This window comes from Rhizobium sp. UFLA01-1127 (genome assembly GCF_059803845.1).
In genome coordinates, this window is record NZ_JAUQTZ010000044.1 from 1 (window position 1) to 45,777 (window position 45,777).

General features: G+C 59.1%; 43 protein-coding genes and 1 pseudogene. 28 read left to right on the forward strand and 16 right to left on the reverse strand.

Annotated elements, in window-relative coordinates; all coding sequences use genetic code 11:
- The first annotated feature begins 6 nt into the window (after positions 1–6).
- The 6 genes from Q4Q11_RS13395 (at position 7) to Q4Q11_RS13420 (ending at position 6,731) form a co-directional block, all read left to right on the forward strand.
- Positions 7–882, forward strand: a complete 876-nt coding sequence (locus tag Q4Q11_RS13395) for a GMC family oxidoreductase (RefSeq protein ID WP_498569804.1) — start codon at positions 7–9, stop codon at positions 880–882.
- A 68-nt stretch (positions 883–950) separates the two neighbouring features.
- A complete protein-coding gene (locus tag Q4Q11_RS13400) occupies positions 951–1,448 on the forward strand; it encodes a (2Fe-2S)-binding protein (protein WP_498569768.1) in 498 nt (165 codons plus the stop codon).
- Complete coding sequence (locus Q4Q11_RS13405) at positions 1,445–2,485, forward strand: FAD binding domain-containing protein (RefSeq protein WP_498569769.1); 1,041 nt, start codon at positions 1,445–1,447, stop codon at positions 2,483–2,485. Before Q4Q11_RS13400 ends, Q4Q11_RS13405 begins: the two co-directional genes overlap by 4 nt.
- On the forward strand, positions 2,482–4,755 hold the full coding sequence (locus Q4Q11_RS13410) for a xanthine dehydrogenase family protein molybdopterin-binding subunit (RefSeq protein ID WP_498569770.1): 2,274 nt from the start codon (positions 2,482–2,484) through the stop codon (positions 4,753–4,755). Before Q4Q11_RS13405 ends, Q4Q11_RS13410 begins: the two co-directional genes overlap by 4 nt.
- Before the next feature lie 64 nt (positions 4,756–4,819).
- Positions 4,820–6,139, forward strand: a complete 1,320-nt coding sequence (locus Q4Q11_RS13415) for a M24 family metallopeptidase (protein ID WP_498569771.1) — start codon at positions 4,820–4,822, stop codon at positions 6,137–6,139.
- Entirely contained in the window at positions 6,117–6,731 is a 615-nt protein-coding gene (locus Q4Q11_RS13420) for a carboxymuconolactone decarboxylase family protein (protein ID WP_498569772.1), read from the forward strand. The genes Q4Q11_RS13415 and Q4Q11_RS13420 overlap by 23 nt, the downstream gene beginning before the upstream one ends.
- A 3-nt stretch (positions 6,732–6,734) precedes the next feature.
- Here the strand turns inward: Q4Q11_RS13420 and Q4Q11_RS13425 are convergent, their stop codons facing one another.
- The 5 genes and pseudogenes from Q4Q11_RS13425 to Q4Q11_RS13445 all read right to left on the reverse strand — a co-directional run bounded on the left by Q4Q11_RS13425 (position 6,735) and on the right by Q4Q11_RS13445 (position 10,513).
- Positions 6,735–6,884: a hypothetical protein gene (locus Q4Q11_RS13425; RefSeq protein WP_498569773.1), complete on the reverse strand. Its 150-nt coding sequence runs from the start codon at positions 6,882–6,884 to the stop codon at positions 6,735–6,737.
- A 44-nt stretch (positions 6,885–6,928) separates the two neighbouring features.
- Positions 6,929–7,381: a nucleotidyltransferase family protein gene (locus tag Q4Q11_RS13430; RefSeq protein ID WP_498569774.1), complete on the reverse strand. Its 453-nt coding sequence runs from the start codon at positions 7,379–7,381 to the stop codon at positions 6,929–6,931.
- A pseudogene (locus tag Q4Q11_RS13435) lies at positions 7,378–8,284 on the reverse strand (XdhC family protein). Before Q4Q11_RS13435 ends, Q4Q11_RS13430 begins: the two are co-directional and overlap by 4 nt.
- A 238-nt stretch (positions 8,285–8,522) precedes the next feature.
- Positions 8,523–9,599: a flavin reductase gene (locus Q4Q11_RS13440; RefSeq protein WP_498569775.1), complete on the reverse strand. Its 1,077-nt coding sequence runs from the start codon at positions 9,597–9,599 to the stop codon at positions 8,523–8,525.
- A 182-nt stretch (positions 9,600–9,781) separates the two neighbouring features.
- A complete protein-coding gene (locus Q4Q11_RS13445; RefSeq protein ID WP_498569776.1) occupies positions 9,782–10,513 on the reverse strand; it encodes a TetR/AcrR family transcriptional regulator in 732 nt (243 codons plus the stop codon).
- Between the two features lie 203 nt (positions 10,514–10,716).
- On the opposite strand from Q4Q11_RS13445, the gene Q4Q11_RS13450 reads away from it, so the two are divergent.
- Positions 10,717–11,430, forward strand: coding sequence for a dienelactone hydrolase family protein (locus Q4Q11_RS13450; RefSeq protein WP_498569805.1), 714 nt, complete (start codon positions 10,717–10,719; stop codon positions 11,428–11,430).
- 156 nt (positions 11,431–11,586) lie between these two features.
- The gene (locus Q4Q11_RS13455) at positions 11,587–12,459 is read left to right on the forward strand and encodes an SDR family oxidoreductase (protein WP_498569777.1); all 873 of its coding nucleotides are present in this window, start codon (positions 11,587–11,589) and stop codon (positions 12,457–12,459) included.
- A gap of 452 nt (positions 12,460–12,911) precedes the next feature.
- On the opposite strand, the gene Q4Q11_RS13460 is transcribed toward Q4Q11_RS13455, so the two are convergent.
- The gene (locus Q4Q11_RS13460; RefSeq protein ID WP_498569778.1) at positions 12,912–13,433 is read right to left on the reverse strand and encodes an Lrp/AsnC family transcriptional regulator; all 522 of its coding nucleotides are present in this window, start codon (positions 13,431–13,433) and stop codon (positions 12,912–12,914) included.
- Positions 13,434–13,579: 146 nt separating this feature from the next.
- On the opposite strand from Q4Q11_RS13460, the gene mdeB reads away from it, so the two are divergent.
- The 9 genes from mdeB (at position 13,580) to Q4Q11_RS13505 (ending at position 24,719) form a co-directional block, all read left to right on the forward strand.
- Positions 13,580–16,267, forward strand: a complete 2,688-nt coding sequence (gene mdeB / locus Q4Q11_RS13465; RefSeq protein ID WP_498569779.1) for an alpha-ketoglutarate dehydrogenase — start codon at positions 13,580–13,582, stop codon at positions 16,265–16,267.
- Between the two features lie 23 nt (positions 16,268–16,290).
- The gene (locus Q4Q11_RS13470; protein ID WP_498569780.1) at positions 16,291–17,577 is read left to right on the forward strand and encodes a 2-oxo acid dehydrogenase subunit E2; all 1,287 of its coding nucleotides are present in this window, start codon (positions 16,291–16,293) and stop codon (positions 17,575–17,577) included.
- A 9-nt stretch (positions 17,578–17,586) separates the two neighbouring features.
- Positions 17,587–19,344: a dihydrolipoyl dehydrogenase gene (gene lpdA, locus Q4Q11_RS13475; protein ID WP_498569781.1), complete on the forward strand. Its 1,758-nt coding sequence runs from the start codon at positions 17,587–17,589 to the stop codon at positions 19,342–19,344.
- Between the two features lie 147 nt (positions 19,345–19,491).
- A complete protein-coding gene (locus Q4Q11_RS13480; RefSeq protein ID WP_498569782.1) occupies positions 19,492–20,190 on the forward strand; it encodes a fumarylacetoacetate hydrolase family protein in 699 nt (232 codons plus the stop codon).
- A complete protein-coding gene (maiA, locus tag Q4Q11_RS13485; protein WP_498569783.1) occupies positions 20,187–20,837 on the forward strand; it encodes a maleylacetoacetate isomerase in 651 nt (216 codons plus the stop codon). Before Q4Q11_RS13480 ends, maiA begins: the two co-directional genes overlap by 4 nt.
- A 28-nt stretch (positions 20,838–20,865) precedes the next feature.
- Positions 20,866–21,957, forward strand: coding sequence for a cupin domain-containing protein (locus Q4Q11_RS13490; protein ID WP_498569784.1), 1,092 nt, complete (start codon positions 20,866–20,868; stop codon positions 21,955–21,957).
- Positions 21,958–21,986: 29 nt separating this feature from the next.
- Positions 21,987–22,571 carry a maleylpyruvate isomerase N-terminal domain-containing protein gene (locus Q4Q11_RS13495; protein ID WP_498569785.1) on the forward strand — a complete coding sequence of 195 codons (585 nt, stop codon included), beginning with the start codon at positions 21,987–21,989 and terminating at the stop codon, positions 22,569–22,571.
- 207 nt (positions 22,572–22,778) lie between these two features.
- The gene (locus Q4Q11_RS13500) at positions 22,779–24,371 is read left to right on the forward strand and encodes a GMC family oxidoreductase (RefSeq protein WP_498569786.1); all 1,593 of its coding nucleotides are present in this window, start codon (positions 22,779–22,781) and stop codon (positions 24,369–24,371) included.
- A gap of 150 nt (positions 24,372–24,521) precedes the next feature.
- Positions 24,522–24,719 (forward strand): hypothetical protein, encoded by a 198-nt coding sequence (locus Q4Q11_RS13505; RefSeq protein ID WP_498569787.1) that lies wholly within the window; start codon positions 24,522–24,524, stop codon positions 24,717–24,719.
- A gap of 92 nt (positions 24,720–24,811) precedes the next feature.
- Here the strand turns inward: Q4Q11_RS13505 and Q4Q11_RS13510 are convergent, their stop codons facing one another.
- Positions 24,812–25,498, reverse strand: coding sequence for a dienelactone hydrolase family protein (locus Q4Q11_RS13510; protein ID WP_498569788.1), 687 nt, complete (start codon positions 25,496–25,498; stop codon positions 24,812–24,814).
- 661 nt (positions 25,499–26,159) lie between these two features.
- Between Q4Q11_RS13510 and Q4Q11_RS13515 the strand changes: the two genes are divergently transcribed.
- From Q4Q11_RS13515 to traR, 4 genes are all read left to right on the forward strand, one after another.
- Positions 26,160–26,909 carry an SDR family NAD(P)-dependent oxidoreductase gene (locus Q4Q11_RS13515; RefSeq protein WP_498569789.1) on the forward strand — a complete coding sequence of 250 codons (750 nt, stop codon included), beginning with the start codon at positions 26,160–26,162 and terminating at the stop codon, positions 26,907–26,909.
- Between the two features lie 64 nt (positions 26,910–26,973).
- Positions 26,974–27,687 (forward strand): YybH family protein, encoded by a 714-nt coding sequence (locus tag Q4Q11_RS13520; protein ID WP_498569790.1) that lies wholly within the window; start codon positions 26,974–26,976, stop codon positions 27,685–27,687.
- Positions 27,688–28,052: 365 nt separating this feature from the next.
- Positions 28,053–29,150 (forward strand): LLM class flavin-dependent oxidoreductase, encoded by a 1,098-nt coding sequence (locus Q4Q11_RS13525; protein WP_498569791.1) that lies wholly within the window; start codon positions 28,053–28,055, stop codon positions 29,148–29,150.
- 199 nt (positions 29,151–29,349) lie between these two features.
- Positions 29,350–30,054, forward strand: a complete 705-nt coding sequence (gene traR / locus Q4Q11_RS13530; protein WP_498569792.1) for an autoinducer-binding transcriptional regulator TraR — start codon at positions 29,350–29,352, stop codon at positions 30,052–30,054.
- Between the two features lie 7 nt (positions 30,055–30,061).
- On the opposite strand, the gene Q4Q11_RS13535 is transcribed toward traR, so the two are convergent.
- Positions 30,062–30,370 carry a transcriptional repressor TraM gene (locus Q4Q11_RS13535; protein ID WP_498569793.1) on the reverse strand — a complete coding sequence of 103 codons (309 nt, stop codon included), beginning with the start codon at positions 30,368–30,370 and terminating at the stop codon, positions 30,062–30,064.
- 295 nt (positions 30,371–30,665) lie between these two features.
- Between Q4Q11_RS13535 and Q4Q11_RS13540 the strand changes: the two genes are divergently transcribed.
- Entirely contained in the window at positions 30,666–30,884 is a 219-nt protein-coding gene (locus Q4Q11_RS13540; protein WP_488556059.1) for a helix-turn-helix domain-containing protein, read from the forward strand.
- 106 nt (positions 30,885–30,990) lie between these two features.
- On the opposite strand, the gene Q4Q11_RS13545 is transcribed toward Q4Q11_RS13540, so the two are convergent.
- Genes Q4Q11_RS13545 through traA form a run of 4 tightly spaced genes read right to left on the reverse strand, consistent with a single transcriptional unit; the run spans position 30,991 to position 36,624 of the window.
- The gene (locus Q4Q11_RS13545; protein WP_498569794.1) at positions 30,991–31,620 is read right to left on the reverse strand and encodes a TraH family protein; all 630 of its coding nucleotides are present in this window, start codon (positions 31,618–31,620) and stop codon (positions 30,991–30,993) included.
- Positions 31,621–31,638: 18 nt separating this feature from the next.
- Positions 31,639–32,778 carry a conjugal transfer protein TraB gene (locus tag Q4Q11_RS13550; protein ID WP_498569806.1) on the reverse strand — a complete coding sequence of 380 codons (1,140 nt, stop codon included), beginning with the start codon at positions 32,776–32,778 and terminating at the stop codon, positions 31,639–31,641.
- A gap of 16 nt (positions 32,779–32,794) precedes the next feature.
- Positions 32,795–33,268, reverse strand: a complete 474-nt coding sequence (traF, locus tag Q4Q11_RS13555) for a conjugative transfer signal peptidase TraF (RefSeq protein WP_498569807.1) — start codon at positions 33,266–33,268, stop codon at positions 32,795–32,797.
- Positions 33,269–33,321: 53 nt separating this feature from the next.
- Entirely contained in the window at positions 33,322–36,624 is a 3,303-nt protein-coding gene (traA, locus tag Q4Q11_RS13560; protein ID WP_498569795.1) for a Ti-type conjugative transfer relaxase TraA, read from the reverse strand.
- A 244-nt stretch (positions 36,625–36,868) separates the two neighbouring features.
- Between traA and traC the strand changes: the two genes are divergently transcribed.
- From traC to Q4Q11_RS13585, 5 genes are all read left to right on the forward strand, one after another.
- Positions 36,869–37,165 (forward strand): conjugal transfer protein TraC, encoded by a 297-nt coding sequence (gene traC, locus Q4Q11_RS13565; RefSeq protein ID WP_498569796.1) that lies wholly within the window; start codon positions 36,869–36,871, stop codon positions 37,163–37,165.
- A gap of 4 nt (positions 37,166–37,169) precedes the next feature.
- Positions 37,170–37,385, forward strand: a complete 216-nt coding sequence (gene traD / locus Q4Q11_RS13570; RefSeq protein ID WP_498569797.1) for a type IV conjugative transfer system coupling protein TraD — start codon at positions 37,170–37,172, stop codon at positions 37,383–37,385.
- The gene (gene traG / locus Q4Q11_RS13575) at positions 37,372–39,318 is read left to right on the forward strand and encodes a Ti-type conjugative transfer system protein TraG (RefSeq protein WP_498569808.1); all 1,947 of its coding nucleotides are present in this window, start codon (positions 37,372–37,374) and stop codon (positions 39,316–39,318) included. Before traD ends, traG begins: the two co-directional genes overlap by 14 nt.
- Before the next feature lie 89 nt (positions 39,319–39,407).
- Positions 39,408–39,659, forward strand: a complete 252-nt coding sequence (locus Q4Q11_RS13580; RefSeq protein ID WP_488556066.1) for a WGR domain-containing protein — start codon at positions 39,408–39,410, stop codon at positions 39,657–39,659.
- Between the two features lie 481 nt (positions 39,660–40,140).
- Positions 40,141–40,779 (forward strand): hypothetical protein, encoded by a 639-nt coding sequence (locus tag Q4Q11_RS13585; protein ID WP_498569798.1) that lies wholly within the window; start codon positions 40,141–40,143, stop codon positions 40,777–40,779.
- A 240-nt stretch (positions 40,780–41,019) separates the two neighbouring features.
- On the opposite strand, the gene Q4Q11_RS13590 is transcribed toward Q4Q11_RS13585, so the two are convergent.
- The 3 genes from Q4Q11_RS13590 to Q4Q11_RS13600 all read right to left on the reverse strand — a co-directional run bounded on the left by Q4Q11_RS13590 (position 41,020) and on the right by Q4Q11_RS13600 (position 42,247).
- Positions 41,020–41,259 carry a hypothetical protein gene (locus tag Q4Q11_RS13590; protein WP_498569799.1) on the reverse strand — a complete coding sequence of 80 codons (240 nt, stop codon included), beginning with the start codon at positions 41,257–41,259 and terminating at the stop codon, positions 41,020–41,022.
- 2 nt (positions 41,260–41,261) lie between these two features.
- Positions 41,262–41,705: a DUF3846 domain-containing protein gene (locus Q4Q11_RS13595; protein ID WP_498569800.1), complete on the reverse strand. Its 444-nt coding sequence runs from the start codon at positions 41,703–41,705 to the stop codon at positions 41,262–41,264.
- A gap of 221 nt (positions 41,706–41,926) precedes the next feature.
- Positions 41,927–42,247 (reverse strand): DUF736 domain-containing protein, encoded by a 321-nt coding sequence (locus tag Q4Q11_RS13600; RefSeq protein WP_498569801.1) that lies wholly within the window; start codon positions 42,245–42,247, stop codon positions 41,927–41,929.
- A gap of 668 nt (positions 42,248–42,915) precedes the next feature.
- Here Q4Q11_RS13600 and Q4Q11_RS13605 point away from each other — a divergent pair.
- Positions 42,916–43,893: an antitoxin Xre/MbcA/ParS toxin-binding domain-containing protein gene (locus Q4Q11_RS13605; protein ID WP_498569802.1), complete on the forward strand. Its 978-nt coding sequence runs from the start codon at positions 42,916–42,918 to the stop codon at positions 43,891–43,893.
- A 176-nt stretch (positions 43,894–44,069) separates the two neighbouring features.
- On the opposite strand, the gene Q4Q11_RS13610 is transcribed toward Q4Q11_RS13605, so the two are convergent.
- Positions 44,070–44,918, reverse strand: coding sequence for a DUF932 domain-containing protein (locus tag Q4Q11_RS13610; protein ID WP_498569803.1), 849 nt, complete (start codon positions 44,916–44,918; stop codon positions 44,070–44,072).
- Positions 44,919–45,777: the final 859 nt, after the last annotated feature.

Consider the following 45,777-nt stretch of genomic DNA (forward strand, 5'->3'; position numbering starts at 1 on the left):
GCTCATGTGGATCGAATTGCCCTCGATAAAGACATCGCCACCGGGGTCGAATTCACGCATGAGGGTCAGCGGCGGACAGTCGCGGCAGACCGCGAGGTCATATTGTGCGGCGGCGCCTTCAGTACACCGCAGTTGCTCATGCTCAGCGGCATAGGCGATCAGGATCATCTGAAGTCTGTCGGAATTGAGCCGGCCGTCCACTCGCCTGAGGTCGGGATGAACCTCCAGGACCATATTCTGCATGGGTCCTGCCTCTGGGAAGCACCGCAGCAGATCGAACATCGAAACAGCGGTGCGGAGGTTCTCGGCTACCTCAAAAGCGACCCCACGCTCGACAGACCTGACATCAGTCTTGTGCAGGTCGAACTGCCCTATGCGAGCGCAGCGATTGGCAAAGCCTTTGGCCCGACACAGAAAAGCTGGGCGCTATGCGCCGGCCTTATGGTGCCGAAAAGCCGCGGTCGCGTCCTGTTGAAGACCAACAATCCCAAAGATCGCCCCGTTATCGAGGCAAATTACCTCTCCCATCCCGACGACCTCGCAGCGCTTGAACGGAGCATTGCGTTGTGCCGTCAGATCGGCAATTCGGAAGCGATGAAGCCATTTGCCGTGCGGGAGATCGCCCCGGGCAAGGAGCTCAAAGGCGAAGAGCTCGCAAATTTCGCGCGCGATGGTGTGACGACCTACAGTCATCCGAGCGGGACCTGCCGAATGGGCGCCGACCCCGGCGCGGTCGTCGATGCGGAGTTGCGCGTCAACGGCGTCGGCAAACTTCGCATTGCCGACAGTTCGATCATGCCACGAATCCCTGCATGCGCGACGATGGCCACATGCGTCTTCATCGGCGAACGTCTCGCCGAGCTTCTCGAAAGAGCCGGTTAGACGTGGACAGGCCATGACCGGGCGCCCCGCAGCGAACAATCTTCAGCTTCATTCGAAGGAGTAGACGAATGGCATATTCCATCAATCTCACTGTGAATGGTGAGCGGCGACTAGTTGACATCGAGGATCCGCGTGTGACGCTTCTCGATTTGTTGCGCAACCATCTGCACCTGACAGGTGCAAAGAAGGGTTGTGATCGCGGCCAATGCGGGGCCTGCACGGTTCTGGTCAACGGACGCCGCATCAACTCGTGCCTGGCGCTGGCGGTGGCTATGGACAACACCGAAGTTCTCACGATCGAGGGCGTTGCCAGCGACGGCCAGCTTCACCCCGTTCAAGAAGCTTTTATTGCGCATGACGGTCTGCAATGCGGGTTCTGCACGCCTGGCCAGATCATGAGTGCTATTGGCCTGATAAATGAGGGACAGGCTGGCGACGACCCCGAACGGATTCGCGAATGCATGAGCGGAAATCTCTGTAGATGCGGAGCCTATCTCGGCATCACACAAGCGATACAGGAGGCTCAGAATAGCCTCTCCGGCACAGACCGCAGGAGTGCGGCATGAACCGGTTTGAATATCTGCGCCCCAATTCTGTTTCGGAGGCGGTTGCCGCGGGATCTGAACCCGGCTCCGCGTATCTCGCCGGAGGAACGAACCTGCTTGATCTGATGAAGGCAGGAATTGACCGGCCGACACGGGTGGTCGATGTGACGCGCCTTCCGGACCTCGACCACATCGAACGCTGCGCCGAGGGCGCATTAAGGATAGGTGCGCTTGTGCGGAATGCGACGCTGGCGCACGACCAGGATTTCGTTCGAAGGTATCCGTCGGTGGCTGAGGCGCTGCTGTCCGGCGCCTCGGCGCAATTGCGCAATGCGGCGACGGTCGGCGGCAACATCATGCAGCGCTCGCGGAATGTCTTCCATGCGGCACTTGCAAGCGTTTCCGATGCCCCGGCTATCGACGCGGCCGAGGACGACGGCAGATACAGTGCTATCCTGGGCTGGAGCAAGGCCTGCAGCGCAGTTCACCCCTCCGATTTCTGTGTTCCGCTTGTGGCGCTGGACGCACTGGTCGAAGTTGAGGGGCAGACTGGCAGACGCGAAGTGTCGCTCGAGAGCTTCTATCATTTGCCAGAGGACTCTCCCGAAATAGCAACGGTGCTTCAACCGGGCGACCTTATCACCGCTGTCATCCTTCCTGCGCGAGCGGGGGCATTTTCAGCAAACGCCTCCTATCTGAAGCTCCGTGAACGCACCTCATATGCTTTCGCATTGGTGTCTGCCGTAGCCTGCCTCGACATCGAAGATGGCAAGATCGCGGAAGCCCGCATTGCTCTTGGTGGGGTCGCACCCAAGCCGTGGCGCGCACGTTCCGCCGAGGACGTTCTCAAAGGAGCGGTGCCCAGCGAAGCTGCGTTTCGTCGTGCCGCGGAGGTCGCGTTGGCTGACGCGCGGCCCAGTCGCGACAACGCGTTCAAGATTGAACTTTCGAGGCGCGTCGTCCTGCGCGTCCTGTTGTCCGCCGCAAGCGGAGGCCCGCAAAGGCTTCCACCACTTCCCTCATCGCCGTTCTCAACCACTCCGGGAGTGCACCAATGACGCATGAATACGGATTTGTCGGCTCGACTCCTCATATTCGCCACGGCTCCAACTCCGGCCAGCCGCTGACACGGCGGGAGGGCGTGCTCAAGGTCACTGGCGCCGCCCGGTATGCCGCGGATTGTTATCCTGAAGGCATGCTCTATGCGGTGATCGTGGAGAGCACGATCGCGCGCGGTCTCGTGACCTCGCTGTCGCTGGCGGCTGCGAAGGCGCATGCGGGCGTCGTGGAGGTGATGACGCCGGAGAACCGGCCGCCGCTTGCGGCGGATCCCAATCTCAGGCCGAACCCGTTCATGATGCGCCTCGATGTGCTTCAAAACAACGTCGTTCGCTACGCAAGGCAACCTGTCGCGGTGGTCATTGGCGAGTCCTTCGAGGCTGCGACTGAAGGGGCGATGCTGCTTGCCCCGCGCTACCAGGCCGAGCTGCCGCGGATCGATCTCGACGACGCCGAGAGTTTTGTGCCTAAAGTCATCCGGGTGGCGAGCCCACCCGAAGAAGTTACGGGCGATATCGAGGCCGGCTTTGCCGCCGGGGCCACTCATGTCGACATCAGGTACGAAACCCCCGACCATTACCACAATCCGCTGGAGCCGCACGCGGTGGTGGCGGTCTGGGAAGGCGACAGGCTGTTGATCGACATGCCAACCCAGAACCCGGCATTCACCCGTTCACAACTCGCCTATATGTTTGGCCTTCATGCGGAGAACATCACAATCCGCAGCCCGCTTGTGGGCGGAGGTTTTGGTGGCAAGGGGATGTTGACCGGGCCCACCGTCCTCGGGATCCTCGCCGCGCGTCTCGTCAACAGGCCCGTCAAACTGGTCCTGCGCCGCGATCAGATGTATGGCCCCGTGGGTCACCGGGCGGCAACGCGTCAGCGGTTACGCCTTAGCATGGACGGCCAAGGAAGACTGACTGCGCTGAGCCATGACACCCTCACGGCGACAAGTTCGTTTGACGAATTCATAGAGCCCGCTGGGGATGCCTCGCACGTGCTTTATGCATCCCCTGCGATTTCCATTACCCACAGAGCGGTGCGACAAGACCAGGGCACGCCAATTTTCATGCGGGCTCCTGGTGAAGCGCCCGGCTCGGCCGCGCTCGAATCTGCGATCGATGAATTGGCGTGGTCGCGGCGCATCGATCCTCTGGATTTCAGGCTTCGCAACTACTCAGAGATCGATCCATTACATCACGCGCCTTTCTCCTCCAAGGAATTGCGAGAATGCTACGCTCAAGGGGCGGAGCGCTTCGGTTGGTCGAGGCGCCCCCTTGAACCGAGACAAATGCGTGACGGCAGTGGTTTCCTGGTCGGCTGGGGAATGGGAACGGCAACTTTCCCGGCGATCACGTTCCAGGCGGCTGCGCGAGCAATACTCCAAAGCGACGGCACAGGGATCATCGAAATCGGATCGGCGGACATGGGGCAGGGCTCCTTGACGGCGCTTGCCCAGATCGGCGCGGACAGCCTTGGACTTGACGTCGAACAAATCGAGTTCCGAGCCGGTACGTCCGATCTCCCCGATGGCGGGATCGAGGGCGCCTCCGCTCACACTGCGACCGCCGGTTCAGCAATCAGCTCAGCTGGGGCAGACGCCATCGCAAAATTGGCGGCTCTGGCGACGCTGGACCAGAACTCGCCCCTCTTCGGGGCGGATAACACCGGCCTTGCCGCGCGCGGCGGCCGACTGTATCGGCGCGACGACGAAAGCCGAAGTGAGAGTTACGCGGAAATTTTGGCGCGCGCGGGGACCAGCGCGGTTGAAGGTAACGGTAAATGCGGCCCGAACCCGGCCGCACAGTCGTATTCGATGCACTCGCATGGCGCAGTTTTTGCAGAGGTCAAGGTTGATCCCGACCTCGGTCAGATCCGTGTCACGCGGCTTGTTGGGGCCTTCGCGGCAGGACGCGTGATTAATCCCCGAATGGTACGGAGCCAGTACTACGGTGGCATGATCTGGGGCCTTTCATTCGCATTGCATGAGGAGGCCGTCATCGATCGACGCACCGGTCTCGTCATGAACGCTGATCTCGCCGAATATCGAATTCCGGTCAACGCGGACGTGCCTTCACTCGAGGCAATTATCGTCGAAGAGCACGACCCGTACGTGAATGCTCTGGGCACGAAAGGCGTAGGCGAGATTGGTATCACCGGTACGGTGGGTGCCATCGCCAACGCGATCTGGCACGCCACAGGTGTCCGCGTTCGCCGGTTTCCCATCCGGATCGAAGATATCATGTTTCCGCAAGGCACAGAGGCCTGAGATTTCAATAGCGTGTGCGAACCGCTTCGGCAGACGGCACTTTAACCAACGAATGAGAATGTCCATGACCATGCCAGCTTTCAAACCGACCGCGCGCCCCATTCCATCGAACGCGGCGCCGACCAATGAACTCAAGAAATTCGTTCCCCACTTGTCCATCGCCGAACGCGACCGGCGATGGTCGAAGACCAGAAGGCGAATGATGTTTGCCGAACTGGATGGCCTGGTGTTCCTTGGCAACGACATCTATTTCGGGATGGGGATGGCCAATCTCCGGTACATGTTTCAGCTGGACGCTCAGCTCGGCGGCGACGCACTGTTTCCCGCAACCGGTGATCCTGTGGTCTGGACCGGCATCATTCATATGAACAGGCCATTTAACGCCTTCGCATCCATGCAGGATTGGGTTGGAGATGTTCGTGGCCGGGCGGGCTTAGGCGCGATTGCCGAGGAGATCCGGGCTCGTGGACTGGAGCGGGGGCGTATTGGGATCGTCGGGTTCTCCTCCACCATTCAGCGCACGCCGACCCTGCTTCACAGAGAGGTGGAGGCCCTGAAATCGCTCCTGCCAGGCGCCACCTTTGTGGAAGCGAGCTGGCTGATCGAGGAGTTACGTGTCGTCAAAAGCGAAGAAGAGATCGAGATGCTTCGCGGCGCAGGTCGCATCGCTCGCAAGGCTGTCGACGCGTTGATTGAAACCGCGCGGCCAGGCGTGCCCGAGGCAGTGGTCTACGCCGAGATGATAAAGGCGCAGATCGCAAACGGGGCCGAACCGAATATTTTCAATCTTTGGGCCGCCGGGCCGGTCGAGCATCCGCAAGAAGAGCTCTGGCATCTGCTGCATGGCTCGGACCAGCCGATCGCTCCCACGATGCGACCGCTGCAAACAGGAGATATCATCATTTCGGAGCTTCACACGAAGTACGGCGGGTACCGCTGCCATACCGAATACACCGTTTATCTCGGCAAGCAGGCTCCGAAGGAATTGCTGCGCATTTGGGATGTTGCCGTCGAATGTTTGCATGCGAGCAAAGCCGCCCTGACAACGGGCCGCACGATTGGTGAGGCCGTAGCGATGATACGCAAGCCGGCCGAACGGGCCGGGCTGGACTGGGTCGAGCTTGGCTTCCACGCAATGGGAACTGCCTCGCCCGAGCATCCCAGCGTCGTTTACCCTGGCGGATTCGGGGTGAACGCTGTCAACGGCGCGCACGTCTCGGACATGGAACTTCAAGAGGGCATGGCGTTTGGCAACAATATCAACCTCCATGATGCCAACTGGAAGGTCGATGTCGGGGTCATGCTGGCCGACTTCATGGTTGTGCGCGACAAGGAGGCGGAGCTTCTCGTGAACACGCCGCTTGAACTGGCTCAAATTGCATAACATCCAACAGCAATACGGGTTCGACAGACGAGGAGAAACAATGGACACTAACACGCACCCTTCCAGGCTTGGACTTTATGCCGGGAGCGACGAGCGCGTCGACGCGGCCTTTGCCGTGATCCACGGCCGTGGCGGCGAGATCCTGAACATCCACAAAACCCTTTGCCATTCGCCCGGAATGTTTCGCGCGATGGCGACCTATGCTGCCGCGCTCCGAAGCGAGTCGGCAATAGCCGCTCAGATCCGACAGTTGGTGGTGCTCCGCGTCTGCCAATTGAATAGCGGCGCGTATGAGTGGAGTGTGCATGTCGGCGTGACCACGAAAATGGGCGTACCCATGGCCAAGATCGAAGCGCTCCGCAACTGGACCGAATCTGATCTCTATTCCGACGAGGAGCGCGCGGCTCTCGGATTTGCGGATCAAACGTCGGCCAATACCGGCGTCGATGAAAAAACGTTCCACACCGCTCTGAAAATCTTTGGCACGCGGGGCGTCGTCGATCTGGCGGCCCTGGTTTCCTGGTATGTGGGAAATACGCGTTTTGCGACCGCCCTCGAAATCGTGCCGGACGGACCCGGCGTGCTCGAATAGCGGCTATGAGACGATCACGCTGCCGGCGGCCTCGATGGCATCCGGCGTGTCGACATCTATCAGAGCGCCGTCGCCGATCTCCACGTCGACGACCGGCAGATCGAGAGCCCTGATCAGCGCACGCGCGCCTTTGTCACCTGTCAGGCCTTTCACTTCACCAAAAGCGCCTTGGGAAACACGACGGGGTTACCGGGCATTCACAGGCCCATGGCGCGAATAAAGGATCTTCCGCCATCTGCTCGAAACATCGAAATGAGTAAATCTAGGTCCGGAACGGTCAGAGCCGGCATGTCTGCAAGAACGATCATGACACCGTCAGGCTCTTCGGCCTCTGCAGCCGAAACACCAAGGGCCAATGAACTCGCCATTCCCGAGGCGAATGAAGCGTTGTGGACGAGCTTAACGGGAAGATCCGCAATCCTCCGCTGAATGTCCGAATGCCGGTATCCGGTGACCACGATCACCGACCGCGCCGCGCTCGTGGTCGATGTCAGGGTCGAGCGGGGGATGAGCGGCATGCCCTGGAACGTGGAGAGCAGCTTATGCGCGCTACTCGCCCCTATGCGGCTTGATCGACCTGCTGCAAGCAGAACGATCGATACGGAAAGCTGATCTGGTCGTGCAGGTGATCCGTGCTCTTCCTCGGTCAACCGTATATCGCCAATCGGCAAGCCACGACATCGGCCATGACAGACAAGGCCAATGAATGCGCATCGCGCGTCGGTCCGAATGTCCCGATCGGCGCCTTGATGCGAGCAATATCATTTTTGCTATAGCCGAGTTCTTTCAGGCGCTCGACCCGTTTCCGATGCGTGCGCGTGCTTCCGAGCGCTCCCACGTAGAAAGCTGACGAACCCAGAACCCTCCGCAGGACCGACTCCTCGCGGTCGAGCTCATGGTATAGGAACAGGATTGCCGTATCGGTATCGATCTGCCGGACGATATCTTGCCCGGACTCGCTGTTCTCGTATACAAGAACGTCAAATTGCGAGGCTGCGGCCAGGCAAGCAACGGCACTTGCCTCCACCGTATGGCCGGAGATAACAATGCGTGTGCGCGGAGGGTAGTTCGTCAGGAAATCTCCGCCCTGCCTGCCCGCCCGCTCCGGAGGCTCCATGAATTGAAGTGACGCTCACGGCAATAGCAAAAGACCCGCTGGCCGGCGTTCATCGATACGACTGAGGACTTCTTCGATCGGCCCGCCATCTTTCAGCAAATGGAGGGCGATGGTGATACCGCCGCCGCAAGGAAGTACGATGTCGAAGAACGGCGAGCCGTCGCCAAACGTCACGATCCTGTCGCAGCCCTTTACCAGGGCGAGAAGCGCTTCGCGAGCGACTGCCGCTTCGACACAGCCCCCCGTCCGCTGCCACGACCATATGCGATCCCAGCGCGCGCGAAGCCCCACCGTGGATCTCGACGAGTGTCGCCAGAACGACGTCGCTGCCCGCTTTCAAGCAGGCGCTGGCAAATCCCAAGATCTCGATTGTATCGTCGGTGGTCAACGCCCTTACAGGTGCCGGCGTGAAAACGTCACTTGTGTCCTCGTCCATCTCGTTTCCCGTCGGATCGTCGGTTTCGATGTCCGACTTGGCTGCAGAACCGGGCCGGAACGCTGGATGCTTCCCCAACCCAAAATCTTCAGAAACGCCGCCCTTATGGCTGACTTCGCTACGCCGCATTGTTGCCGGTTCCAGCGCGAGTGGCTACAGGATGAGCGGCATCGACAGGCTTCTACACGCCGTGTCTAATGCGAGCGACCTCTGCCGAAAAGTGCCGGGGGCCATGTTACTAACTTTCGCCGCCGCTAGCCTGCATCGATGCGTGGAAGACCAGATCTCCAATCGGCTGTCGCTCACTGGGAATTTCCTGGCTTCGAAGCTGAGGGACGAGTATCGAAGGATCGCCAAGCTTGCCGACTGCTGCGACGGCATTGATCGTGTGGCCGTCAGGAACTTTCAGGGCCTCCGCCAATTTCCCTCGGTCGAAGCCGCCGATACAATGGGTGTGCCATCCAAGAAGACTTGCCTGTTGGGCAAATGACATCCACGCTGCGCCTGTATCAAAGACGTGGGATCGAGATTCCACCGTCTGGCCATCGCGTTCCAGCGTTTTCTTAGATATGAAAGCGACCATCGCTGCTGCCCGAAATGCCCAGTCGCGGTTGACCTCAAAGAGACACCCGAGAAAATCGTCCCAGGCAGGCCCGTCCCGTCTTGAATAGACGAACCGCCATGGCTGCGCGTTGTGCGAGGAGGGGGCCCATCGTGCCGCCTCGAACATCGTCATCAGTTCATTGTCCGCAATCGGCTCTTCCGAGAAAGCGCGGGGCGACCAGCGCTCCAGGAAAAGCGGCGAAACCTCATAGGAACTGACACGTGGCGTCAGACCCTTGTAGGCGCCATCATGATAGAGAAGCGGACTGGCTCCCGAGACGCCGCCGCCCACAACCTCCCCGATGAAGATCGTATGTGTTTCGACATCTGTTTCGCTCACCAGTTCGCATTCCAGATGCGCCGCAGCTTGGTCAAGGATTGGCGTACCCCGCCATCCAAAATGGTGGGCGACATCTTCAAACCGGTTTTCAGATTTGCTGGAGAAGCGCTCTCCGAGATCCTTCTGATGGTCAGCCAGGATGTTGACAACGAAGTTCCTGCTACCGGAAATCAACGAGTGACTACGAGTAGAGCGATTGACCACGATCAGTATCCGCGGCGGGCTGGCCGAAACGCTGCTGATGGCCGTCGCCGTCATACCGTGTAATTGTCGCTCGTGTGACGTAGTTATGACACCAACGCTCGAAGCGACGTGTCGCATTAAAGTGCGGAACATTCCGACATCGATCGGCGTGATCTTTTCATGGATCATAGTTTCTCCTCCCATGTTAAGCGTACCAGGGCTGAGACTTGCGAATTCGCGAGTTTCGGAGCACCTGCCGCAAAAGCCCGTGACCGGAGACAATATCCAATACCGGTTCTAAAACTATAATACGTCCGTTTTTTTGTTAGTCAAGCCACCTCCGCTACCGGCGGCGGGCAGCGCCGGTCGCGCTAAGCTGTTGCGCCTCTCATTCCGTCCAGGAGCAGCGCGATCATGCTCTTCAGCTCGCTAAGCCCGGCTTCGACATCCGGCTGATCGGTTGATATCCAGATCCGCACTGCGGCAAACATGAGGAGAAAAATAGTACGCGCGCTCAACGTCGCGTCCATGTACGGCCTGATCTCTCCCCTTTCACGTGCCTGCACAATCATTACCTTGACGTCGTTCAGGGTTTCGCCGCGGACGCGGTGGAATTCCCGCGCGTGGAGTGAGTTAGTGTGGAATACGTTTTCGCGAAGGAGCACGCGGAACAGGCCGGGTTCCTTTGCATAGGCAGTGTAAGCTGGCCTGAAATAACCGGTCAGCGCATCGAGAAGATTGCCTTCCTTCTTTGCCTCCTCTCTGCACTTGGCGATCAGCGATGGCATCCCTGCATTAAACACGAGCAGCACCAGTTCGCTCTTGGTCTCCGCGTATGAGCTGAGTGTCCCCAGCGCAACCCGTGCTTCTTTCGCGACGTCCCGTAGTGTAGTCGCATCGTAGCCGACGTCCGCGAACTGCCGGCGCGCCGCCAAAAAGATCCGTTCCAGCTTTTCGACCTTGTTCTGTTCTCGCAGGCCAAACCGTTCAGAATCGATCCCGAGCAAATCCCGAAGGCGATAAATATCGAGGCCATCGCTGTCTTCAATGTTGATGTCGTCGTCTACCGGTTCCTCTCGAGGGGCCTGTTTTACAGCTTTCATGGACTTTACTAACCTTCATCTTATGCGGCCCGGAATCACGCCATCAAGTACGATCCGGAGTGCCATTTTAGAGCCATCGGCGGTGAAGGCAACTGTAGCACAATCATTCGTACTGCGCCCAACAAAAACTTGACAAGTTATGAAATCGTACACGTTATAGAATTTACGAGGCCGTTGAATCGAGGGAGGCGGTTGCTTTGGTTGTGGAGGGAATTGACTATGCGGTGGGCAGCGTCGTCGGCAGTGGCGGGCTCGTGGATCGAACGGCCGCGTCCGCTTCTTTTGGTTATGCCAAGCTGGCTGGGAGTGACCGAGTCTGCGATCGCCCGGGCGGCACGTATGGCCGCGACGATTATATCGCTTTCGTGGTTTGCATGTATGGCCTGGGCAAGACCGGCGATGGACCGCCTACGTCGAAAGCGTGGGTGGAGGAGATTGCCTCAGATCCGGCAGAACGCAGACAGCGGGTAAATGCAGCCCTCGACACATTGGTCCCCGAAGCCACCAGGCGTGGAGTCGAAGATTCCTCGAAAGCGGCTGCGGTTGGCTTTTGCTTTGGTGGCGCCAATGTACTGGAACTGGCGCGGAGCGGAGCCGACATCGACGCGGTTGTTTGCGTCCACGGGGATCTCGCAGGAGCGTTGCCAGCGCGCAAAGGCGACATCAAAGCCGCCTTGTTTATATTACACGGGACGAAAGATCCGGTGGCACCCAAGGCTGATCGCGATGCATTGGAGGCGGAGCTCGACGCCGCGGAAGCCAAATGGCAAATGCTCAACTTCGGTGGGCTGCTCCACGCTTTCGCCGAAGAGGGGATTAACGTTCCCGGTATTGGCGTTCACGACCCCGGCGCCGCACGCCAGACCTACAAGATGATTGACGACGTCATCGGCAATGTGTTCGCAAACCGGACTTGAGATTCTTTTTGCGACCCTAACATCGCGCGTTGCCCAGACAGCGCGTTCAACGGATCCCATCGACCTGCAGAAAAGTACGGGTCGCCCGTACAATGTTCAATTCTTCAGCGGGTCCTGAACAAGTACCTTTCATCACAATCGACAAGGAGAAGAGTGATGTTGTTGTTAACAGCCGCGAATGGCAACCAAGGAAAACTACTGCTGCCGCGGCTCCTTAAGGATGGCTTCAATGTGCGAGCCTGCACCCGGTCCGAAAGCTCCGCTGACGCTATTCGCGCTTTGGGTGTGAAGGACGTAATCGTCGGAGACATTGCCGAACCGGATATACTGGAGCGAGCCGTTGAAGGCGTAAGTCGGGTCTATCACATCGGGCCATCTGCTCATCCTCGCGAGCGCGAGATGGGGCTTCGTATGGTGGATGCCGCGCGCCAGGCTGGCGTCCGACATTTCGTGTTCAGTTCGGTTCTTCACCCTATCATATCGGACCTGGTGCAGCATGAGATCAAGCGCGACATAGAAGAACACCTGTTGTCTTCCGGACTGGAATTCACAGTTCTCCAACCGACTAACTACATGGTGCCGTGGCGGTTTCTGCCTGCCTTCAGAGACGGCGTGTTCCGGTTGTTCTGGTCGCTCGATCGGCGGCAGTCGATGATCGATCTACGCGACATTGTTGATGTTGCGGCGCTCGTGCTCGGCGAGGGCGAGCGCCATTATGGTGCAACCTACGAATTGAGCGGCGAAGGGCGATTTACGGCGCATGAGATCGGTGCGGTGATCTCCCACGTCGTGGGACGCGAGATCCGCGTCGAGGAAGTGAACTCTGAAGACTATCGCAAAGGTCTGTTCGGAGATGGTGACCGGAGCAGGTTTGCTCATCAGGACCGGGTTCTGAAGAGCATTAGCGACCACTATTCAAATCACGATTTTGTCGGAAACCCCAACGTTTTGACCTGGCTTCTCGGGCGCAAACCGAGGTCCCTCGAGGAATTCATTCGCGGTCAATTCGAGGCATATCGAATGGGATAGTCTGATATCTGTTTCGCCGACGAGAGCCTGTGCCGCAGATCGGGCGGGTAGACATTGGACTGACACGTATTGCCGCAATCTGATAGGGAGGGTGTCTTTCAAACCCTCCCTCGCGTCGCATCGGTCGCGAGAGGAGGGGATCAATCGCGAGCGAGCGGACAAATACCAGAAGGGCGGATATGGTGGGCTTGTGGCTTCGAACACCCATCTCGAATCGTTCGTCGCGAAGCTGGGGCGATGTCGAACCACCCTCCTGTCACAGAGCCGCCCTCAAGAAGCAGTAGAACTCCCAGGGCATAACGTTGCCGCAGGCGGTGCTCGCCATCACACGCGTTTTGGCTCCTCGCCAGCACCCTAATGCCATGCCCGGATCGACAAAACAACGCAATGCGGGTGTCAGCGGCGTGAGCGTTTCTGTATGTCGCGATGCCACGCTACGACGGCGACGATCTTTAGCCTTGATCGGGCCGTTGTTGCCGCCTGGGCAGAACCCCGACATTCCGTTGCGCGTCAAGGAGCTCGCCAATGGGAAACGCGGTTTTGTACTTAACCTGTTTAAGAGCGAAGCTTGAGCGAATATTGGCAACACCCGATGTTTTAGAGAGTTTCTCGACAATGAAATGCTGAAGCGCCCCGACATCGGATACCACGACACGCAACATATAGTCTGAATCGCCGGTCATCAGATAGCACTCCATCACCTCCGAAAAAGTCTGGATCGCGGCTTCAAATCGTTCCAGTTGGGCTTCCGCCTGCCTCTCCAGTGTCACCTGAATGAAAACGCTGATGTTGGCGCCTACGCTATGTGGATCGAGCAAAGTGACGCGCCGGGCTATTACACCGGAAGTCTCAAGCGCACGGACGCGGACGAGGCACGGCGATGGAGATAGTCCGACGCGCTGAGCCAGTTCGACATTCGACAGGCTGGCGTCTTCCTGCAATTCGATCAAAATTTTCACGTCGATCGTATCCATGCGAATCCTCGGCACTTCGTGCTGCATTTTGCGGTCTATACGGCATAATAGCTTTCAAACGATGCAAACATCAACATCTTCAGCATGACCTGCGGTGACAACTCTGCTATTTTTATAATATGTCCGAAAATAGAGAGGCCTCAACTATGCATACCAACCTTAAGAACCTCGCGGTTGCAGCGAGGGTGGGAGACACGGATCCGCCCGAGACTCACGATTGGCTGGCCTCGCTTGAGTCACTCCTCGGAAACGGTGGAAAGGAGCGCGCCCGCTTTATCCTTTCTGCGATTGAGGAAAGAGCGACAGAGTTGGGCGTCCTGCCAGACCTGTTGCCATTCTCCCCGTATCGAAACACCATACCGATCGAGGAGCAGCCGCGCTTTCCGGGCGACATTGAAATGGAAGAACGGATTACCGCGATCTTGCGGTGGAACGCGCTGGTCATGGTGATGCGGGCCAACAAAGCTTATGGCGAACTAGGTGGGCATATTGCGAGCTATGCCTCGGCAGCCGAAATATTTGAGGTTGGCTTCAATCACTTCTTCCAGGGACCAGATGCCGAAGGGGGTGGCGATCTCGTTTTCTTCCAGCCACACTCCGCCCCCGGGGTATATGCGCGCGCCTTCCTTGAAGGCCGGCTATCGCAGCAGCAGCTGGAACGTTATCGCCAGGAGATCGGCGGCCCCGGACTTTGTTCATACCCTCATCCATGGCTGATGCCCGATTTTTGGCAGCTGCCAACCGGATCAATGGGTATCGGCCCATTGAGCGCGATCTATCAGGCGAGGTTCATGCGATATCTTCGCGATCGGGGGCTGGCCAATACAGACGAACGGCGCGTCTGGGGCGTCTTCGGCGACGGCGAGATGGACGAACCCGAGTCGATCGCTGGACTGTCGCTTGCCGCGCGGGAAGGGCTGGACAACCTGGCGTTCATCATCAATTGCAATCTTCAGCGTCTGGATGGACCTGTCCGTGGAAACGGCCAGATAATTCAAGAATTGGAAATGCTGTTCCGAGGTGCCGGATGGAATGTCGTCAAGGTACTTTGGGCTTCCGAGTGGGACAGCATCTTTTCACGCGACGTCAATCATGCGCTGCTTCGCCGCTTTGCAGCAACGGTCGATGGAAAGTACCAGACGCTTGGCGCAAAAGACGGCGCCTATAACCTCGCCCACTTTTTCGATGAGGACCCGGAAGTTCGGGCGCTTGTTGCTCACATGTCGGATCGCGATGTTGATGCCCTGCGTCGAGGCGGGCACGATTTCCGGAAACTCCACGCTGCATTTGAGGCGGCCCGCCAGACCAAAGGCAGGCCCACCGTCATTCTCGCCAAGACCAAGAAGGGCTATGGCATGGGGGGCGCAGGCGAATCCAGGATGACCGCGCATCAGGCAAAGAAGCTCGATATTGAGGCCCTTCTCGCATTCCGCGACCGGTTTGACCTCGCTTTGACCAATGAGCAGGTGGAGCGTCTGGACTTTTACCGCCCTGCAGAAGACAGTCCTGAGCTGACATACTTGCGGGCTAGGCGAGAGGGGCTCGGCGGATACCTGCCGGCCCGTAAGCGCAAATCATCTGCCGTCCCGGTCCCGGCCATCGACAGCTACGCTGAGTTTGCGTTGAGGGCAGACGGCAAGGAGATGTCGACCACTATGGCAGTCGTGCGTCTGTTCAGCAATTTGTTGAAAGACAAGGAGCTTGGTGCGCGCATCGTGCCGATCGTCGCCGACGAGGCGCGCACTTTCGGGATGGCCAACATGTTCCGTCAGGTTGGCATCTATTCTCCGGTCGGACAACTCTACGAGCCCGAGGATGCCGGCTCGATGCTCTACTACAAAGAGGCGAAGGACGGACAGCTGTTGGAGGAGGGGATCACGGAGGCCGGCGCAATTGCTTCCTGGACGGCGGCTGCCACCGCCTACAGTGCACACGGCAAGGCGATGCTGCCATTTTACATCTACTATTCGATGTTTGGATTCCAGCGCGTTGGTGATCTCATATGGGCGGCGGCCGATCAGCGGGCGCGAGGCTTCCTGATTGGTGCGACTGCTGGACGGACGACCCTGGGCGGGGAAGGCTTGCAGCATCAGGACGGCTCCAGCCTGGTGATGGCCGCCGCCGTCCCCAACTGCCGCGCCTATGATCCCACATATGCCTATGAAATGGCAGTTCTCCTTGACCACGGAGCGCGCTCGATGCTGGAGGCGCAGAAGGACGAATTCTATTACCTCACTGCGATGAACGAGAACTACGCCCAGCCCTCGATGCCCGAAGGCGCAGAGGCAGGCATCGTTAAAGGTCTATATAGGCTGGCGTCGCATTCACCGCAGAAGGGGAAGCCAACCGTCCGTCTACTGGGTTCCGGCGCAATCCTGCCGGAGGTCGTGGAGGCAGCAAAACTTCTGAAGGACGATTGGGGTGCTGGCACAGACGTGTTTTCGGCAACCAGCTTTTCCGAGCTTGCTCGAGACGCCCGCGATGTCGAACGCCATAACAGGCTGAACCCGCTTGCGGAACCTCAAGTGAGCCATGTTGAGGCGTGCTTGCGGGGAAGGGCGCCGATCATCGCGGCAACTGACTATGTCCGAGCGTGGCCTCAGCTTATCGCGTCCTATGTGAACGCGCCTTTTTCCGTGCTTGGCACGGATGGCTTTGGACGCAGTGACACCCGAGCAGCCCTGCGTGCCTTCTTCGAGGTTAACCGCCATCAGATCGTGATAACGGCGCTTTCCGCCCTTGCACGAGAAGGTGCAATCACGCGCGAAACAGTTGCCGAGGCAATTGATCGCTATGGCGTCGCAGCTGACGCGCCTGCACCCTGGACTGTTTGACCCCCATTCTTCCAAGGCTGATCATGAGCAACCTCATAGACATTTTCTTGCCGGACATCGGCGACTACAAGGACGTTCCCGTCACTGAAATTCTCGTAAAGCCCGGCGACAGCATCTCCCGCGATGATCCGCTGCTCAGCGTCGAGTCCGACAAAGCAACGATGGAGGTTCCGGCGACCGACGCCGGCACGGTGCATGAGTTGAAGGTCGAAGTCGGCAGCAGGGTGTCGAAGGGCTCGCTGCTCATGGTGCTGGAGCTGTCGGCCAATCCCGCCCCGGAGCTGGAAATACGCAAGGCGGATAGCGACACACCCGCTCGACAGGCGTCGATAGCAGGTAATCCTGCACCGTCAGCGACCGAACCGGTTCCGGCCACAGAAAAAGCCGCGCCGGCTGGATCTGTCCCCGGCGGCGCACACGCAACCCCCTCGGTGCGCGCCTTGGCGCGAGAACTCGGGGTGGATCTCGGCAAGGTCAAGGCCACCGGGATCAAGGGCCGTGTCCTGCATGAAGACGTCACCGCGCATGTGAAGAAAGCACTGGAAGCGCCAGCAACGGCAAACGGGATGGGCATCAGAGCGGATCTGCCACCTTGGCCGTCCGTCGATTTCGAAAAGTTCGGCCCCGTGACCCGCGAGCCCTTGTCGCGCATTCAAAAGATCTCTAGCGGCAACCTTACACGCAATTGGCTGACGATCCCGCATGTCACCAATTTCGACAAGGCTGACGTGACCGAGATCGAGACGTTTCGTCAGACGATCAACTCAGAATCGCGTTCATCCGATTTCAAGCTCACTATGGTCGCGTTTCTCATCAAGGCGTCCGCTCGCGCACTGAAGGCATTCCCCCGTTTCAACGCTTCGCTGGTTGGCGATGAACTTGTTCTGAAGAACTATGTCCATATCGGTTTTGCAGCCGACACGCCAAGGGGTCTCATGGTCCCGGTCATTCGTGACTGTGATACAAAGGGTCTTCGAGACATTGCGACGGAAATGCGTGCACTCGCGGACAAGGCGCGTACAGGAACGCTTGCGGGTGCAGACATGCAAGGTGGGTGCTTCTCGGTCTCTTCGCTTGGAGGCGTTGGCGGTTCTGGGTTCACTCCCATCATCAACGCGCCGGAAGTGGCGATCCTGGGAGCCGGTCGTTCGGCCACAGAGGCGGTCTGGGACGGGACTGATTTCCGGCCACGTCTGATCCTCCCTATCAGCCTGTCCTGGGACCATCGCGTGGTAGATGGCGTCGCAGCCGCAAATTTCCTCGGGCATATCGCCGCAACCCTTGCCGACTTCCGTCGCGCAGCGCTCTGAGGACAAGACATGACCGATATACGCCTTCCGGACATTGGGGACTTTACAGATGTTCCGGTCATCGAGGTGCTGATCAAACCGGGAGATGACGTCCTTCTCGACCAGCCAATTCTGACGCTTGAATCCGACAAGGCGACACTGGAGGTGCCATCGCCGCAGGCTGGGCGTATCGAAACGGTTGCCGTCGCAGTCGGTGATCGCGTTTCGATGGGTTCGCTGATCGGAACGATCTTGCCTGCGCCAGGAGCCGCGCCGGAGACCGTGCCACAAGCTGCGGCAGAGCTCCAGCGGTCCCAAGTAACGAAAGAAGCGACGGTCGCCCAAGCGATGCCGGTGGGAAAGGATGCGGCGGAGGTTGACTTCGACGTGGCGGTCATCGGCGGCGGCCCCGGAGGTTATTCAGCTGCGTTCCGCGCGGCCGATCTCGGGCTTCGCGTGGTCTTGATCGAAAAGGATCAGACCCTGGGTGGCGTCTGCCTCAATGTGGGGTGCATTCCCTCTAAGGCGTTGCTGCACGTCGCGGCGCTCAAGCTCGAAATGGAGGGACTCGCGGAACACGGGCTAGCCTTCTCCAAACCGGCGATCGGTCTCGGCAGGCTTCGGTCCTTCAAGAATGCGACAGTGTCACGTCTCACAACGGGGCTCGCGCAAATGGCAAGCAAGCGCAGCGTCGAAGTCGTCCGGGGAACGGCGACATTCGCCTCGTCCCGTAGTCTCACCGTCGATGGCAGGGGTTTGATTAGTTTCGCCCATTGCATCATCGCGGCGGGCTCCTCGCCGGTGCGGCTGCCGTTCCTGCCTGAAGACCCTCGTATCATCGATTCTACAGGTGCGCTGGAGTTGCCGCTCATTCCAAAGCGCATGCTGGTGATCGGCGGTGGGATTATCGGCCTCGAAATGGCGACGGTGTACAGCGCGCTGGGGGCAACGGTCGACGTCGTCGAGCGCCTCGATGGGCTCCTCGCGGGGATCGACCGCGATGCCGTTGCGATCTGGCGGAAGGAAAACGCCAAGCGTCTCGGCGATATTTTCCTTGGCGCAAGTGTCGAGAAGGCGACCGCCGGGCCAGAGGGAATAACGGTTTCGATCGGCAGCTCGCCACCGGTGGAGCGGACATACGACCTCGTTCTTCAGTCTGCCGGCCGCAGACCCAACGGCGCATCTCTCGGGCTCGGGGCGGCCGGCATTGCAGTGGACTCGCGCGGCTTCATCACAGTCGACAATCAGATGCGTACGCGTGCGAAAAACATCTTCGCTATCGGTGACATTGCCGGCGACCCCATGCTGGCGCATAAAGCCGTTCATGAAGGTCACGTTGCCGCCGAAGTTGCAGTCGGCATGAAAAGTCACTTCGATGCCAAAGTCATCCCGAGCGTCGCCTATACCAATCCGGAGATTGCCTGGGTCGGCGTCACTGAGGATGCAGCCAAGATCTCGGGCCGAAACGTGAAGACAGCAAAGTTTCCGTGGGCCGCGTCTGGGCGTGCGATTGCCAACGGCGCGGCGTATGGAATGACGAAGCTGATCTTCGATCCTGATACGCATCGTCTTGTCGGGGGTGTGATTGTTGGGCCCAATGCTGGCGATATGATCGGTGAAATCTGTCTCGCGATCGAGATGGGAGCGGATGCCGTCGATATCGGCAAAACAATTCACCCGCACCCCACCCTTGGCGAGACGATCGGCATGGCTGCTGAGCTCTTTGAGGGCGTTTGCACAGATCTTCCGCCCAGCGGACGTTCGTCAGGACGGGTGGGCACCAGTTGAGCGCTCCCCTGCTGAAAACGTGAGACAATAAAAACTGATGCATGTATCAGTATTGTGATTTATCACATTTATATGCATAATTGCGTTGAGGAGGAGCTTGATCGCCACTGGTGATCCGGCAGATACAGGGAGGCAAAGGCAACCACCATGAATTTTGTATTTGAGCACCAGCCGATACCAAGCGTTGCGGTAGAAGGCGAGTCCGACCGTTTTCCAGTTCGCCGCATCTTTTGTGTGGGCCGAAACTATGAAGCTCATGCGCGCGAAATGGGGAAGGATCCTTCGCGCGATCCCCCGTTCTTCTTTACAAAGCCTGCCGATGCCGTTGTGGACGATGGTATAGTGGTGTCCTATCCACCCCTCACGCAGAACTTCCATCATGAGGCGGAGCTAGTGGTGGCGATCGGTCGTCCCGGTTTCAACGTGACAGAAGACGATGCTTGGGGGCTCATCTGGGGCTATGCGGTTGGCAACGACTTAACTCGGCGCGACCTGCAACTCGACGCGCGTGACAAGGGAAGACCTTGGGACTGGGGGAAGGCTTTCGACAACTCGGCGGTATGCGGACCAATCCGCAGGGCGCACGAGACCGGACGACTGGAAAAGGGTGCGATCCGGCTTTCAGTAAACGGGACGGTCAGGCAAGAGGCAGACCTGTCCGACCTCATCTGGTCCGTACCCGAAATCGTGTCGATTTTGTCCAGCGCTGTGCAATTGCTTCCAGGAGATCTTGTCTATACGGGGACGCCCGCAGGCGTCGGCGCCCTGATTCCCGGAGATGTCTGCATAGTTGAGATCGAAGGCCTCCGTTCCATTACAACACCCATTGGTGCGGCGCTGTCATGACCGCCTTCATCCTTCATAACTATTTCCGTTCGTCCACATCGATTAGGGTCCGCGCTGTTCTCAACTGGAAGGGTCTGCCATTCGAATACGTACCTCACCATTTGCGCAGAGGTGAGCATCGCGAGGCATCCTACCTCGCGATAAACCCCCAAGGTCTGGTTCCCTCGCTTGTGTTGGAGGATGGCACCACCCTCACACAATCGCTTTCCATCATCGAATATCTGGAAAGAGAGTATCCCGACCCACCATTGTTGCCGAAAACCTCAATCGACCGGGCGCGCGTGCGCGCAATCGCCTACGCGATCGCCTGTGAGGTTCACCCGCTGAACAATCTTCGCGTTCTCGAATATCTGCGATCCGCCTTTGGCGCCGATGAACACGCCATCGCCCTGTGGTTCAGACACTGGGTTAATGAAACATTCAAGCCTCTTGAAAAAATGTTGGCCGAAGATGCCAAGACAGGCCGCTTTTGCCATGGAGACGCGCCGAGTATCGCGGATGTCTGCCTCTACGCCCAGGTGATCAACAACCAGCGCTTCAATGTGGATATGTCTGGTTATCCAACGATCAGCCGGATCTTTGAAGCTTGCAAAACGCTGCCGGCCTTCGAACAGGCGGCTCCCGACAAGCAGCCGGACGCGGAGTGAGGGTCAATCGAACCGCAAGGAGGAGAACATGAACGACGCAAAGCACAACGCAATGACGGCCGGCGATACCCCGGAACTTCGTCAGCTCTACGCCGATTTCGAGTCCGAACATCTGATGCCGCTGTGGACGCAGATCGATGACATCATGCCACTCGTCCCCAGACCGAAGGCGGTGCCGCATATCTGGAGGTGGTCCCGGCTGTTTCCGCTTGCCGAACGCTCCGGCGAGCTTGTCCCGGTCGGCCGTGGCGGCGAGCGGCGCGCGATCGGTCTAGCCAATCCCGGGCTTGCCGGTAAGGCTTACGTAACCCCGACGCTTTGGGCCGCCATTCAATATCTTGGGCCGCGCGAGACGGCGCCGGAACATCGCCATGCCCAGAATGCATTTCGTTTCGTCGTCGAAGGCGAAGGCGTGTGGACGGTCGTCAACGGCGATCCCGTGCGCATGAGCCGCGGCGACCTCCTTTTGACGCCCGGCTGGCATTTCCACGGGCATCATAACGACACCGACCATCCGATGGCATGGATCGACGGTCTGGACATTCCGTTCTCCTATCAGAACGACGTGGGTTTCTTCGAATTCGGTGCCGATCGAGTCACAGATTATGCGACGCCCCGTTTTTCCCGCGGCGAGCGTCTCTGGGCCTATCCGGGTCTGCGTCCCCTGTCGGAGCTCAAGGACACCGTCAGCTCGCCACTGGCGGCCTACCGCTGGGAGCATACGGATCGCGCGCTGATCGAGCAGCTTTTGCTGGAAGACGAGGGGCAGCCGGCCACCGTCGAGCAGGGGCACGCCGCAATCCGCTATGTCAATCCGACCACGGGCGGCGACGTCATGCCAACCATCCGTTGCGAATTTCACCGGCTGCGGGCCGGCACGGTGACACCGTCGCGGCGAGAGGTCGGTTCGAGCGTGTTCCAGGTTTTCGAAGGCAGCGGCTCGGTTGTTCTCAACCAGACCGAGACGAGGCTAGACAAGGGCGATCTCTTCGTCGTCCCGTCGTGGGTGGCATGGTCGCTCAAGGCCGAAACCCAGTTCGACCTGTTCCGCTTTTCGGACGCGCCGGTGATCGAGCGGCTCGGCTTCTCCCGAACGCTGGTGGAACCGGCTGCAGGCTAGCCGCAAGACCCTAGGTCGGGAGATCCCGCATGACTAACGAGGAAGAGGAAGCCGCCAAGGCCTGGTTGCGTGAAAGACGGGGGCAGGGCGCGCGATACGACTCCCCGGCCGCGCCGGCGCGCGACCTGTTGTCCGCCCGGCGCGGGACGGCATATTTCGCCCGCAAGCTTAACGAGTTGTCGGAAGCGGATTTCGACGCGCCTTCGCGTGTCGCCGGCTGGAGCCGGCGCCATGTGATTGCCCATGTAAGTTATCACGCACGGGGACTGGCCCGTCTCGCCGCGGCGGCACGCAACGGCTGGCCGGAAGAAGTCCTGGAGGAGCCCGAGAACATCCTGGAGGACGTCGAATTCGGCGCGACACTGCCGGTGCATGCCCTGCGTCATCTGTTTTGGCATTCGCAAGTGCATCTGAACGTGGAATGGCGCGATCTGACCGATGTCGCATGGAAAGCTGAGGTCAGGTCCGTGGAGGGCGTCCCGGTGCCGATCGAAAGAACTCCGGTGATGCGGGCACGCCAGATCTGGCTGCGCGCAATCGACCTCAACAACGGGGGAAGCATTCTTGATCTTCCACCTGAGTTTCGGGTGGAAGAACAGCGATACGAACGGTAATCGTCCCCGTCAGATTTCGAACGATCGCACATAGCATGTCTTCGCCCACCTATGCCTCGCGGCTGCGCTGGTGCTCCAGGAAACAGCCAGGGGTTCAAAAGCAGGAACCGAATGCTGCCGGTTTCGAAACCACAACTGTCCTTCGATATCGGGCGGAAGTAGGGGTGGCCAGAGCGAGAACGGGGTTGAACAAGGTGGATACTGCTGATGAACAGATTGAATGAAATAAAGAGCAATCAGGCCCGCTTGGCTGGCGCTCTGTCTGGAAGCTATGATTACATCGTGTGCGGTGCAGGAAGCGCTGCTTGCGCGCTTGTCGGACGAGTGGCTGCCGATACAAGCAAGAGCATACTATTGATTGAAGCGGGTGGTTGGAATGATGTCCCGTCCGTCCTTGACCCTACGATTTGGTACACCAATTTCGGGTCGGAGCGGGCCTGGAATGACGTTACTCCGCCTTCGCCCGCGATTAACGGTCGATCGATTCTCCAACAGACAGGCAGGGTGCTGGGCGGTGGCAGCAGCACCAACGTCGCTTGCTGGGTGCGCCCTTTCAAAAGTGATTACGACTTCTGGGCATCCGAGACCCGAGACGAGAAATGGGGTTATGAGCACGCACTTGCCATTTATCGGCGTATCGAAAACTGGCGGGGCACGCCTAACGCACGATATCGTGGAACAAATGGTCCCGTTTGGGTACAGCCGGTGCAGGATCCCTCGCCGGTAGGGCCAGCGATGCTGGAGGCCTGCCGCGCGCTGGGGTCGCCGGTATTGGGGGACATTAACGGCGTCCGCGAGGAAACCGGCGAAGGTTTCGGACTTTACAATCATATCATCCGAGATGGCCGGCGCCAGGATATGGCGGTTTCATATCTATATCCGGTGCTTGGAAATGACAACGTTACGCTTTTGCTCAATACGGAAGTTAATCGCGTAGTCATTCAGGGCAAAAGAGCGATCGGAGTAGAGATCACATATGAAGGACAGCAGAGGATAATCGCGGCTGACCGGGAGGTTATCGTCTGCGGTGGCGGAATATGCACGCCGCGTCTCCTGATGCTGAGTGGCGTCGGCCACGAAGATGAGTTGAGGGCGGTCGGTGTCGACCCCGTAGTTCACAACCCTCAGGTCGGAAGAAATTTGCAAGATCACATCCTCCATGGCGGGTGCATCTGGGAGGCACCCGTCCCCATTGAGACGCAGCACAGCGGTCCCGAGGCCATGGGTTTCCTCAAAAGTGACCCAAGTCTCGACCGCCCTGACATCTGCGTGTCCCAGCTTGTGCGTCCTTTCACAAGCGACGTAATTCGCGAACGATATAACCCACCGCCAACGAGTTGGACCATCTGTCCGACAGTGGTCACGCCGAAGAGCCGTGGTCAGGTTCGCCTAAAATCGAATAATCCTAAGGACACACCGATCGTCGAGCCGAACTACTTAAGCGACCCGGCGGACGTCACTGCACTGATACGCAGCATTGCGCTTTGTCGGGAAATCGGAAACTCCAACGCGATGCGCCATTTGGCGGTGCGCGAGGTCGTTCCTGGTAAGAAATTGACTGGTGGCGACTTGACGAACTTCGCACGCGACGGTGCATCGACCTTCTATCATGCCTGTGGCACATGTCGAATGGGGGCTGATTCCAGCGCTGTCGTCGATGCTGAGCTTCGTGTCAACGGTGTCGAACGGCTTCGTGTGGCGGATAGTTCTATCATGCCACGGATCCCGGCTACTGCTCTAATGGCAGCGTCTGTCCATATCGGGGAACGTATGGCAGACATTCTGCTAGGCTTGCCATAGGTGGCCTGTCCGACTTCTGAATCGCCCATCGATAGGATTGCCTGGATCGCGGGATGGCGCGCCCGTCGGACTGGCAAACCGAAGCTTCAATAAACAACGACAACAAGCCGGGCTCCCGCCAGCATGGGATAGGTGCTACGCGATAGCTCGGTGCAATCGCTTCTCAAAATTGCCTCCAGCTTCCTCGCTGGCACAAAGATTCCCGATCCCGCGGGAGGCTTTGTCTTATGGCTCAAATTACCGCTTCGCTTTAACAGCGAGAAGCTTTTCGAAATCGTATTGAAAAAAGGGGCCGCTTCGCATCCGGAACAATATTTTCTGCAAAAGACATATACAGGAATTGCCTGAGAATCAGCTGCGGCCATCCTCTGGATGGCACGACTCCGACCGGCACGCCCGGCGCCTTTATCTCATCGTGCGTTGCCGCCAAACGATTATCATCAATTGCTTGTTGATTCCATTTCACCCGCGCCATTCGCTTGTAGTAGTTTGAACATGCGCTCAACGGCGACGGCCGCTTCTTCAGGGTTGTAGTCTGGCTGTCCGAGAACGAAGCCGTGGCCAGCGTTGTAAAGGTATGTCCGGACTTCAGGGCGTTTGGCGATCAGTTGCTCCACACCGTCCAAGGGAATATGCTTGTCCTCTCGACCAAAATGGCATTCCGTAGGAACAAGCACAGGCCTATCGGTGAAAGTGGGAATCATGCCGCCGTAAAAACAACAGGCGGCTGCAACTGAAGCGTCCGTCTGAGCGATGCGGAAGGCCAATGATCCCCCATAGCAGAAGCCAGTCACAAATACTGGCCCGTTGCCCTTCAATGTTTCCACCAAGTAGACCGCATCAGCAAGCGAATCGTCAAACGGCTGCCCTTTGAGAGCGACTTCGAACGCCTCGTCGAGACGCGCAATATCGCCGAGATAACCAGGGCTAGTGCGGTCGAATATCGCGGGAGCGAATACTTCATAGCCTTGTCTTGCGATATGGTCACAAAATTGCTTGATCCGGTCAGTGATCCCGAAAATTTCATGGAAGACCGCAACCACCCCCTTGTGAAGGCCTTCCGGAGTTGCGTGATAAACACGCAGTTCGGTGCCGTCCTTCATCGCTACCTGCGTCATCTCACCCATGTGTGGTCCTCCTCTTCCTTGCCGAACCATAAGCTCCGGCTTTCAATAGCACCTCAGACCATGCCGGGCATGCCGTTCTTTGTGCCGCGTGCCCGTGGGCTTCACACCGATGGCAAACCGATTCTCCGTCCCGATCACTTCGATCGCCACGTAAGTCTCGAATAGGTACATGGTGTGAACTGGCATCCATCAGAAGGCACCTACAGCAGTGACCCGTGAGGCTAGACTCGCGCCGTACGCCCCTCATGGAAGTACCGTCTGAGACAAACATGTTGGCGCCAGCCAACCCAAAAAATGTATGAAAAAAGATTAGCATCCTGCATGCAAAACACGCAACAACAAAATATTGTCTATTATAAATCTAATACGCATATCATTTTTATTTCGTGAGTTTTCCCTGCTGGCCTGACGCCTGCACGTGCCGTTGTGCCGTACTATGCGTGGGGGCGTTCCTACGTCCTTGGGAAACCCTATCGCAGTGTTGATTCTGCATAAAACCGAATTCTACATAGCCACAAATCGAAATGGCCAATTCTCTACCATTGCATGCTGAAGTGAGGCCTTGACAATCAAGAGTATTTAGGCTCAACGAATTTGACAGAATACAAAAACGGACATATATCAAATTTATCTTACCACAAGTTGCCAAGGAGGAGAAACAATGGCTAGACGGCTCGAAGGCAGGATTGCTGTAGTGTCTGGTGGCGGTGCGGGTATAGGCAAGGGCATCGCGCATGTTCTGGCAAAGGAGGGCGCGGACATCGCCATTGCCGAGATCGGTTCATTTGACGAAATCAAGGAACTGGTTGAGGCGGAAGGCCGCCGCTTCTTCGGCGCGCACGTGGACGTTTCGGACGAGGCGCAGGTCAACGCTTTCGCCGGGAAGGTACGTGAAACCCTCGGGCCTGTCGACATAATCATGAACAACGCCGCCATCGCCAGCCACGGCACGATTGAGGAAACCTCCTTCGAGTTCTGGCAGCGCCTGTTTTCGATCAATGTGCACGGCAACTTCCTGTTCACTCGCGCTTTTGTCGAGGATGTAAAGCGTTCGCCCGCCGGGCGAATCATCTGCATGGCCTCCACCGCGCCGCTCGAGAACAAGCTCGATAAATTTGTGACTTACGTGACCTCCAAATCGGCCATTAACGGATTCATCAGTGCCCTCGCGTGCGATCTCGGTGAATATGGCGTGACAGTGAACGGCGTCGCGCCCAGCGTCATCCGCACGCCAACCACAGAAAAGCATCTTACCGAGGAATGGTTTGCGATGCACATCGACAAGCAGAACATCAAGCGGCAGCAGACCCCCGAAGACATCGGCAACATGGTCGCCTATCTTGCGTCCGATGCCGCATCGTTCATCACCGGCCAGGTCATGATCGTCGACGGCGGTCTTACACGCCGCTGACGCGTCCGGAGGCGAGCGCCTGCCCCTTCTTGCGCGCGGGTGGAGCGCAGGTTCGACGGGTGGAGTGACCATCTGTCGTGAGGATTTCAGCCGACGTGACCGCGCCGCAAATACAGAAATCGAGAGTGGACTGCATACCAATATGCCGATGATCTCCGGGCTCCGCGGCAGTTCGATGGTCAACGTCCTTACGCGCGTCAACGCGCCCACCGAGAGTGCAGGGTGCAAGCGGAAAAAAAATGAGAGGAAGGACAGTATGTTAGCAAGAATGAGTCCTGGGAAGCGAAGCATCGCGTTTTCCCTGCTGTCAGTGGCCTCATTCGCAACGGCGTTCGAAGTATACGGCGAGAATCGACAGAATCCAGGAACCGAAATTGCCCAAGCCAGCGCGCAGCGTAAAGACGAAAAAAAAGGATCGATAAATAGGGCCTCGACACCGAAGGAAATCGCCGACCTGTTTATCGCATACGCTAACGCAGGGCATGTGGAAGGCATCCTCTCCCTCTTTGAGGACGAGGCCGTGGTTGCCGCAGTGGGCGACCATCCGACTGTCCAGGGGAAGGAAGCAATCAGGGCCAATTTTAGCCGGCTTTTGTCAACCAAACCGCAATTCGTGGGCGTCGTCCAGAGGCCTGCGATCGTGAATGGGGATATCGCTCTGACCTCGGCGCGCTTGCCGAATGGATTTGTCACCACGGAAGTGGCCAGGAAGCAGGCTGATGGAAGTTGGCTCTGGATTATCGATCAGCCGATGGCCGCTGTCGTTCCCGCCAAGTAGAGCGAGACATTGGCGGTTGTGAACACATTGCAGCCCGGTGAGGAAGCTACATTCCGCGCATGCTCGGCGGCTTGCAAGGGCTGAACCGATGAGCCAGTCGCGACTAAGAGCGTCATCGCGACAGCCTTCTCAGGGCAGAGATCTGTTGGCGGTTGACCGACCCGCCAACGCCGCTTCGACACGCGTCCGGCGGCACACTGCTCGCCTCGACCACGGACAAGGGGCGCGGGATGGCGACAACATCGAGGATGTGGCGGAGAGGGCATACGCGGTGGCCTGCCGCTCGGCTTTGCCGAATGCAAGGCTCGTCAGCTGTCGTCTTTGCGAAACGCACCGCGGGTGCGCTGTTTGGGAAAAGGGTTGATATGGAAATCGGACTATATACTTTCGGCGACCTCACGCCGCATCCGGTCACGGAGCAAAAGCCTTCTGGCACGCAGAGAATCCGCGAGATCATCGCGGCGGCCCGGCTCGCGGACGAAGCGGGACTAGATGTCTTCGGTGTCGGCGAACATCATCGGTTGGATTATGCCGTATCGACCCCGGCCGTGGTGCTCTCGGCCATCGCGGCGCAGACGAATTCCATTCGCTTGACCAGCGCCGTGACGGTGCTGGCCGCTGCCGATCCGGTGCGGGTTTTCGAGGATTTTGCGACGCTTGACCTAGTATCAGAAGGACGGGCCGAGATCATGGCGGGACGCGGCGCGTTCGTAGAGCCGTTTCCGCTGTTCGGCTACAGCCTCGACAATTATGAGGACCTGTTTGTGGAGAGCTATTCGCTCCTCGGCAGGCTCGGTGCTTCCGAGCGCATCTCCTGGCGGGGGAAGTTCCGTCCCGAACTGCGTGATGCCGCCATTGCCCCGCGGCCCCATCAGCAGGAGCTACCCGTCTGGATCGCCGTCGGCGGCAGTCCGGAAAGCGCGGTGCGCACCGGTTCTCTCGGCGCACCGATGACGCTTGCTGCTCTCGGCGGGCCGATCGTCGCCCGAAGGGGCATGGTCGATCTCTACCGTCGGTCCGCACCGGCGGGCGCCACAGGTCTGCGGGTGGCGCTCGCCAGCCACACCCATGTGGGCGCCACCTCCCAGTCCGCGCGTGACATCTTCCATCCCCATTATTCGCATTACTGGCATCACGCATCGGGCGGGCGCGTGCAGCTGATGTCGCGGGCGCAGTTCGATCAGGCGGCCGCACCGGGCATGGCGCTTATGGTCGGGTCGGCGAACGAGATCGTTGACAGGTTGCTGTTTGCACATGAGATCCTCGGCATCGACCGCTTCTTGGCCCAGATCGACCTCGGCTCTCTGCCTTACGCCGAGGTTGCCGCCGTGATCGAGCGGCTGGGCACACAGGTCGCCCCAGCCGTCCGCAAGGCAACTCGCGGCGCTGCCGTCAACAAGGCGGCTCCCGTACTAGTGCAAGGCAAAGCGAAGACGACTCCGTTAGGCCGTCAACAAACATAGGAACCGGTAATTTCTTTGGGTCTCCGGCCGCCGGATTGGTAACGAGCAGAAAATCTGATCGTGCGGCTCTCTTGACTTGAAAAATTGAACAAAGCACGAACATTCCCCATGTGGAGTTACGAGAATGTTCCATAAATCCGATTATCTGAGAAGTTATAACATTACATAGCGCCGGAGTACCGCATCCGGGGGGTCATGAATGCAGCACTGGCTGGAAAAGCTGACAGATGTCGCCGCACTTCAGGGCGAGGAAACAATTGTGAAAGACGCTCTGGCGGATTTGGCCGGACAGGCTGGATTCGCCGGTTATGCTTATCTCAACCTCCAACACGGACATACGCTAGCTGTCTCCAATTACGATCCAGAATGGCAGGCGACATACTTTGATCGAAACCTCGCGGACATCGATCCTGTTGTTAATCGCGCGAAATCTATGAAGCGTGTTTTCAGTTGGGCAGGCGAAAAGGAGGGGACGCGCCTCTCTGCGCGAGAACGAGCATTCTATGCAGAGGCGGCCGATTTTAGAATTCGATCCGGCATTACCATTCCGGTCAAGGCCGCCCATGGCGCGCTATCGATGTTCACGCTAGCATCCGATCAGCCGACGATCGACATAGACAGAAAGATCGATGCGGTTGCAGCCGCAGCCGCCGTCGGGCAACTCCACGCCCGCCTTACACTGTCACAGGCCACGCCCAGTGCAGAAGAAGGTGCACGGCTGAGCCCTAAGGAGGCGACCTATCTAAGATGGATCGCTCTTGGCAAGACGATGGAGGAGATCGCCTACATCGAGGGAGTTAAATACAATACGGTTCGCGTGAAACTCGTCGAAGCCAAAAGGCGCTTCGACGTCCACACGATAACGCATTTGACCGCCCTCGCCATCCGACGAAAGCTGATCTAAGCAGATTTCAGTTCGTCAAAACCTTAGGAATATACCCGAGGATGCTGACGAGCGTACTCACGACACTCATTTGCGCATGCATCTCGATGCTCGCTTCGATGTAGCGAAGATGCTGGGCGCCGCCCGCGGCATTTCCGGATTTGTAGTCATCAGGTAGCGCCTGGAACAGATCGTCGGCTTTATCCACGAGACACCGATGTGTGCGGATGGCATTTACCGTGAGAGATTCCAATTCGGCAAGAGGGAGTTCCCGCGTCAGTCCGACCACTGGTCGAAGTTCGACCTCGTCCTTCAACGTCGCGCCTTCCGATTCCATGCTGTTCCAACCTTGATAAGTCTGCGGCGCGCCCCCGCTGACAATAGACCCTTTGAACCCGGGCGGGGGTTAGAATGCGACCTTAGTTGACGCGTTAGGAAGAGATCTCTGGAGGGACGTTTCTCTCCCAGACCCCAATCAACTCCGACATAGTCTCCAAATAGCCTAGGGCGATCCGCACAAAATTCACGACTAATCAGGCCGCTCGATAGCAAAGGTTTCCGTCACTCGCACAGGCCCATTTACATACTATAGTTGATAAACTTAAAGTATGTAAATCGCGATCTTGCTGCGCATGGATATGCGTAAACTGGTCGGTCGGAACTTTGCCCGCCTGCGTCGGGAGAAGGGCCTGACACAGGAAGAGGTCGAAGCACGTTCTGGCTTCGGCCAACAATATCTCAGCGGTCTGGAACGCGGCAGGCGCAACCCAACCGTCATTACGCTCTATGAACTGGCACAGGCCCTTGGCGTTAGCCATGTCGAATTGGTTAAGCCTGACGACCAGGTTTGAGCCCCACGCCCACATCGCGTCCTGAGTTGCGTCTGCATGGCAATGTCGGATCTACAAACCGAACGGCTGAATGCAGTTAGAATCCGCGAGATTTGAAAGAGGGCTTTTACTTCTTGCCCGCGTCACCGATCGACAGATCGATCCGAATTCCTGCAGTGTTCGGATCAGCTATAGCGGCTCCGTGCGTCGCCTCAGAAGCAGCGCCGCTCGTTTTTTCACTCCAGTCCCCAACCGCCTGCTTTTCGTTGGCAGGAGCCGGGTCGGTAAGCTTCACCTCCGCGGGATCTGGTGCTCGAAACACTGCAGTCCCCTCGAAGTATCCCGTCTGCCAGGCGATGATGGCGTCATCGAAGACCTGGGGAATGACCTCCTTCGAAGTGGGATAGCCATACCATTTGGTGACGATGCGATAGACTTTGGCAAATAGTGCGGTGCCCATGCGCAGGTTCGCGCAAGGCTCAACAAGATCAGCTTTCAGTTCGCCGGCGTCTGCTATACCCAGACCGGCAGGATATTGGGTGAGGCCGACCCGCACGACGTCGCGACCGATATGCTCCCTGACTAGTTCCATCGATTCCTCGGCGGTCTTCGGTTTCGGCACGAGTACGACCCAATTTCCCGATCGAACCGTAATGGTGAGCGGGTCTTGCGCCCCGCCCCGCTCGATGAATCTTTCCATGATCGCCGGCGCCAAACTTGGATCGGCGCATTGCTTGATGAGGGCAGCATCAACCATCCTCGGTCTCCTTGATTCTCAGGTGTTGAAAGCCATGACGACCGGACGGTCGAAGAGTTTTGCCCAGGCAAGCGTCGTTGCCTGCTGGATCGCGACGATCGATGTGCCGGCGGTCCACCATCCATTCCCCGTCGCTACGACAACGTCGGGAGCATGAAGCATCGACTGGAGTATGGGCCAGACGAGGAGCTGCTCGTAGCAGATCAACGGTGCGAGCTTCGTTTCCTCGATCGAGACGATGGGATTGGCGAAGAAATCCGCTCTGGCGCCGCCGCCCTGCCCTGTCCAGGCTTGCCACGGCGACCACATCGAAATGGGGACTGGTATGCGTTCGCGATAGAGGATTTGAGATCGATCCGCCGATATCGCCACCAGCACATTGTCATATCCTTGTCGATCGATGACGGCGGCACCGGCGATGACGGTGACGTCGAGACCGCGTAGGCCGTCCCGCCAGAGACGCTCCACGGTCGGCGTCCAGAAGCCGAGCGCGCTTTCGGGAAGGACAACGAATCGGGTTTGTGGATCGACCGCGGACCGTACCGTTGCGATCAGGCCACGGTGGTGCGCCAGCGAGGCTTCACGGCCAAGGGTTTGGCCCTGTTCGAGGTCGACGCCTTTCCAATCTGGCGCTAAGAGCGCATCTGTCCAGCTTGCGGCGGACCAGGCCCATAATCCTCCCAAGACGATTAGAGTGGCCGGCCAGCCTCGTGATGTCATCATCGCGAGGCTGGCAGCAGTTGCTGCAAGTCCCCACCATTTCCATCCGGGGAAAAGAACACCGGCCGCGGTGATCGGATGCGCCCATCCGGTAATGCCAAAGGGCGGCAGTGCCATCAGCACCGTCGCCACCATGTAGCGCGCCGCCCTCACCTTTCCCGGACGTTTCGACCAGGCTACCGTGTGCACCCCGACAAACGAAGTCGAAGCGGCCAACCACAACATCAGGCCAGGACAGACATCAGCGGCAAAGAAGTTCGCGACACCTTGGGGAAGACCGCGGGAGGCGGCGAGGAAGTAGCCGCCCGAAACAAACGCAGCGGTCAGCCGCGACGGCGATAGCGCCCACAATGCCGGGAAGATCATCGCGACCGGAAGAGCAAGTACGTGGCCGCTCCAGGCGATTGTCCCGGCACAAATCCCAAGCAGGATGAGCAATACAGCACGACAGCGATCACGGGTCGAAGGTGAGAACCGGTCGAGCAAGGCCAAGAAGGCCGGAATCCGGAATAGGTCCAAAATATCGGGAGTCATAGGAGCTCGCATAGGATGAGTGAAGAAACAGATGTCCGATTGGCACGACGCCACCGGAATAGGGGCGGATCGGCCTGCCCTCGGCGTCGGTTGCCAGCAGATCAGAAGCCGGGAGTTCAGCACCGTCAATGACGACGGCCGAGCTGATATCGACGCGCTGGCCGGCAAGTGCGACGACGGTTTTGATAAGGGGAGCGACGCCACCGGGACACGAGCCCCATCGCAGATAGCCGCGGCAGCGCGCATCCGCGAACAGGTCAGTCATCGGTGGGCACACGAACACCAGATCACCAACCGCGACGGCCCGACGCAACGGCTCGATGCGCCAGAGCCCCAGCGGCTCGCTCGGTGTCAGATTCACTCGGAGGCCGTCGACAAATGCACCGGCGATCATGCCAATCACGATCGCGATGAGCGGAGTGACCGTAAGGAGAAAGCCCCGCCCTCTCATTGCTTCAGCGCCGACGTCTGGCGCTGCGCGAACCGCAGTTCTTCAACCTGTTTGAGCGTGGCGGCCGTGCGTTCATGTTCCACAAGCTGCTGGGCCGTCCGCATGACCGGCCAGGCTTGCCTGAGTTCTTCGCGCTCCTTCGGCTGGAGACCGTCGGCGAGCTTCGCGAAAAGCGGACCGGACAGCTCCCGGGCCGCATTGGCGAGTAGAGTGCGCTCGCCGAACCTCTCCGTGATTGCCGCGTTGAAGGCGTCGATTTCGAGTTTTGTCTCACGACCGCTGAGCGCATATGCAAGCGCTGCGGACAGATCGTTGCGATCGATCGCATCGCGCACACGGTCAAGCACCGAGCGCGCGGCCGACGAGAGCGCCGGAATGTCGATCGACATGCGCTGGCGCAGCGCCTGTTCGTCAGTCGCCATGCGCTGTGTCGCGCTTTCGCGCATCTGGAGATAACGTTCGAGGTCGCGAGCCAGCGCCGGCCCGTTGATCTCAGCCACACGGCGCGCCTCGCGATCCACGTTGTTGGCGAGAATACCGGTCTTGCCCTTGAGCAGCCCGATCGAAGCCGGCTCGGTGGCAAGCTTCTGTAGCGTCTCATCGGCAGCTTGCCTGTCGGCGAGGACTACGTCGAAGTTCATCGCACGGAACGTCGCTTCCGGATTGGCGAAGACGTAAGCGAAACGCGCGGAAACTTCTTCCCATTGCCGTTTCAGTGCGGGATCGGCGCCAAGCTTGTCACCGACCGTATCGGCAACAGAGCCAGCGAATGTCTTGATGCCAGCGACCATGGGTGCGGCCTCCTTCATCGTTGGAGTGTCAGGGATTTGGGTGAAGCCGAGGCGCGGGGCGAAGGCAGCAAGGCGCTGGCCGAGCTCGATGAGCTTCGCCTTCTGGCGCAGCGTCCAATCCAGTCGATCGCGTACGAGCGTGCGAGCGACCTGAACGATGTGCAGGCCACGATTTTCTGCGAAGCGCAGCGCCTCGCGATAGAGCTTTCCACGCTCGTAATCGAGCGTCGTCTCCTTGGCTTGTCTTCGGGAGAGGACCTTGGCCAGTCCGCCGTTATAGGAGAAGGATCTCGTCCCGTAGTAGAGCTGCAGATCCTCGCGATGGCGGGTCATGGCCACATAGGTCAGGTGCCGATCCAGGGACAGGGAAACGAGCATCTTGACCCGGTCGACGGTGGCGCCCTGAGACTTGTGGATCGTCGTGGCATAGCCGTGATCGAGATTGTTGTAGAACCGCTGTTCTATGATCACCTGGTGGCGCTGATCGCCCTCGCCCACCGTTGCGACGATGCGGTTTGCTGCAGCCTCTATAACATGACCGATCATGCCATTTTTGACGCTGAGCGATGCCTCGTTCTTCAGGAAGACGATCTGATCGCCAGCATCGAAACGGCGTTCGCCGTCAGTCGTTTTGAAGGCATGGCCTTCGCCGACAATGCCGCGCTCGACCAGCTTTTGGCGGGCCATGACGTTGAGCATGCGCACATCGCGGCGCAGATGGGCGAGGATCAGCGTCGTCTTGGTGTGATGGAAGTCCTGGTTCCAGTCGGCGATCAGCCTCTCGACGGCTTCGGCCTTCAGGCGCGAGCCGAGCACCCTGCCCTCACCTTGATACGCAGCGAGGGCTTGGCCGACATTTCCGCGCGCCAGATCGAGCGACGCCTTGCGCATCCAATCCTCGCGCTGGCGATAGATCGTCTCGAGTTCGGCATAGCCAATGCGATCGACAATGGCGCGGAACGCGGCCCCCGCCTCGATCGGCTGAAGCTGCTCGGGATCACCGACCAGCACGATCTTCGCACCCGCCCTGACCACAGCATCGACGAACCCCGCCATTTGTTTCGAGGCGACCATGCCTGCCTCATCCATGACGAAGATCGTCTTGTCGTCCAGAACGTCACGGCCGCGGTTCCAGCGCAGCTCCCATGACGCAAGTGTCCGGCTGTCGATGCCGGCCTCCTTCTCCAGACCCTCAGCCGCCTTGCCCGCAAGCGCACCGCCGACGACGCGATATCCGGCCAGCTCCCATGCCTCACGGGCCGCCTTCATCATCGTGGTCTTGCCCGCACCCGCGCGCCCGACGACGGCTGCGATGCGGATAGGTCCTGCAATGCGCTCGATCGCGGCCTTCTGCTCGTCGGACAGCCGCTCATGCCGCCTGAACGTCGCATCCAGTACAGCCTCGGAAACGGCATGGGTCTCCTTGCCTGACAGCCACATGGCCTGCCGCGCCATCGTCGCTTCCAGCCGGATCATCGCTCGCGTCGAATATCGCGCCAGCAGTTTCTCGCCGGTGGCAAAATCGATCGTGTCACGCTGCAGCCGAAGCACGTCCGGGTTCAGGATGATTTTCAGCATCAGCTGCTGGAAGACTGCGGGGTCGTCGACATAGCGGTGCAGGACTTTGGCGATATCGCGTTCGCCGAAGACGCTCTTTTCCCGCGTGATCAGGTCGAGGACAATGGCGGGATTGCGCAGGATCTGGCGGGTATTTTCCGAGCGTCGCTGCTCGTTCAGCTCGACCCGTTCCAAAGCCGGGCGCACACCTTGGCTCTCCGCCTTGCGCTCGATGGCCTTGGCCCCGACGCCGAGATGGATGGTCGGCTCAAGCTCGATCCCCTGCTTTTCGTAGGACCTTCCGTCGATCGTCACATCAATGCCGCCGAGTGCGAGATGATAGTTCAACCGCTCGAACCATCCGTCTCGCAACACGTTGAAGTCATCGGTCGAACCGGCCCAGAGTTCGTAAAGGATCTTGCCGGATTTCGTGCGCACCGGCTGGCCGTCCTCGCCGATGACCGCGACCTTCTTCGACCCGAAGCCGTCCTCGGAAAGAGGCCGTAACGTGGTCATCAGGTGGATATGTGGATTGCCGGGATTGTCGTGATAGACCCAGTCGGCGACCATGCCCCTCGCCAGGATGTGTTTCTCGACGAAATCACGGATCAGGGCGATGTTCTGCTCGGCCGACAGTTCCAGCGGCAGTGCAATGGTGAAGTCGCGGGCGAGCTGTGCGTCGGCACGTTTCTCGAAAGCCTCGACCTTGTTCCAGAAGGCCTCGACAGCGTCCGAAACCGAGCGGTCGGCGATGAGGCTGCGAGCCCATTCGGGGGCATCGACGGGAAGTACGAACTCTTCATGCAGCAAGCCTTGTTTGCGGGTGTAGTCAACGGTACGGCCCTCACGCTCGTATTCCATCTTCGCGCAGTGCCGGTAGGCCGCAGACAGCACCACGCTGCGGCCCGAGCCGCGGCTGACGATGCTGGCTGAGAAATGAGCGATGGCCACGGCGAAGAGCGCTCCCGGTTAGAACCAAGTTCGTCGGGAGCGGTAGGGCGGCGAGCCTCTTACGCAACGCGTCGCGCCAGCGACGTATAATTGCGCCCTTGGATCCGCTCCTTCGGAACGCCGGGATGATCTCGCAATGTGTCGGCGTTGCCGACGTGCAGATTTGCACGTTCCCTGAAGAGGTCATCGGCGAGAAGTTTGGCGCTGCAGATGCAGAGCCAAACGAGAAGGACGAATGACCGGAATGAAGAAGCCAGCTTCGAAAATCAGAGAAGACATTGCACGGCTGCAGGATCAGCTCAGACAGGCGGAGACGCGCGAGGCTGAGCGCATCGGTCGGGTTGCGCTCAAAGCCGGTCTCGGCGAGATCGAGATTGACGAAGCCGAGCTCCTGGCAGCGTTCGAACTGATCGCAAACCGCTTTCGCGGCGGAAAAGATCCTACGGCCGGGAAACAGAACAGCGGTTATGGCGGGTCCGCGAGCGACACGACCGCGATGGTCGCGACTGGCGCGGCTCAGAGCGGCGCTGGCGAGGCTTGAGCGAATGCGCCAGATCACGTCGAGCGAGGCCCGAAAAAAAGACACGCGCGAAAAAATCGAGTTGGGCGGGCTGATCGTCAAGGCCGGTCTTCGCTATGAAAAACGAGCTCTTCTGCTTGGGCTGCTCATCGATGCCGCAAGACGGATGCGGAACAACGGCTCGGAACGAACGAGGCTGATAGCAATCGGCACGGAGGCGTTCGGTGTTGACAGCGAGTAGGCTCCTCCTTGCCATCGTCCCAGCAGCAATCATGATCGCGGCGACGGTTGTCACGCCGGGCATCGAACTCTGGCTTGCAGCCTTCGGGAAAACTGCACAGGCCAAGCTGGTTCTCGGCTGGATCGGGCTTGCCCTTCCCTATGCGATTGCGGCCGGCATCGGCGTGATCGCCCTGTTCGCCATCAATGGCTCGCCGAACATCAAGATGACAGGCTGGGGCGTGGCCACGGGAAGCGTGGTCGTTATCATCATCGCCGTGCTGCGCGAGACGATGCGCCTCGCCGGTATTGCCGATCACGTCCCGGCCGGGCAATCCGTGTTGGCCTATGCCGATCCATCGACGCTCCTCGGCGCGAGTGGCGCGATCCTCTCCGGCATCTTCGCGCTGCGCGTCGCACTGAAGGGCAACGCGGCATTTTCAAAACCCCTGCCCCGGCGCGTTCATGGCGAGCGTGCGATCTATGGTGACGCTGACTGGATGAAGCTGGCAGACGCGGAGGAGCTGTTTCCGGATAAAGGCGGTATCGTTGTCGGGGAACGCTACCGCGTGGACAAGGACGACGTCGCCGCACGCCCGTTTCGGGAAAAACAGCCGCGCACCTGGGGCGCGGGTGGAAAGTCGCCGCTCCTGTGCTTCGACGGTTCATTCGGCTCGAGCCATGGCATCGTCTTTGCCGGCTCCGGCGGCTTCAAGACCACGTCAATCGTCATTCCCTCGACTCTCAAATGGGGCAGCTCACTCGTTGTGCTCGATCCATCGCGGAAGGTCGCGCCATTGGCCGCCGAGCATCGCATGCGCGCGGGGCGGCACATTCGCGTTCTCGACCCGAAGCGCCCCGAAACTGGCTTCAATGTCCTCGACTGGATCGGCCGGTTCGGTGGAACGAAGGAAGAGGACATCGCCTCGGTAGCGTCGTGGATCGTGAGCGATAGCGGGCGCACGAACGTGCGCGACGAATTCTTCCGCGGCTCGGGGCTGCAACTGCTGACCGCGCTGATTGCCGATGTCTGCATCTCCGGCAACACCAAGCCCGAAGATCAGACGCTGCGGCAGGTTCGCAAGAACCTCGCGGAGCCGGAACCGAAGCTGCGCGACCGTCTTCAGAAGATCCACGAGAACTCGGAATCCGACTTCGTGAAGGAGAACGTCGCGGCCTTCGTCAACATGACGCCCGAGACGTTTTCGGGTGTCTACGCCAATGCGGTGAAGGAAACCCACTGGCTGTCCTATCCGAACTATGCGGCCTTGGTATCGGGCTCCAGCTTCTCCACTGACGATCTCGCCGCCGGAGCCGTAGACGTGTTTATCAACATCGACACGAAGACGCTCGAAACCCATGCGGCGCTCGCGCGGGTTATCATCGGCTCGTTTCTCAACGCCATCTATAATCGCGACGGCGAGATCGAAGGCAGGACGCTGTTCCTGCTCGACGAGGTCGCGCGCCTCGGCTTCATGAAGATCATGGAAACGGCGCGTGACGACGGCCGGAAATACGGCATCACGCTCACGATGATTTATCAGTCGATCGGACAGATGCGCGAGACCTATGGCGGCCAGGACGCGACGAGCAAATGGTTCGAGAGCGCGAGTTGGATCTCGTTTGCCGCCATCAACGATCCCGACACCGCCGACTACATATCAAAGCGTTGCGGTGACACCACGGTCGAGGTCGATCAGACGAACCGCTCGACGGGAATGAAGGGGTCTTCGCGGTCGCGATCGAAGCAACTGAGCCGCCGGCCGCTGATCATGCCGCACGAGGTGTTGCGCATGCGCGCGGACGAACAAATCGTCTTCACATCAGGCAATCCGCCGCTTAGATGCGGGCGCGCCATCTGGTTTCGGCGCGACGACATGAAGAGCTGTATCGACGAGAACCGATTTCATCGGGGCGAAAGCCTTCGGGAGCGCCAAAACGGACTCGTTCAGTAATCGAACCCATCACGAAAATGAATCGATGCACGCCATCCGATTCAAATGTCTCGTTGGACGCGCGAATACCGATCGACGATTCTTCGGCCATGATCGCGCAACCCTATCAGCTCTATGTCGAACGAACCGATCCGCCAAGGAACATGGCGAGATACTATGCAATGTCCATTGAGCCGACCTTGTTCGGCGACGCCTGCCTCACGCGACGATGGGGACGCATCGGCAGCAATGGCCAGCAAATGATCCATCATTTCGAGAAAGAGGAAGAGGCGGTCGCGCTGTTCCTGGAATTGCTCCGCCAGAAGCGGGCGAAAGGCTATCGGCCGGCGCGATCGGCATAGCACAGGCGTCTTGACCTTTTCAGCCACGCAAATGCTTGAGCGATACCAACGCCTTCTGGAAAAAACATTTCGAGGGCTCCAGGTAGCATCTCCCGCACACATCTTGCAAACCGAAGTGCTGCCACCTCATGACCCATCGACTGCAGCGAAACAATGGGCCGCAGCCGTTGATTTTTACGAGGAACTTCGTATATATGGTGAAGACGGCGAAAGGTGATTGCCGCCCTTCTGAGCGGAGCATACCAGCACGAGGCGCAACGTTCGAATGTCGACACGAAGAACCTGCTTCTAACCGGTTTGGTGACCGCCGAGGAAATTTGCGACGTGTTGAAGCGCTGCCAAGGTCAGGATCACACAGCCTCGCCGCATCATCAGGTGCCGTCGATCGAGGTCCATATAATCCAGCGTGTGGCTGGTACATCAAATTCTACTTTGTTGACCCGGACACCGTGTTCATCAGCGTGCATCAGTGAGGTGACACATGAAACTTTATCAACCCGGTGACACGAGCAAAGCAATTTGCCCGCATTGCGGCAGGCTCGTTTCCACGACCTTCGCCTATCGCGACGTGCCTTTCGAAGACGGCTCCGGCGTGGTCAAGGGGATACTTGCCGCGGTCTGTGATGAGTGTCAGAGCGTCATCGCGATCCCTGCGCAATCGACCCCAGCTATTCGACGCGCGCGCGATACCGCTGAGATTTCTCTTGAAGTCAGCATTCCTGCTCCGGAGGTCGAGATCCTTGACGCGGCCGCCTACCGTGTCGACCCCACTGCAACGACGCGCTTTAGGAAATCGCTCTTTGCCTTCTATCTTCAGCGTTTGCGGCACAGCCAGGGCACAGTGGAAGTCCTGCGCCGCGATTTCGAAGCGTGGGATGCGATAAAGGCTGAACAGCGCAAGCGTGCCGGGCGCGGGATCAGGATCCCCCAACGTCGGCTTTCATTCAAGATATCGCCAAAGACCGACCGCGATGTTCAATGGATCATGGAAGCGAGCGGCATGAACAAGACCGACACGGTGCGCAGTGTCGTGATGGAAATCGAGAAAGACCTTTTGGGACCGAAGGTACCCCGCGAACTGAGACATCTGCAGGACATCGCAGCAGTCGTTAACGCCTGAAGAGCCGGCAGTGGCACATTGGGCTGAGCGTCAGAGGCTCGTGCATTCTTTCCAGCGTGAGCAAAGCCTGCACCGGGGTTCGATGTCCCGGTGCAGGCTCCAAGGACCACGGTTTCGCGGTTTCGGGCCATTCCTCGTTCAGCCGATCGCGCCGGGACACTCCTGAAATTGGGTTCTTGCTCGGAAGAAACACCCCACGTGAGAAGGGCCGCTTCCGGCCCCTCTCTCCAGATTTCCAATCTACGAGCGGTTGGAAAAAAGCGGCATTGTGCGCTTCTTCGTCAGGCTGTCGCGCGTTGTGGTGAACATGGAGCCATCCCATTCCCGCCACGTTTCCCAGCCGTTGATGGTGGCGCGACCGTACCAGACGCACACCTTGACGGTTGTTTCATCGATTTCCTCGACGATGGAAACAGTAAATGTGCCGCCGAGGTTCGATGGGGTATCATAGACCTCAACCTCTTTTTGCCGGTTGGTCATGGTCAAACCTCAGAGCGAATGATTGTGGGACGGTTTCGCTGTATGCGAACGGTGAAGCCCGCGACGCGGGTGCCGATGATCCCCGGTTCATCGATATGTTCGAAAGCCGGATCGAAGACGGCGCGCGAAATCTGAAACTGCCCCGCAACGAGATCGATCGCATGGGTTGGTGAAACGCTGTCGCCCTCTTCATTCACGCCGGTTACGAGCAGGTTTCCGGCAAGCGGCGACGGAAAATCCGCCAGTTGCGTAAAGCATTCGAGGCCGTCGATAAGGCCGTTATCGTCGCAATAGACGATATGGTCATCGCCGATCCGGACGACATCGACGCATGTGCAATCGATGTGAGCATAGATGGACTTCAAGATGTCCTTCCGGTCTATCTCTACGCTGCGAATGGTTCCTGCCTTGGCGTCGATCAGGTAACCGATGAATTTGTCTGTCATTGGGATGAACTCCTTCTTCCCGCGAAGCGGTCTTGCTCTTGCCCTGTTGGGGCTGAAGCCTGCTTCTGGTTTGATTTGCGAACATGGCGGATGCGCACGGCAATGTCGGTCGCTCGAGCTTCCGCCATTGAGGCGCATCGTCGATTTCTTGCTGTTCGAGGTTTCCGGCCCGCCCGAAAGGAATGATCCTCTCGGGCGAAGCCGGCATTCCGATCGCGCCATCAATCCCAGGGAATGACAGCCATCAGGTCTTCGTCGTCCTGACCCGGATAGCGGCCCAAATTGGCATTGAGCCTGCCGTGGCCGGTACTAATGGAAAGGCTGTAATAGTCGCCGCCGCTCTGGTTCTTTTTCTGCCAGATCGCACCGATTTCGACCTGCCGGCCCTTTGGAGAGGTGGCAAAGAGGCGGTAGACCGGCGCATAGGGATTGGTGCTGCGGTTCTCCTTGCCCGTGATGTCGAGGTCATAGGAGATGGATGCGATGTTGCCGGTGAGGGTGTTGTTCTCACCAAAGCGAATGAAGTTTGCGTAGTCGGTCATTGTCTGTCTCCGTAGGTTGTGGTTGCAATCCGAAGGGCAAGCCCCCTCGGGCGAAGCCTCCCCGGTCTTCCCGGGGGAATGGCCTCTGACATTCCCCGGGACAGAGTGGGGAGGGCGAAAGCCCGCCCCGCGGCGGCGAACGGGACTGTCAAGCGGCGTGGCGCGGAAGGCGGGGCATCTTCACGGGTCCGCGCTCGCGGACTGGCGCGGAAGATGAACCGGCTTCACGGGCCGCTTGACCGGCCTGGGCGGCGATGTCATGGGGCGAAAACAAACAAGGCGGACCGGAACGGGCCTCATCGCCGGGGGCGCAGCACCCCGCACAAGCGATAGCCATCAGGATCGGTAAAGACGGTTGAAGACCGGCTGCATGCCGTCGGCATAGAGCGCGGACCACTCAAGGAACGGGTGGCTCGACTTCCGATTCACACATCGCGGAGGATGCGTGATTCCGTTGCGGATTTGCCGAGAAATGCCTATTTTAGGTCAATTCGCGGCGAAACTGCTGGTTCCAGGTCATGGGTGGCCGTCAATATCGGTTGACGAGCGGGCCACTCGACACTATGTTGAGTTCTAACAACTAACCCAGCATCCTGAGAGACATGGGCTCCGGGCGGTTGGGGTAAAAAGCCGGCGCAAGCCGGTTTTTTTATGTCTTGGGGGCAGGAGTGCCAGCATTACGAACGCGCGTCTATATCGACGGCTACAATCTTTACTATGGTTGCCTTCGCAAGACCGCCTTCAAATGGCTTGATGTCCTGAGCCTGTTCGAAACGCAAATTTTGCCGACGATCCTCTACAGGCCGACACCAGATGCCGAGCCGGCAACAATGCCGCTCCATCCCGACTGCGCGATCAAATATTTCACCGCCAAGATCATCGAAAGTGCCGCCAAGGGTGAGGACTCGGTCTCTTCCCAAGCCCAATATCACAATGCCCTGACGACCCATTGCGGTGGCAGGCTCTCCTTCGTGATGGGCCACTATTCCCTTTATAAGGCCAATCAGCATATCGTTCCCGCCGACGATCCGAAGCGTTGGCCGCGCGATTGCGACAAGATCCAGGTCTGGAAGCTCGAGGAGAAGCAGTCGGACGTGAACCTGGCGCTTCATCTCTACGACGACGCCCTGAGCGGCGAGGTCGACCAGGTGGTGCTTGTCACCAACGACACTGATCTGACGCCGGCGCTGGAGATGTTGAAGGTCCGCTGCCCGAACATCATCCGTGGCCTGGTGATTCCGACGCGCAAGGTCGGCGCGGGCGGCGACTTTGAACGCGAGGCAAACGTGTCGCTGGCGAAGCTCGCTCATTGGGTCAGGCGGCATATCTCGGATGACGAATTACGGGCGTCGCAATTGCCGGATGTCGTCCCCGGTCGCCGGCGTGCCAGCGTCAAACCGCATTCATGGTATGCGAAGCCGCATCACCTCGCGAAGATGCTGGAAATGGCCCGCCCTGTGCTGCGCACCGAAGGCGAGGTCCTGAAATGGGCGCGCAGGGAGAGCGCGCATCTCGGTGGCCGTCGCCCGATCGATCTGATCGAGACGGATGCCGGCGCCGTCGAGGTCTTCGACTACATCGAAGCCTTTATACGCGAGCAGCTCGACAAGGCCGGTGATCAGGACGATCTGTCCTCGAACTCCTGAATTCGACGGGCGGGATGGGAGCATGAGGGATGGGGCTTTGGGGCGTCCCTCATCCTGGCCCGCGCCGCTTCGATGGCGGCAAGGCCAGGCAAGCGGCAAGCCTCGACGGTCCGGCTCGTAATCTGGCAAATGTGAAAGGCGTTGCGCCGCCTCTTCCGGCGGCGCATTTACTTCGCTCACGCCTTTAGCGCGGCCATCCTTTCGCCGAGCAGCCAAAGGGCCTTGTTCAGCTTGATATCCTGGTCGATGCCGTTCACGGCGCGGGACTTCACACGGCGCGGCCTGCCGAGATCGTCGCGGCCAACGCCGCGCAACCCACCTTTGACGGCGTTTTCTTGAACTACGTTCCAGACGGTCCAGAGATCATTGGAACGATCGTCGTGGCGGCGGGGCACAAGCAACTGTTGCGGCTTGATCGGAGTCGTGATCTCGCCTTCGTTGTCTCCGAAGTGCAGGACATGGGCGGCGTCGGCGAGAATGTCGGCTTCCTCATGGTTCAGCCGCAAGGTCGACCAATCCTGCGGAGCGGCAAGGGTGCGTTCGGCCTCGCCGAGAACACGATAGGTGCCTTCGATGACCTTGTGCTGCACATCGCCGGAATGACGAACCTTGATCGCGTCGATGGCTCCGGTCTGCGTCACCAAGGAATTGAGGCAACGGACGCGGAAAAGTCCGGCCATGAGCTCGTAGGCGCTCGTCCCGTCATTGGCGTTCTTGAGCAGGATCTCGCAAACAGTGTCACCCACGCTGTACACCTTGCCGTCATCGATGCGACGCATGCGAATGAGGTGCTTGGTGAAATCGGCCTTGCCCTCGGTGCGGCTGCGCGACTGCTTTGCGCCGACAGGCATGAAACCTTCGTTCATGAGGCCGCGCAATACTTCGATGGTTGGAATGGGCTGGAACCGCTCGGACCGGCTTTCGTGGGCCGTCACCGCGAAGATCGAAGGAGCGATGCGACGCATTTCGGTTTCGGTCAGTGCGCGGCCAGTGTCGAAACGTGCGGTCTCGGTGTAGATGCTCATTGTCTTTCTCCAAAGCTTTCCGTTGCCACCCCGAAGGGCAAGCCCCTCGGGCGAAGCCTCCCCGGTCCTTCCCGGGGAATGGCCTCTGACATTCCCCCGGACAGAGTGGGGAGGGCGAAAGCCCGCCCCTCGGCGGCGAACGGGACTGTCAAGCGGCGTGGCGCGGAAGACGGGGTATCTTCACGGGTCCGCGTGTGCGGACTGGCGCGGAAGATGAACCGACTTCACGGGCCGCTTGACCGGCCTGGGCGACGATGTCATGGGGCGAAAACAAACAAGGCGGACCGGAACGGGCCACATCACCGGGGGCGCAGCACCCAACAGACAAGCGATCGCCATCGGGACGGCAAAAACGATTGAAGACCGGCTGCGTGTCGTCGGCACAGAGCGGATCGCTCCACCAATTGGTGGATCGAGCGATCTCAGAAAGCACCATCCCATCCAAGGCGGTCGTTTCCCAAAGACTTCGGAAAACCCTACAGCGCTATGACGGAGCGCGGGTTTCCTCCGTCTGCGCCGCTCGTCGGCAAAGCCGACTCACTCCGGCCGCGGCCGCGCCGCCCGGCGGCGCTGCGGCTGGAAAACGAATTCGGACCGAGCGATGCGCAGACCCAGCTCTTTTGATCGCACCAGCGCGACGTGAAACAAGCACGGTGCGATCCGGAAACGATGAAGAGCATTGGAGAAATCAGCATGGCGCCGGACGCAGGCCGGGATTTCGGGAATTCTCGACGCGCAAAGAGCGGAAAAAGGGCAGCCGCAGGAGCTTCAACATCGTGGCCCGAAGGGGAAGCGGGATCGACTGCCTCCGCTCTTTGCGCTCCCTTTCATCTGTCTCTTATACACATCTGACGCTGCC

Coding starts and splice junctions, on each gene's coding strand:
- Q4Q11_RS13400 (WP_498569768.1), top strand. CDS start 951: ATGGCATATTCCATCAATCTCACTGTGAATGGTGAGCGGCGACTAGTT.
- Q4Q11_RS13405 (WP_498569769.1), top strand. CDS start 1,445: ATGAACCGGTTTGAATATCTGCGCCCCAATTCTGTTTCGGAGGCGGTT.
- Q4Q11_RS13410 (WP_498569770.1), top strand. CDS start 2,482: ATGACGCATGAATACGGATTTGTCGGCTCGACTCCTCATATTCGCCAC.
- Q4Q11_RS13415 (WP_498569771.1), top strand. CDS start 4,820: ATGACCATGCCAGCTTTCAAACCGACCGCGCGCCCCATTCCATCGAAC.
- Q4Q11_RS13440 (WP_498569775.1), bottom strand. CDS start 9,599: ATGATCCATGAAAAGATCACGCCGATCGATGTCGGAATGTTCCGCACT.
- Q4Q11_RS13445 (WP_498569776.1), bottom strand. CDS start 10,513: ATGAAAGCTGTAAAACAGGCCCCTCGAGAGGAACCGGTAGACGACGAC.
- Q4Q11_RS13455 (WP_498569777.1), top strand. CDS start 11,587: ATGTTGTTGTTAACAGCCGCGAATGGCAACCAAGGAAAACTACTGCTG.
- Q4Q11_RS13460 (WP_498569778.1), bottom strand. CDS start 13,433: ATGGATACGATCGACGTGAAAATTTTGATCGAATTGCAGGAAGACGCC.
- mdeB (WP_498569779.1), top strand. CDS start 13,580: ATGCATACCAACCTTAAGAACCTCGCGGTTGCAGCGAGGGTGGGAGAC.
- Q4Q11_RS13470 (WP_498569780.1), top strand. CDS start 16,291: ATGAGCAACCTCATAGACATTTTCTTGCCGGACATCGGCGACTACAAG.
- lpdA (WP_498569781.1), top strand. CDS start 17,587: ATGACCGATATACGCCTTCCGGACATTGGGGACTTTACAGATGTTCCG.
- Q4Q11_RS13480 (WP_498569782.1), top strand. CDS start 19,492: ATGAATTTTGTATTTGAGCACCAGCCGATACCAAGCGTTGCGGTAGAA.
- maiA (WP_498569783.1), top strand. CDS start 20,187: ATGACCGCCTTCATCCTTCATAACTATTTCCGTTCGTCCACATCGATT.
- Q4Q11_RS13490 (WP_498569784.1), top strand. CDS start 20,866: ATGAACGACGCAAAGCACAACGCAATGACGGCCGGCGATACCCCGGAA.
- Q4Q11_RS13495 (WP_498569785.1), top strand. CDS start 21,987: ATGACTAACGAGGAAGAGGAAGCCGCCAAGGCCTGGTTGCGTGAAAGA.
- Q4Q11_RS13500 (WP_498569786.1), top strand. CDS start 22,779: ATGAACAGATTGAATGAAATAAAGAGCAATCAGGCCCGCTTGGCTGGC.
- Q4Q11_RS13510 (WP_498569788.1), bottom strand. CDS start 25,498: ATGGGTGAGATGACGCAGGTAGCGATGAAGGACGGCACCGAACTGCGT.
- Q4Q11_RS13515 (WP_498569789.1), top strand. CDS start 26,160: ATGGCTAGACGGCTCGAAGGCAGGATTGCTGTAGTGTCTGGTGGCGGT.
- Q4Q11_RS13525 (WP_498569791.1), top strand. CDS start 28,053: ATGGAAATCGGACTATATACTTTCGGCGACCTCACGCCGCATCCGGTC.
- traR (WP_498569792.1), top strand. CDS start 29,350: ATGCAGCACTGGCTGGAAAAGCTGACAGATGTCGCCGCACTTCAGGGC.
- Q4Q11_RS13535 (WP_498569793.1), bottom strand. CDS start 30,370: ATGGAATCGGAAGGCGCGACGTTGAAGGACGAGGTCGAACTTCGACCA.
- Q4Q11_RS13540 (WP_488556059.1), top strand. CDS start 30,666: ATGGATATGCGTAAACTGGTCGGTCGGAACTTTGCCCGCCTGCGTCGG.
- Q4Q11_RS13545 (WP_498569794.1), bottom strand. CDS start 31,620: ATGGTTGATGCTGCCCTCATCAAGCAATGCGCCGATCCAAGTTTGGCG.
- traF (WP_498569807.1), bottom strand. CDS start 33,268: ATGATCGCCGGTGCATTTGTCGACGGCCTCCGAGTGAATCTGACACCG.
- traC (WP_498569796.1), top strand. CDS start 36,869: ATGAAGAAGCCAGCTTCGAAAATCAGAGAAGACATTGCACGGCTGCAG.
- traD (WP_498569797.1), top strand. CDS start 37,170: ATGCGCCAGATCACGTCGAGCGAGGCCCGAAAAAAAGACACGCGCGAA.
- Q4Q11_RS13580 (WP_488556066.1), top strand. CDS start 39,408: ATGATCGCGCAACCCTATCAGCTCTATGTCGAACGAACCGATCCGCCA.
- Q4Q11_RS13585 (WP_498569798.1), top strand. CDS start 40,141: ATGAAACTTTATCAACCCGGTGACACGAGCAAAGCAATTTGCCCGCAT.
- Q4Q11_RS13590 (WP_498569799.1), bottom strand. CDS start 41,259: ATGACCAACCGGCAAAAAGAGGTTGAGGTCTATGATACCCCATCGAAC.
- Q4Q11_RS13595 (WP_498569800.1), bottom strand. CDS start 41,705: ATGACAGACAAATTCATCGGTTACCTGATCGACGCCAAGGCAGGAACC.
- Q4Q11_RS13600 (WP_498569801.1), bottom strand. CDS start 42,247: ATGACCGACTACGCAAACTTCATTCGCTTTGGTGAGAACAACACCCTC.
- Q4Q11_RS13610 (WP_498569803.1), bottom strand. CDS start 44,918: ATGAGCATCTACACCGAGACCGCACGTTTCGACACTGGCCGCGCACTG.